Source organism: Algoriphagus litoralis, from assembly GCF_003259255.1.
Lineage (GTDB): Bacteria > Bacteroidota > Bacteroidia > Cytophagales > Cyclobacteriaceae > Algoriphagus > Algoriphagus litoralis.
The window spans coordinates 173,015-230,685 of record NZ_QGOL01000006.1; the positions used below are offsets into that span (position 1 = coordinate 173,015).

A 57,671-nucleotide genomic window follows, 5' to 3' on the forward strand; every position below is an offset into this window, starting at 1 on the left:
GATATTTTCTCCATGAAAAATATAGAAGATGACATCCTTCACTGCGTAAATGAAAGTGAAATGTCCCGAAGGAAGTTTCGCGAGATTGCCAGCATTGCAGGTCTAATTTTCCAAGGCTATCCTGGCAAACCGATGACTTTTAAGCACATTCAAGCTAATTCGGGCTTGCTTTATCAGGTCTTTGAGCAATATGATCCCGATAATCTTTTGCTGAAGCAGGCAAGACAAGAGGCGCTCAATCAACAAATGGAGCAGGAAATGTTTTACCAGGCGTTGCGCAAGCTCAACCAAAAACAGATCGTGGTAAAGCATCCGGTACAGTTTACGCCATTTTCCTTTCCCATCATGGTAGACCGACTCAGCCGCACCAATATCTCATCGGAGACAGTTGAGGATAAAGTGGCGAAAATTATGGCGTCGTTTGAAGTAATTGATTAGGTAAATTGACTAATATTTTTGATTTATTGGTTAAATTTGAAAATGGAGCCGAAAATCAAAACGTCAAGACGCGTAGTAGTTGCTATTTGGAAAAATAGAGGTGAACGAGAGATGGAAATATTTTCAAATCTCAAAGTTTTTTGCGAATCCTATCCTAGCCTCAGCTATAGCACCTTGAACAATTATCTCGGGAAGGCAAAAACTGCTTTTGAAAATGATCAACTGGTTTTGTTTAGAAAGGAAGTCTATACCAAACCTATCGCCCGGAAAGTTAGATCAATTCAAGCCGTAGTGAATAGATATAATCAAGCAACACATGAAGAGGCTGAGCAAAATCTGGATTTTTGGCTTGCAGCTGAACCTGAATCAAGACTTTATGCAGTGACTAAACTCACTTCAGAAGGGATACCAAAAGACACCAAAATAGATAAGCAAAAGATCCAAAAACTTAAGATGAAAGAATGATCCTATTTCCCGACTTTGAAGATTTCATTGGGCTCCTAAACGCTCATTCGGTTGATTACATGGTAGTAGGTGGTTATGCTTTGGCTTTTCATGGCAAGCCAAGAAATACTGGAGATTTGGATATTTGGATTGAAATTTCTGAAACCAATGCTACAAAGCTTCTTAAGGTTCTTGTCGATTTTGGCTTTGGTAATTTAAATTTCAAAAAAGAGGACTTCACAAAACCCGGATATATCACTCAAATAGGTTATCCACCGCTTCGTATTGACATATTAAATACAATTGATGGAGTGGAGTTCAAAGACGCTTATCCCAATTCGAAAATCATAAAAACTGAGAATCTAGAAATCAGATTTATTGGTTTGAAGGATTTTATTCAAAATAAATCTGCTTCTGGTAGACCTCAGGACCTAGTAGATATTCAAGAAATAAAAAAGAGAAGCAAATAATTGTTCACTAATTCGCTCTCCAGAAAAACGGCGTGAACAAAATCAGTATGGTAAACAATTCCAGTCTGCCTAGAAGCATCATGACGGACAGCACGATTTTAGCCATTGGAGAGAAAAAGGCAAAATTATCCACCGGCCCTACCTGTCCAATGGCTGGGCCTACGTTGCCCAAACTGGTAGCTACTGCCCCCAAAGAAGTCGCCAAATCATAACCCAATAAGGATATCAAGAGTGAACCGATCACAAACGTACTGAGGTAGATCAATAGGAAGTTCATGATGTTATTGATGATCCTTCCAGTGACCCGCTCTCCATTGATAATCAGAGGAACAATTGCTCTTGGATGAACAATCCGTTTAAACTCCAGCCAGGAATTCTTCAAGAAGGTCACATGGCGGACAAACTTAATCCCGCCTGCGGTAGAACCAGCCGATCCACCCAAAAACAAAAGCATAAAACAGATATAGGAGATTCCCTGACCATATTGGGTGTAATCATCCGATACAAAACCGGTAGTAGTCACCAAGGAAACTACCTGAAAGGCGGCCTTTCTGAAGGCAAATTCTATACTGATATCCGATTGGACAAAAATCGGAATTGAAAGAATGACGGATAGAAAAATCAAGGCAATGGAATAGGCCTTAAACTCATCGCTTTTGATTACTTTCTTAAATCTCCCATGCAATCCAAAGTATATCAGCGTGAAGTTGGTGCCTGCCAAAAACATAAAAATGATGGCTATGTATTGAATGAATGCCGAATCATAATAGGCCATGGAAGCATTTTTGGTAGAAAAACCACCAGTAGCTAAGGTCGTCAAAGCATGATTGATGGCGTCATAAAATGTCATTCCGCCCACCCAGAATAGTAAAGTCGCTGCCAAGGTCAATCCCACATAAATGTACCATAGCCGCTTTGCAGTCTCGGAGATTCGTGGGTGTACTTTATCTGAAGTTGGCCCGGGAGATTCTGCTACAAACAGCTCAATCCCGCCAATACCAAGCAATGGAAAAATCGCAACGGTCAAGACGATTATTCCCAATCCACCAATCCATTGCGTCATAGATCGCCAGAATAGAAGCCCCTTTGGCATCGCCTCAATGTCAGTCAAAATGGAGGCCCCAGTAGTAGTCAAACCTGAAACCGTCTCAAAAATCGCATCCGAAACAGAAGTCACTTCAGAAGACAAAATATAGGGCAGCATCCCGAACCCCGTCATAAAAATCCAACTCAGCACCACGATCAGGTATCCCTCTCTTTTCCTGACGAGTTGATCATATTTTGAGAATGAGAAAAAAGCAATCATTCCAATAAAAAGAGAGATTGCTGCTGAAATCATGATTGGGGCAGAATTTTCCCCATAAATCCAGGAAATGGCCGCAGCAGGAAGCATCAAGACGCCTATCAAAAAAAGTAGGGCGCCCATGATCTTGCCGATGGCTTTGAAATGAAGCATTCTTAGTGGAAAAGTTTTTCTAATGACAATTTCGCTTCGGGCAAAGCCAAGACGATGGCTTTGTCATTCAAATGAAGTAAAAAATCCCCATCCGGAATAAACACTTCCTCGCCCCGGATCACTCCGGCTACGATGGCTGTCTCCGGGAAGTGCAGTTCCTTGAGCGGATGCTTGGTTAGCCGGTTATTTTTATTGACACTGTATTGGATGAATTCGGCATCTACGCCATAAATACCAGACACGGCCTCCACAGTTCCTTTTTTCAGAAATCTGGAGATTTCATTTGCCGCCACTAGCTTTTTATTGATCAGCGAATCCACCCCAATGCTGTGAGAGATATGAATGTATTCCCGGGTATCAACGTGCGCAATGGTCTTGTATACTCCATGATTTTTGGCTGACAAACTGGTAATGATGTTGGTCTCGGAGGACTCAGTCAGCGCCAAAAAAGCATCCATCTGCTCCAAACCTTCCTCTACCAGCATTTCGATGTTTTTGTAATCCCCATTGATGACCAGGGTATCAGTCAGGTGTTCGGCGAGCCACTTGCATCGCTCTTTGTCTTTATTGACGAGAGTGACCCGATATTTTTCTTGCAGCTTTAGCGCAGTAGTCACAGCCATATCATCTCCGCCGATGATCATGATATTCTTGACTTTGACCTTTTTCTGGCCCAAGACTTCCTGGATTGTCTCGGTATTTTTCTTATTAGAGATGAAAAAAACATGATCGTTGTTTCGGACAATTGTACTCCCTCTTGGAATGAGAGTTTTTTGGTCACGGACTATCGCGATGATGCGAATGTCCTCGTAGATCGGATCGGATTTCGTATCCATGATCCGCTGATTGACAAGCGGGCTGAATTGATCCAGCGTGATGCCGACGATGTTCAACTTTCCACTGCCAAAATCAAAAACCTCGGTAAAGCTGGAGTTTTCGATCATATTGAAAATCTCCCGGGAGCAAAGCATGGTCGGAGAGATCAGATTGTCAATTCCCAGATTGTTGAAATAAGGAATATTCTCCTCATTGAGGTAGGAGTGGTTTCTGACCCGAGCCATGACACGTTTTGCACCAAGCTGCTTGGCTAGAACAGCCGTGACAATATTGGTCTTTTCGGAGGTTGTGACCGCTAGCACCATGCTGGCTTTTTCGACATTAGCCTGCTGCAAAACATCTATCGATGTGGCATCACCTTGGATGGTCATTACATCCAACTTGGAGGCTACATAATCCAAAACATCCCGCTCGGTATCGATGAGTGTAATGTCTTTATTATCAAAACTTAATCGCTCGGCCAGGTGGTAACCCATATCTCCTGCTCCTGCGATTACAATGTGCATCCCCATAGAGGTATTTAAGAGTAATCTGAAAGGGTGGCAAAATTAGAAGCTTTCTGAATGATATTCAGCGAATAAGCTTTTTTCTTTTGCAATCAGAATCAAAAGGTAAAAAAATAGCGTCCAATTAGTCTTATTAGAATTCGATTTTTAAAAAGCAAACGATTTCTTAATCTTCCAGAATATTTTTGCTCTGGGTCTCTGGCAATTCTTGGACGTCTTTCAGTTTCTTTTGGATGACTCGCGTCCGCAATCCTACCAATTTATCCAGTTCGGAATTGGCCTCGTGGATCTTTCGTTGGGTTTTCTCCAAGAGATGTGCAAATGTGCCGAATTCAGTCTTTACCGCTCCAAGCACCTGCCAAACCTCCGAACTACGTTTTTGAATTGCCAAAGTCCTGAAGCCCATCTGAAGTGAATTTAGGATCGCTGATAAGGTTGTCGGCCCAGTGACGATCACTTTGAAATCCTGCTGAATCTGCTGGGCAAGTCCTGGTTCGCGAAGAATCTCGGCATAAAGGCTCTCCACTGGCAAAAACAGAATCGCAAAATCCGTAGTGGCCGGAGGGTGGATGTACTTCCCCTGAATTTCTGCTGCCGACTTTTTGACAGCCTTGATCAATTCCTGACGACAGAATTCGATCGCGGCTTTGTCAGCCATATCGTAGGCATCCACCAAGCGCAGATACGATTCCTGAGGAAATTTGGAATCCATCGGCAGCAGCACCGTTTCGTCTTGTCCAGGCATTTTCACTGCAAACTCCACCCGATCCCGTGTTCCATTCACCGCAGCATTCAAGATATACTGGTCCGGAGCAAGCATATTCTCCAAAAGCGCCTGAAGCTGGTATTCACCCAAGATCCCACGACTTTTCACATTGGTCAAAACCCGCTTGAGATCCCCTACTCCATTGGCAAGTGATTGCATTTCGCCCAAGCCTTTTTGCACTGCTTGAAGTTGATTACTGACCAATTCGAAAGACTGGCCGAGTCGTGTTTCCAGCGTTTTTTGAAGCTTCTCATCGACAGTTTCCCGGATCTTTTCAAGTCTCGCTTCGGTGTTCTTGACCAACTCGTCCTGCCTTTGCGTCAGCTGAGCAAACTTCTCACGCTGCAGGGCATTCAGATCTTGCATTGTAGCTCTGACCACTTCACCAAACGCTCTAAGGGATTCATTTTGCTCTTTGGATCCTGCACGCTGGTTATCAAAAATCAGTCGAAACTGTTGAGTCAAGTTTTCGCCTGATTCCTTTCGGGCTTCGCCCAAAGCTTGGGCAAGTTCACGGCTCATTCTCGCAAGTTCTGATTGAAGAAAAATCCGCTCTTGATCATTTTTCCTCCGAAAAAAAATCAATCCCAATATGAAAAGCTGAACTGATAGGACAACAAAAAGAAGAATATTAATCGGCATAGACGATTTGTTTAGGCGGCTCAAGGTAGTTTTTTCTTACCTCCACACCTAAAAAGGATAAGTATTCTGCGACAGATTCCGTCGGAATTTCTTCCATCGGCACATGTCCAGCCTCATCAAAGATGATCAAATTTGAGCCAGGAATAGCTTTTTCAAAGGCATAGGCATTTGAAACAGGAATCCAAGAATCCTTACTTCCCCAGAGAATCAAAGTCGGCATCGTCAAGCGCTCAAAATCGACCGTGGATCTGCGTGGGATGCTTAACCGATCCAAAGTCGCCTTTCGATTACCTTCTCTGAGCATCAATTCAAAATAGCGATCAGTCGTTTCCGATTGAATCTTGGACTCGTCTCCGTAGACTTCTTTCATGTTCATGGCAAAAAGAAACTTGGGTGTACATTTCAGAAAAATCTTCGAAAAGATGGGATTTTCGATCAGTTTGAACACCCAAGCACCACCTCCCCGCGAAGAAGATTGAGTCGAATCCAAGCTCCGGGTTTCAAGTCTCGGTGCTCCAGAGGCATCTACGAGATTCAGGGAAAGCACTTGATCCGGCCGGGTGGACGCAACTTGCAGCGCCACAGCTCCTCCCATGGAATTCCCCGCCAGATGGAATTTTCGAAGATTAAGTTTTTCTGCCAAAGCAAGGACTAACTCGCTGTAATCCTGAATCGTATAGCGCTTCAATTCATCCGGCCCGGTCAATCCATGTCCGGGGAAATCCAGCGAGATCGTTAGAAAATAGGGACTAAGTTCCTGCTGCCAACTGTCCCAAGTATGAAGTGAAGAAAAACTCCCATGCAGCAGGAAAATCGGGTCGCCTTCTCCCATAAACCTGACATGGACATTGATCCCGTTGACTTCCACGAAGTGGGATTGCGGCGTCTGATATTTATCGTTTATCTCCTCCGCTGGGATATCGCTGCGGTATAGCAACAGCAAAAAGAAGACAACTGTCAAAAGCAGACCTGCAAAGAGTTTTGCCATTCGCTTGATCCAAATCATAGCTTGAGTTTCAATTAATCAATCTTCTAAACACTAAAACTTACAATAATTCTTTTCAATTCTCTATTTTCCGAAAAATTACCTCCTTGAACGTTAAGAATCCACTTCGAAATATAGGCCCAGGCCCGCTTATCGCTGCAGCATTTATCGGACCAGGGACAGTAACTGTTTGTACCCTCGCAGGGGCAAATTTCGGTTTCTCACTACTTTGGGCCTTGGTACTTTCTATTGTTGCCACAGTCATTTTACAGGAAATTTCCGGGAGAATCGGCATTGTGACGGGTTCAGATTTAAGTTCTCTAGTAAGGAATCAAACGGGAAATCGGGGCTTCAGGCTGTTTTCGATGATTTTGATCTTGGTGGCTGTAGTTCTGGGAAATGCTGCCTACGAATCCGGAAATATCTCTGGGGCTAACCTCGGCTTAGATTTCTATTGGACTGCGCCGACACTTGATTATTTAGGGCTTCAGCTTCAATCGGGAAACTTCATTTTGGGAATCATCGCCTTCCTATTACTCTGGTCAGGAAGTTACAAAGCCTTGGAGCGGGTTCTGATGGCTTTAGTGATTTTGATGTCGATTGCATTTTCGGTAACGGCAATTTTAACTAAACCGGATTTTTCGGCACTGCTGAGAGGATTTATCCCGACTTGGAACTCTGCCGAAATCCCGACTTTGGTAGCGCTTATCGGGACGACCGTAGTTCCTTACAATTTGTTTCTCTATGCCTCTTTGGTAAACAAACGATGGAAAAATGTAGCTGACCTTCCCCTGATGCGACGTGACATTGCGGTTTCCGTGATTTTGGGAGGGATAGTTTCGATGGCAATTTTGATCGTCGGTGCTGCGAATACGAGTGAGGAAATCACCTCAGCCATCGATGTGTCCCGAGGACTGGAAGCGGTCTTCGGTCGCTTTGCAGGCTACATGATGGGGTTTGGATTACTGGCAGCGGGCCTGACTTCATCCTTGACAGCACCCTTAGCAGCCGGTTTTGTAGTCTGTGGAATTATGGGCTGGGATCAGGAAATCAAGTCCAAACCGATGCGCATCAGCATGGGCATCATCGTCGGGTTGGGCTTACTTTTTTCATCCTTTGGAATCAAACCCGTCCAACTCATCACTTTGGCACAGCTGGCCAATGGCATCCTTCTTCCGGTGATCAGCGGCTGGATTATTTGGATTGCTTCGCAAAGTTCGGTTTTAGGAAAATTCAAAAACTCATCAATCCGAACAGGAATCGCAGGTTTGATTTGGCTGATTACTTTGGTTTTGGGTTTGAAAAGTATCGGGACGGTTTTTGGTTGGTTTTAGGGTTTTTGAACAACTAAGATGATTTAGAGAATTAAGATTTGAAATTTAAGGCCTCAACCTTTTCACACCCAAAGCGCTTAATTTCCTTAATGGTTCAAATCTATAAGTAAATTGATTTTCAGGAAAAACAGAAGCTTAAAGATCTCTTGTACTGAAGGTATCTCCTTGGCTCAAATCACCTGTTTCAAAGCCTTTTTTGAACCACTTCATGCGCTGAGCGGAAGTGCCATGAGTAAATGAATCAGGCACCACCCGACCGGTAGCTTGCTTCTGTAGTCGATCATCTCCGATGGCATTGGCAGCGCCAAGCGCCTCTTCTAAGTCACCTGCTTCCATCATTCCTGATGAACGCTGACTGTGATGAGCCCATACTCCAGCCAAAAAATCCGCCTGAAGCTCCAGTCTGACCGAGTTGAGATTGTATTCCTTTTCGCTCACTTTTCCTCGAAGACTATGCACTTGATCAGTGATTCCCATGATCTTTTGGATATGATGTCCCACTTCATGTGCGATCACATAGGCGTAAGCAAAATCGCCACCCGCACGGAGCTTGGTCTCCATCTCTTCAAAAAAGCTCAAATCAATGTAAAGTTTCTCATCGGCTGGACAATAAAAAGGCCCCGTAGCACTGCTGGCTGAGCCACAAGCTGATGAAACCGAACCCGTAAAAAGTACCAGGGTGGGTTCGCGGTAGTTGTCCATGAGTTCATTCCAGACTGTCTCTGTATCTCCTAGAATAGTCGCAGAAAAGGCCGCAAGCTCTTCCTCTTCAGCTGTGGGTGAATAAGTGGACTCTGAAGTCAACCCCTGTCCGCCGCCACCGCCAAGCAATCCTCCGAGCAAATTGAGCGGATTGTAACCCATGATCATCGAGCCTACAATGAATACCCCAGCGATGACCATCCCGGTTTTGGAAAACAGCAGCTTAACCAAAGGGCCTAGCAGAAAGGGATTGATTCCCCCTCCACCCATACCTGAGCCACCTTGTCCCCGTCTATCCTCGACATTGGAGCTTTGTCTTCTGCCTTGCCATTTCATAAATAATAAATTTTATTTTAGCTAAAATAAACCAATTTGGAGACTTCGAAATCAAATCGAATCTAAATCACTAATAAAATTTACAAACCCAAAACCTATGAATTTTAAACTGTTTGTATCTGCTCTTGCACTGCTTGTTGCAGTTTCGGCATCTGCCCAGGAAGCTCCCTATCTGGGAACCAAAGCTCCCAAAGGAGCCAAAGTATACCTCGATGGCACTGCCAAGTCCTTGCACAAAAACTGGAAATATTGGGAAGGCCCGAGATTCTCTGCAGAAATGCCTATCAAATGGCCAGAAGTGACAGATCCAGTAGATGTAGGGAAAGCCATCAGTAGCAACGACCCCGCAGGTGCCGGTGGAAAATACGGTGCGGCCGATATTGTGACCAAGGATGAATTCCGGGATTTTGAAGCACATGTGGAATTTTTGATTCAGGACGAAGGCGGCAACAGTGGTGTCTATCTTCAAAACCGCTACGAAATCCAAATCTTGGATGGAGACTACGGACTGCATGGTCTTGCGGCCGTGATCAATGAACACCTTCCTACTTCAGAAGAATACAATGGGGTGGGTAAATGGAATGCTTACGATATCAAATTTAGGGCAGCCCGATTTGAAAACGGTAAGTTGACCGAAAAAGCGCGGGTGACCGTCCATTTCAATGGCGTAAAAATCCACGATGATGTGGAAATCCAACAAGTGTGGGGAGGTCCTAACTCAGGTATTGACGGAGGAAATGATGGCGGCAAAGGAATTACCGATACTCCCGGAGGGCTCAAACTTCAGGCAGAGGGACACAATGTGTTGTATCGGAACATTTGGATAAAGAAGGTGAAGTGATGGGCTTGTAATTGCAAGATGAAATATGAGTAAACTAAAAACCCGACATCAAATGGTGTCGGGTTTTTAGTTTTATTGGATTCAGAATCCTTTTCGAATCGTATCAGCGACTTCCGCCAGTTCCTCAGAAGTCAATTTCAACTTTGGTCTGGTGAAGTTGATATCATCCATTGTCTTCAAAGGAACCAAGTGAATATGAACGTGAGGCACTTCGAGACCAATTACAGCTACTCCGATTCGGGTGCATTTGATTGTCTTGTCCATAACTTTGGCCACTTTTTGTGCAAAAAGATGAAGTCCAGCCAAATCGCTCGGCTCCATATTGAAGATGTAATCCACTTCTTTTTTAGGAACGACCAACACATGACCTTTTACCAAAGGCATGATGTCTAAAAACGCAATGTACTGCTCGTCCTCGGCTATGATTTGGGCTGGGATTTCTCGATTGATGATTTTAGTGAAGATACTTGCCATGATTTTTCCAAAAAAAATCCCGGAACATGCCGGGATAGTTGATTAATAAGTGATATCTAAGATTTCAAATTTAAGCTCGCCAGCAGGTGCATTGATAGTGGCTATCTCTCCGATCGCTTTACCTACTAGTCCCCGGCCAAAAGGTGATGCCAATGAGATTTTACCGGCTTTCAAATCTGCTTCCTCTTCGGAAACCAACTTGTAGCTTACAGTCATGCCGTTCTTGGTGTTTTTGATTTTCACTGTAGACAGAATACCTACTTTGGAGGTATCCATCTGCGAATTATCCAACACTCTGGCATTGCCGACTACTGCTTCCAGCTTGGCTATTTTTAGTTCCAAAAGACCCTGCGCATCTTTGGCAGCATCGTATTCAGCATTTTCACTTAGGTCACCTTTGTCCCTCGCTTCAGCGATTTGCTTGGCGATATCCTGACGACCTTTACCTTTTAATTCTTGAAGCTCGTCCTTCAATTTCTTAAGACCCTCTTCGGTATAATATTGTACTTTTGACATATTTTTTAGCTTTTCGAAAGGCACAAAAAACAAAGTAACGGTCACGTGGCGGAGACCGTTACTTTGTATTTACCTTTTATTTATATGCAAAGATAGGAAAGCTTTCTGACAAAGCAAGTCTTAAAAAAATGTCCCTGCTTTTCAAAAAGCCCTATTTTCAGATTATTCTGCTCGTCTCAACCAGCTACAATACCAATCTCAAACTCGGCTCAACTGGATTGAACAAATGGTAAATCTGCCCTTTTTTAGAAGGACAGAAGCAGGTTAGTTTTCAGTCATTAAACGCCTTCTTTATTTTCTTCACCAGCACCCTATTTATCTTCTCATAGGACTCAAATGTCCAACCTGCGATGTGAGGAGAAAAGATGACATTTTCCCGTTGCGCTAGCTTTTCAAATTCCATTTTCTGTGCCGGGTTAAACTTTTGGAACTTCTCGTTTTCCAACACATCCAACACTGCACCTCTGAGAATTCCCTGATCCAGGGCGGCATTAAGTGTGGCAAAACTGATCACTTCTCCCCTGGCAGTATTGATGAGCCAAATCGGCTTAGCAAAAGAGGAAAGTTGTTCTAAAGTCAGAAAATCACGCGTCTCCGGAGTGAGCGGAACATGAACACTCAAGATGTCTGATTCGGACTTGAGTTTTTCCCAGATGACTTCCTGTACGAGATCGGATCCAAAGTCCATCTTGTACTTATCATAAGCCATGATCTTGACCCCAAAACCACTCAGTCGCTTGGAAAAAGCCCTACCCATATTGCCAAAACCCAAGATTCCGACTGTTTTACCCTTGAGTTCATGACCTCGGTTTCCCTCTCTGTCCCAGATCCCCTTTCGAACCTCTGTGTCAGCTTTGATCACCTGATTGAAGAGCGCAAGCAATCCGCCTAGCGCATGCTCAGCAACTGCGTCTCGGTTGCCTTTAGCTGCGTGAAAAAGCTTCACTCCCCTTTCCACCATGTAATCCAAATCGATTTGATCCAAACCTGCTCCTGCTCTTCCGATAAACTTCAGGTTGACGGCCTTTTCCAGAAGCTCACGATCCATGGGAGTTTTGGACCGAATGATCAGCCCATCAAATTCTGCCACAGCGTTCAAAATCTCCTCCCGGGTGATTTTTGGAAAATAGGCAACCTCATGGCCCAGTTTGGCAAGCATCTCAATGATGCTGGGATGCATTTCATCAATAATTAAAATCTTCATTTTACTACAAATTCAAAAGAGACATGGCCACCAAAAAGTAAACTGCCAATCCAAGCAAATCATTGGCTGTGGTAATGAAGGGTCCTGAAGCCAAGGCTGGATTAATTCCGAATCTGTCCAGTACCAAAGGGGTGAAAGTGCCCATAAAAGACGCCAAAAGAACGACTGAAAAAAGCGCAATAGAGACAACCAAGGCAAATTTGACCTCATTGCCATAAAACAAGACCACCATCCCAAATACAAACAAGGCCAATATCAGTCCATTTAAAACGGCTACGGTGAGCCCCTTGATAAACCTCCGGGAAAGACTGTCATCGAAGGCCGATTTATTGGCCAGCGACTGGACTATAAGTGTCGATGATTGGATACCTACATTTCCTCCTGTTGCAGTAATGAGAGGAATGAAAAATGCCAGTGCAGTGACTTTGGATAAGCCTTCTTCAAAAAAACCTATAAATCCAGCTCCCAAGAGCCCTCCGATGATTCCGATCATCAACCACGGAAGTCGAGCTTTGGTGAGTTTATAGACACTGTCGTATTCATCTACTTGATCCGAGATACCGGACATAGCCTGAATATCCTCATCGGCCTCCTCCTGCACGACGTCCAAAATATCATCGACGGTGATTCTCCCGACCAGCTTGTTCTTTGCATTGATTACCGGCACGGATTCCAAATCGTATTTCCGCATGACAGAAGCGACTTCCTCTTGGTCCATGTGGACAGGAACAGAGATCACATCTTCGTCGTAGATATGCTCTATTTTGGTATCGGAGGCAGCAAGGATGATTTTCTTTAGCGAAACTCTTCCCAGCAAATGCTGCCGATTATCTACCACATAGATGGAATAAATTTTTTCAACATTCTCAGCTTGGCGTCGGATCTCATTGATAGTCTGGAGAATATTCCAGTTTTTATTGGCCCGGATAAATTCCTTAGCCATGATCCCACCAGCCGTGTCTTCCTCATAGCGGAGGAGTTCGAGGACCTGCTCTGATTTGACTTTGTCCTGAAAATCCGAGATGACTTCCTCCCGGTCTTTTTCAGAGAGCAGGTTTAAAATATCGGCTCCATCATCGGAGTCCATCAATTCTATCCAGGCTGCGATTTCGGAGTTTTCTATTTCCCGGAGCACCTTTACCAGCGATACCTCATCCAGTTCGATCAGGATGTCTGCTGCAAGTTGATTATCCAATAGGCGTAAGACATACACAGACTCCTGCATGCTAAGCTCATCGAGAATAGCTGCAATGTCAGCGACGTTTACACCATCAAGGGAGTCTCTGATAAAGTCAACATCTTCCTGCTCGATCCCCAACTGGAGACTTTCCAGGTATTCTTTGGATAGTTCAAATTGCTTAATTGCCTCCACGTCCTTTTTCGATTTGTTGGGTCAAAAACACAAAATCCGCTACATCCAATTGCTCCGCACGCTTATCCAAAATCGGGTTTGATTTGAAATCCTCTGTAAACTCAAAAGACTTCAGCGCATTTCTGAGGGTTTTTCTGCGCGTACTGAATCCTCCTTTGACCACTTTGAAAAATAGCTTTTCATCGCAATCTAGTTTTTCTACTGCATTCCTTGTCAGCCGAATTACTCCTGAGTTGACCTTGGGAGGCGGGTTAAACACGCCAGGAGGCACTGTAAACAGGTATTCGATATCATACCAAGCCTGAAGCAATACTGAGAGGATTCCATAATCCTTGTTTCCTTTGGGTGAAGCTATTCTTTGGGCAACCTCCTTTTGAAGCATGCACACGACCTCAGTTACCCGATCTTTTTCTTCAAGTACTTTGAAGAAAATCTGGGAAGAAATATTGTATGGAAAATTCCCAGCTATAGAATACTTGTCTGGAAGCACTCGCGAGGCATCGTATTTCAAATAATCCCCTTCAATGATCCGCTCCCCTAGTTCTGGATATTTCTTTTGCAGGTAAGCTATACTTTCCCTGTCAATTTCAATGAGATAAAGCTCCTGGGGATTTCTCAACAGGAAATCAGTCAGAACCCCCATTCCGGGGCCGATTTCAAGCACTTTATCCACTCCATCATGACCTTTGACTGCCTGGGCGATTCGCTCGGCAATGCTCAAATCAGTCAGGAAATGCTGTCCAAGATGCTTTTTAGGTTTGACTTTTTCCATCCTTTGGCTGAGATAAATTTTTATAACTTGCGAACCTAAAATTAAGGGAATATTCCTAAAGGTTCGGGAAATTTGTCCTGTCCTTCCAATCCAGTAGACCAAAATATGAACGCCAAAAAACAAAAACCTATCATAGGAATCAGTATCGGAGACATCAACGGTATCGGTGTAGAAGTAACCCTTAAAGCTCTGGCAGACAGTAGAGTCTATAAGTCATTCACTCCGGTGATCTATGGTCATGGTAAGGTGATCACTTTCTACCGAAAGCTGATGAGTTTGGAGGATTTTAATTTTACCCAAATCCGTACTTTGGATGAAATCCAACACCGCAAGATCAATGTGATCAATGTGATGGAGGAATCGCCTGAGGTCATCCCAGGAGTAGAAACAACTGAGGCAGCAAAAATGGCCCTGGAGGCGCTCAAGGCAGCAGTAGCTGATCTGAAAGACCGCAAAATACAAGCCTTGGTCACTGCACCTTTGAATAAAAATAACCTGAACACAGCCGATTTTCATTTTATAGGACATACGGAATTCATCACGGATTTTGTGGGAGCAAAAGAAAGCCTGATGATGATGGTGGACGAATCACTCCGCGTCGCTATGGTCACAGGACATGTGCCATTGGCAAAAGTACCACAGACAGTCACAAAGGAGCGAATTCAGAAAAAAGCCACGATTTTTTTAACCAGCCTTGAGAAAGATTTCGGGATCAGCAAGCCGAAAATTGCGATTCTAGGTCTGAATCCACATGCTGGAGAAGATGGCCTTTTGGGTGAAGAAGAGGAGAAAATCATCAAGCCAGCCATCAAAGAGCTGAAAGACCAAAACAAATATGTCTTCGGACCTTATCCTGCCGATGGCTTTTTTGGCATGATGCACCAGACCAAGTTTGATGGGGTACTTGCCATGTATCATGACCAGGGATTGATACCGTTTAAGTCGATCGCATTCAGCTCAGGAGTCAACTTCACTGCCGGACTGCCAGTCATTCGTACCTCACCAGATCATGGTACTGCGTATAATATTGCAGGAAAAAATATCGCAGATGAGGGTTCAATGCGTGCGGCACTGATGCTTGCCTCGGACATCATCCAGCAGCATGAAGCTGGAGAAGATACAGAATAAGCTAATTTTAAGAAGAAAAATGAATGAGAACCAAATATAATTTCAGGTTCTGTTTTAGCTATTTTAAAATAATACCTACATTTGCGGTCTTAAATCGGGAGGACAAATCGTGAAATTCTGGAAAACCTTTGATATTGAAGTAATTAAGTTCAAAGAAGGAAGGCACGAAATTGACTTCGAAATTGGAGATCGATTCTTCCAAAACTTCGAAGACAACGAAATCGTCGAGAAGGGCAACTTGGCTGTACGGGCCATTTTGGACAAAGGAGCGAATGTAATTGAAGTCAATTTTCACATAAAAGGGACTGTACAATTAACCTGCGACCGAAGCTTGGAAGTATTTGATCATCCTTTGGATTTTTCCGAAAAGATGATTTATAAGTACGGATCCGAGGAAAAAGAAATTGATGAGGACGTCTTCATGATCACACGGGATACTCCAGTGATCAATGTTGCGCAATTGATCTACGAATTCATTCTACTGGCTCTTCCCCTGAAAAAGATCCACCCTGACCATCGAAATGAATTGGATGACGAGGAATTGGAAGCTGAAGGAGGATATGTCTACATCGATGATGAATTGGATGCTGAAGCGGATAATCCTGAGTCACATGAAGAAGAAACAAAACCTATCGATCCACGGTGGGAACAATTAATGAAACTTAAAAACAAAGAATAATCATAAACCACGCATAAAATGGCACATCCTAAACGAAAAATTTCGAAAACCAGAAGAGATAAAAGAAGAACTCATTATAAACTGGAAGCTCCGGGAATGGCAAAATGTCCAACTACCGGCGAAATGCACTTGCCACACAGAGCTTTTTGGCTTGAAGGCAAATTGTACTACAAAGGACAAGTAATCATCGAGAAAGAAGTTAGAGCTTAATTCTAGCCTCCGATACATTTATTAAAATCCATTCCTTCAAAGGAATGGATTTTTTATTTCCCAAAACTGAAAGAAGCTGACTTGCAGTGACTTGGATCGCAGATTGTTTCTTGGTTTTGGTGGACACAAGGCATTGTGCTATTTTTGGCTTTTCTTAGGATTTTCCGAGAAAAATATAAACCCAGTATGAGGTCTTTATCCACTTAAATTCCTCTATCAAATCTACAAGAATGGATAAAATCAGAGCCAAAATCACCGGAATCCAAGGTTATGTTCCGGAGTATAGATTGACAAATGCAGAACTTGAAAAACTTGTAGAGACCAATGACGAGTGGATCACTTCCCGAACAGGCATCAAGGAGCGAAGAATCCTGAAAGGCGAAAATCAGGGTACTTCTGTCATGGCAGTCGAGGCGGTAAAAGGGCTATTGGAAAAAACCAATACCGATCCCCTGGATATCGAAATGATCATCTGTGCTACAGTTACGCCTGATCTACCTTTTCCTGCTACAGCCAATATCATTGCCGATAAAGTCGGAGCCAAAAAAAGCTTCAGCTTTGATGTTGCAGCTGCCTGTTCTGGCTTTTTATATGCACTTCAGGTTGGTTCTCAATTTATTCAGTCTGGTACTCACAAGAAAGTAATCATCGTCGGAGCAGATAAGATGTCTGCAATCGTCGACTACCAAGACCGAACGACCTGTATTCTTTTTGGCGACGGAGCTGGTGCAGTATTGCTTGAAGCCACTACCGAAGAAGAAGGTGTAATCGACGCTATCTTGAAATCAGACGGTTCGGGTGAGCCTTACCTCCACATGAAAGCAGGAGGTAGCCGTCGTCCTGCCACTCCGGAATCTGTGGCTGCCCGTGAGCATTTTGCCTATCAGGAGGGTGCATCCGTTTTCAAATTTGCGGTGACAAACATGGCTGACGTCAGTGCTGAAGTCATGGAAAGAAATGGCCTGAAAGGCGAAGATGTTGCTTGGCTGGTGCCTCACCAAGCCAACAAGCGAATCATCGATGCCACTGCAAACCGAATGGGCATCGGACCTGAAAAAGTCATGATGAACATCGAGCGGTATGGAAATACTACTGCAGCCACCATTCCTCTTTGTCTCTGGGAATATGAAAGCCAACTGAAAAAAGGTGATAACCTCATCTTGGCGGCATTTGGAGGGGGATTTACATGGGGATCGATCTATCTCAAATGGGCTTACGATCCAAAAAATTAAAACTCAAAATTCAATCAAATATCACTTATGGCAAGTACTGCAGATTTTAAGAATGGACTCTGTCTGGAAATGAATAACGATATCTATTCCATCGTAGAATTCCAGCACGTAAAACCAGGAAAAGGAGCAGCTTTCGTCCGAACAAAATTAAAAAGTCTGAGAACAGGGAAAACTTTGGACAAAACCTTCAACGCAGGAGAGAAAGTCACCACAGCGCGGGTTGAAAAACGTCCCTTTCAGTTTTTATATGCCGACGAGATGGGATATAATTTCATGAACACAGAAACTTTTGAGCAAATCTCTTTGGAAGAGCGATTGATCGAAAGACCAAAGCTCCTGAAAGACGGTCAAAACGTCGACATTCTTGTTCATGATGAAACTGAGACTCCCCTTTCGGTAGAATTGCCTCCTTTTGTAGAGCTGATGATCACTTATACTGAGCCCGGAATCAAAGGAGATACGGCCACCAATGCATTAAAACCTGCCATTCTTGAAACCGGTGCTACAGTTATGGTGCCTCTATTTGTAGAGCAGGACATCATGATCAAGGTGGATACCCGGGATGGATCCTATTCCGAAAGAGTAAAATAACTTGTAATTGGCTGTGTGATTTCTTTAAATTACACAGCTTTATTGTTTTTAAACACATCGAGAAATGTCTCGGCACATTTCAACTAACTAAAACCCTATGAAAGCTAAAGAGATCCAGGAATTGATCGATTACATCTCCAATTCCGGCCTTGCAGAGGTCAAAATCAAAACTGAGGAATTCGAACTTTCCATAAAAAAATATGCTGAGTCTGCGCAAATTGTACACGCGCCTGCTCCGGCAGCTCCTGCCCCAGTTGCAGCGCCGGCTCCTGTAGCGGCAGCTCCAGCTCCTGCGGCTGCTCCTGCCCCGGCAGCTACCCCTTCCAATTTGGTAGAGATTAAGTCCCCAATGATCGGGACATTTTACTTGACACCTAACCCTGATTCAGCTCCATTTGCCACAGAGGGCTCCTCTATCAAGGCTGGGCAGACCGTTTGTATCATTGAAGCTATGAAGCTTTTCAACGAAATCGAATCAGAGGTATCAGGCAAAATAGTCAAAATCCTTGTCGCCAATGCTACTCCTGTAGAATACGATCAGCCTTTGTTCCTAGTAGACCCGGCTGGTTGATTTTTTCACTTAACCAAATTAGACCGTGTTTAAAAAAATATTGATAGCTAACCGTGGAGAAATTGCGCTCCGGATCATCCGTACCTGCAAGGAAATGGGGATCAAAACGGTTGCAGTATATTCTACTGCCGATAAGGACAGTTTACATGTCAGATTTGCTGATGAGGCAGTCTGCATTGGACCTGCACCTAGCAGGGAATCCTACCTGAATATCCCGAGAATCATTGCAGCAGCTGAAATCACCAATGCGGATGCGATACATCCAGGGTATGGTTTCCTATCCGAGAATGCAGAATTCTCAAGAATTTGTGAAGAATATAACATCAAATTCATCGGCGCCTCCCCAGACATGATCTCTAAAATGGGCGATAAGGCTACTGCCAAAGCTACCATGAAAGCTGCTGGAGTGCCTACCATCCCAGGATCAGAAGGTTTGATCGACACCATCGAACAAGGCTTAAAACTAGCCAATGAGATGGGCTATCCGATTATCCTCAAAGCTACCGCTGGTGGCGGTGGACGGGGCATGCGAATCGTCCGAGAAGACAAAGATTTCAAAAAAGCTTGGGATGATGCCAAGATGGAATCTGGAGCAGCCTTTGGTAACGATGGGCTCTATCTCGAAAAATATGTAGAAGAGCCACGCCATATTGAGATTCAGATCATCGGAGACAAGACTGGTAAGGCCTGTCACCTATCCGAAAGAGATTGCTCGATACAACGGCGTCACCAGAAACTGGTCGAGGAAACGCCCTCCCCATTCATTACTGATGAACTCCGTGATGCCATGGGCAAAGCGGCAATTAAAGGAGCCGAAGCAATCGGATACGAAGGTGCCGGAACGATCGAGTTTCTCGTGGATAAAGACCGCAACTTCTACTTCATGGAAATGAATACCCGAATCCAGGTTGAGCATCCGATTACGGAAGAGGTGACAGATTTTGATCTGATCAAAGAGCAAATCAAAGTGGCTGCCGGCGAAACGATCTCGGGCCGAAACTACTACCCAAAGTTGTTTGCCATGGAGTGTAGAATAAATGCCGAGGACGTAGCTCATGGATTCAGACCAAGCCCAGGGAAAATACTGAATTTGCACATTCCGGGAGGACGAGGCGTAAGGGTGGACTCTCACGTTTATGCTGGATATGTGATTCCTCCAAATTACGACTCCATGATTGCAAAGCTCATCGTGAGTGGTCAGTCAAGAGAAGAAGTAATTGTGAGAATGAAGCGGGCCTTGGAAGAGTTTGTGATCGATGGAATAAAGACCACGATTCCTTTCCACATTGCATTATTGGAGAATGAGCAGTTCAAAGAAGGAAACTTCACCACGAAATTTCTTGAAACGTTTGACTTCTCTGTCGTAAGGCATTGATTTAAAGAATTTACAAAGAAAAAGCCGCTCCGAAGAGCGGCTTTTTCTTTTTCAATCCACCTGAACTCAAGTCTGATTTTAGTTGCTTTCCTCAAAATAACATCAAGGATCTATCTGCACTCTTCTTTGGACTTTTTCGAAAGATGAGTTTCCAAAAACCCAGGCCTCGATCACCCATGTCCCTGCCGTATCAAATCTAATTTCATGGGTGGGTGTTCTTCCCCGATAAAAAGACAGGCCTGAGTCTAGGTATTGGAGGGCGTTTCCACTGATCTGTTGGGTTGCTCTTCTGGTAAAATCCGGCCGTCTTGGCACACTCAAATCAGCCAGAAAGTAGCGATCCTTACCTAGGTTATTTTTAAGAAAAAACTCGTTGTTTTTGGTGTAAACTACAATCAAACCATCCCCAACAGCTTCCCCAAGATTGGTGGTTTCAACGGTTGATTTGTTGTAGTACAATTCAATCCGATCCACGCTGACTAGGTCCAAATTCCAAAATTCTTCCAGCGAAAGTACCTTGTAAAAATCCACTAAAACCAAGGGCTTTTTATTGAATTTGACTGCCTGATTGTCTGTATTGGCAATATACAATTCTTTGTAATCCTGAACCTTGGACTTCTTGAGTCTTACTTGAGGGACCACCTCTTTCAAAAAAGCCTCCAAGTCCCGAAACTCAAAGTAATCCTCAATATGATATACTTTGTCGGCCTCAAAGGGAGATTGAAGCGCCACTACTTCTTCAGCTATTTCAAAATTCTCCTTATACAATCGTCGGTTGACCAGTGGATCCAACAGGACATCCGGTAAAAAATAGGAGAAGCCGGATTTGCTTACCGCACTTTTAAAACGCTGATCCATGGCTATAGACCAAGGCTTGTAATCAAACATTGGACTGTAGTCTTTCACCAGCAAAGGATCTTCTATTGGCTGATGCAAAGCTGTAATTAAATCAGGATCAGCAGTTTTGCTGGTGAGATTGATCCAGTTTGGGTGATTTAAAAGTGCGACAAAATCAGAAATCAAAGGATCTGAGAGCTCCTTTGCCATGACCAAGCCATCATGATATTGCTCCGAAAAGTCCACTAAATTTAAGTCTAACGCCTCTCCTACAGTACCTTTGGAAGTAATGGAAATCTCTCCCTGACTTTTAGCCGGAACTTGAACCCGATAGGTCCACAGCAATTTTCCTGAGGGATCAAGGACAGAAATATCGAATGAATTGAGTGCTTCGTACACTTGTCTATCCAGCTCAACCCGAGTCGAATCGACACCTAGCTCTTCTAAAATCATCCAATCGGTATGTGTGACTATTTTGAGGCCTTTTCCAGGCATTTCTTTGGTGACCAACGTAAAATCAGACGGATCCCAAAACCATTTTTGCGCTGAAATTTGAAAACTGGAATTCCTGTAGACAATGGTATATCCTGATTCAGGCTTTATGCTCGACAACGTTTTTTTAAGGGGAGGTACTGCCTCCAAAACTTCAAGAGTATTTCCCCTGGAATCTTGAATTTCGATCACCTCAGCCCGATCAGAGGTATGAAATAGGCTGATGGAGGCATTTTCAAACGGGACTTTTTCCCAAAATAGGGCTGGATTTCCTTGGGCTCTTGGAGTTGTGGAATTTGCCACCAAAAACTCTCTTTTGGCTATGGGAAAGTCCTCAAAATTGGCCATCCATTTGGAATAAATCAGCAGGGAAAAAACACCGGTGACACTATTCTCAGGGATAAAAAAATCACCATAAATCAGGTCTTCGCCAGTGAGCAGCATCTTCTCCTGGTGAATGGTATTCCCCTCGCCATCCAAGACCTGAATGTAGGCCAACTTGCTGTATCGATAACTGCTGTGGTTTTTCAATAGTTTGGCTGCAAACCAAACCCTGTCACCCGAGAGGTATATATCCTGATCGGTGACGAGGACAAAATTTTCCAACTCTACTTCAGGCAGCTGTTGGTTCTGCCCGAAAGAATTAAAGTAAAAGAAAATTGAAAAGAAGAATGTTAGCGTAATTTTCATTGTCTAAATGCTGGCGGTCTAATCGTGGTAGCGTCTAAGTAAACTTCCAGGCATGATGCTTCTACAGGTGGCAAGGGTTCAATCGAATGATTGAGCTCCAATGCCTCACTTCGGATTTGTGTCCGAAAGAGTAACTTCTCATAGGAGCTTTCCTGAAAGAGAAAAAAACTTCCCAGGACCAGCTGGTTCTCATCCCCTCTCTTTGTAATATTTCCTTTGATGCGGGAAGGTGCCGGATCAAAAATACTCCCTGAGTTACGCTGCTGTTCATCTATTTGATTGAGGTAATCATAACTGGACTTATTGACAGTTTTGACCTTTGTGTTTACCAAAAATCTACCCAGAGTACTCAGTGATATTTCACCCAAAGACAAGCCAAAACTCCGGCCCTGAAATGGTTCATTGGAAACTACGTTCATTCCTGCAAAAATATTTGGAACATTCTCATAGCAGGTGCAGGCACAGTTGTCTATGTTGGCTGTGGTATATAATTCAGTGATGCCGGAAGATTCGATCAGATAGCCCAATTCTCCCTCCCCTGGATCTGAAATCACCGCCTGGATATCGGCAAAAGTTCTTGTCTGAATAAATTGGCTTTGACCGGTGGCAATAAGTACTTGTTTCTCAAAGGCCTGCCCTACCACATCTTCGATTTGGACGAGTGGCGGCATCTTTTCCCAGCTACTCTCATATATTTCTCCATCAGCTGTCTCCACCACCAACCGATAGTCTCTGCCCGATACCGGATCAAAACTGGTAGACTGACGAAAAATATTTTGCTCTATTTGACTGAAAAGAATATCCTCACCGACACCTTGTTCGATTACTACTGACTTCACGGGTACAGGGACAAAATTAGGGTTAAGGACCCCCGAGATATAGGCACTGGTTTGATAGACTTTGACATAGGTGTCCTCAGGGTTATTTCCTATCCATGCCTCGATGACCATTGCCTGATTTGACTCCTCTAAAGCAATATTAATTTCATCCACACAGGAGGCAAGACCCAAAAAGCTTACCCACAAAACTATCCTTTGAATATGATTGATCATCGAATGGAGAAATTATACGTGAGGGAAGGGACTACGGTGCCAATTACAGCCAGTCGATAGGATTTCGGTATCCCCTGCTCAGGAGAGGGCTGAAAGAACCAAGAAAATGCATTTCGCCTCGCATACAGGTTATAAAATGAAAGACTGATGGAGCTTTTGTAATTGCTGTTTTTACGCTGATAAAAATAGTAAGTCATCCCCATGTCCAACCGATGGTAATCAGGGATTCTGGCTTGATTGCGCTCCTGATAGTCAATTACGATATTTCCGCCGATGTCATAGATGCCACTGGGTAGCGTGATAGGTCGACCGGTTCTGTAATTAAATGTTGCATTGAAAGAAATTCTCCTGACTGGCTGCCAAGAAGCCACGACTGTAATGTCGTGAGGCTGATCCCAGTTAGCAGGGAAATACTCTCCCTGATTGACGGCATCACCAAGTTGGGTTTCTACTTTCCTAAGCGTCCTACTAAAGGTGTAGGATACCCAGCCGTTGATTTTCCCTGAATTCTTTTTGATCAAAAATTCCGAACCATAGGCATATCCAGAACCCATCACCAAATCTGTTTCCAGGGTGGGATTCAGGAATAACTGGGCTCCGTCTAGGTATTCTACAATACTCGGCATGTCTTTGTAATACACCTCCACGGAGGTTTCGATCTTGTTCTGATTCATGTTCTTATAAAAACCCAATGCATACTGCCAAGCCTCCTGAGGACCAATAAACCCATCACTGAGCTTCCAAAGGTCTACAGGTGCAGAGGCAAAATTATTGGTCAATAAGTGCAAATATTGTAAGCTTCGGTTGATGGAACCTTTGACCGAAAAGTCCTCTGAAATGGCATAACGTACTGTCAATCTAGGCTCAAATCCTCCATATGATTTAATCAGCTCTCCCGATTGATAAAAGGTCGTATCACGGATTGACTCCAGTTCCATTGGCACTCCTTCTTCATATTCGTATACCTGTCTTTCGCCCAGGGCAAAAAAGCGGGAATACCTCAAGCCTAGTTGTCCTTGTAATTTATCGGATAGTTTCCAAGGCACCTGAAAATACACGGCACTTTCGATACCTCTTTCATCCTGGATCGCCACTGGTTCAATCAAGGATTCTTCCGAATTGGGAATTAGATCTCCCATGCCCATTTGATAGGAATTCACCTGGAACCCAAACTGTAAACCCTCCAGCTTTTCTCCGGACCATTCAAACTGCTGCTGAATTCCCAAAAAATCGATCGAAGAGCGTAATTTGAATTCCAGCGGACTTGCTTCGCCAAAAACTGAATATCGGTAGCTCGAATAGCTCAGGTTGGTTTCACTGCCAAAAAAATCCCCCCAATAAGCCTTCCATTTCAAACTGGCCAAATTGGTCTGCCAAGAATACGCGGTATCTGCACCAAACCTGAAATAATCCGAGCTGGTGTAAGCACTGATCAAAAGGCTATTCCTATCATTGATCCGATGGTCAAGCCTGAGGTTGGCATCTTGAAAATTAGTCGCACTTTCATTGATTCCAGTATTGGGAATCCGTCTCAGAATCCATGTAGGATAGGCTGCCCTTACGGTAGCCATGATCTGGGTTTTATCAGTGATCGGACCGTTTATCCCTAAGCGACTGGACAGGAAGCCAATCCCACCATTCAGATACCAGTCCTCAGTGTCTCCGGATTGGGTTTTAATATCTAATACCGAACTTAATCGTCCTCCATATTGAGCAGGTATATCACCCTTGTAAAGCGTCGCGTCATTGATGGCATCTTGATTGAAGATGCTGAAAAAACCGAACATGTGGGAAGGATTGAACACCGGAGCTCCATCCATCAGAATCAGGTTTTGATCCACTCCTCCTCCCCGGACATTAAATCCAGAAGCGCCTTCCCCCACTGTAGACACCCCAGGTAAAAGCAGCATGCTTTTCACCACATCTACTTCACCAAGCAGAGGAGGGAGAAGTTTCAGCTCTTCCATTGGAATACGGGTAGCTCCTGGCAGCGTACTCATGACATTGGCATCGATAGCTCGATCTGTCACTGTAACCAAGTCCAGTTCGCTCACTGATTCAAATAAGGTTACATCAAGTTCCTGATCTCGGTACACTTTGATGATTTTTTGTTCGGTTTGCTTTCCCATTGAGCTGAAATAGCCAATGTAGGTTCCCTCCGGAACTTGAACTGAAAACTCTCCTTTTTCATCCGTCAAGGCAGCAAGTTCGAGTTGAGGAATCGAGAAAAGCCCTCCAGGTATAAATGTCTTCATTTCATTGTCCCGGATACGACCTTTCACCTCATAAATGGCCTTTTCGGTGTGCTTTTCCAGAGAATCTGCTCGATCGTAGTACTTATCTCTTAAAAATTTGGGATAAATCACCACATACTTTTCCCTGAATGTGAAAAAAGCATAATCTGTATTTTCGGTCAGTGCTGATGGGAGGTTTTTAAGGACCAGGCCCTCCGCAGAATTCAGCCCTGAAAGATCCTTTTCCAGAACCAAAATCCGCTGACCTGTCAACTGGAAATAGGATTCCAATTGTCGTGCAAACTCATTTTCATCTGACTTCACTTGAGCTGAGCCATAGAAAATGAAAGTCATGCACGTCAAAAACGTGAAAAATAACTTCATCTAATAGTTGGTAGTATTCGTATTGACAATAAAACTGTAGAAAGTATTATTTCTTAGTAGAAAGAAATAGAGATTCGGTAATTATAGATTTCAAGTGGTAATCCCGACAAAGGTATAGGTAGAACTAGACACCAAATCTGGCTTGAATGAACAAAAGCTGAAACAAAACTACAAGAGCGCCGGTGAATCTTTAACGAGGCATAGATCTTCGAGTCATTCCTCAAAAAATTCATTCCTTTTGGGAAGAAACAAAAAAAAAGCCTTGCCATGAGATAAGGACTTTTTGGAGGTCTAATGTAATTATTCTCCTTAACCCTGAAGTATCCCTTGAAATGGATGATTTTTTTTAGCGAACAAAAGGTCCTTTTTTAAAATTTTTCAGTAACTTTTTCACACTTAATTCCTACCCAAATGCCTACTTTACACCTCTTCCACAGATTGCCTGCCTTACTCCTGTTGACTGGATTTCTTTGGAGTTGTGAAAACAAACAGTTGGATGAAGTCGATCTGACCACCTCTGATCAAATCAGCTACAATTTCCATATTCGTCCGATTCTATCAGACAAATGCTTCGCCTGTCATGGACCGGATGCGAATAAGCGGGAAGCAGATTTGCGACTTGATACGGAAGAAGGGGCATTTAAGGCATTAAAGGAAAGCCCTGGAAAATTTGCACTTGTCTCTGGCAACCTGGACAAATCCGAGGTGTATCACAGAATCGTCTCTACTGATCCGGGAGAAATCATGCCTCCTCCTGAATCCAATCTCACCTTGAGTCCCGAAGAAATTGAGTTGATTAAGCGCTGGATAGAACAAGGCGCGACCTACGAGCCGCATTGGGCTTTTCTCAAAGTGGAAAAACCAACCGTGTCCCAAGTTGACTGGGGGGTTAATGAAATCGATGCATTTACCTATAAGAAAATGCAATCCAAAAAACTGGCCCCAAATCCTGAGGCCAAGCCGCATGAACTGATCAAGCGGGCAAGTTTGGACTTAACCGGGCTGCCACCTTCTCCTGCTATTTTGGATAAATACGCAGATTTCTCAGGTGAAAACACCTACGAAAAGCTTTTGGATGAATTGCTCTCGCAACCTTCTTATGGAGAGAAACTGGCTGTGCTTTGGATGGACATTTCCCGATATTCTGACAGCTATGGCTATCAGGATGACAATATCCGGACCCAATGGCCCTATCGGGATTGGGTGATTCATGCCTTGAACAATAATCTTCCTTATGACCAATTCCTGACTTGGCAGCTAGCTGGTGACCTGCTACCCAATCCAACCAAAGAGCAGATTTTGGCCACGGCTTTCAACAGGAATCATAAATACACAGAAGAGGGAGGAATAATCGAAGAAGAATACCGGATCGAATATGTGCTGGACAAGACAAATACCTTCAGCAAAAGTATCCTTGGGATCACGATGGAATGTGCGCAGTGCCACGACCATAAGTATGATCCGTTTTCCCAAAAAGAATATTTTGAACTGTTCGCTTTCTTCAACAATTCCCAGGAAAAGGGTTTTGAAGGTGATGTGAGCGTATCCAAACCAGCCAAAACGCCTATTCTTTGGATCGAGCGGGATGATCTTGATGGAATCATGAGTTTCATCAACCATTCCGACACTACCAAACTCAGTGTTTCAGTAATGGGCGAACTGGACGAAAAGCGAACTACCTTCATTCTGGATCGGGGAGTCTATGATGCACCGACTATTCCGGTAGAAGCCTCTACGCCAGCTTCGATTTTGGAATTCCCCAAAGACATGGAACAAAACCGGCTTGGTTTAGCCAAATGGGCAACCAATCGGGACAATCCCTTGACCTCACGTGTTTTTGTCAACTTGATCTGGCAGGAAATCTTCGGCAAAGGAATAGTGAAATCGGCAGGAGACTTTGGGATGCAGGGAGATTTACCGACCCATCCTGAGTTGCTGGATTGGCTAGCAGTGGATTTTATGGAAAATGGATGGGATATCAAGCGCCTGATCAAGCAAATCATGCTTTCAGCCACATACCGACAATCTGCAGTGATCTCTAATGAACACCTAGCGCTAGATCCTGATAACCTCTATTTAGCCCGTGCGCCTCGCTTGAGACTTCCAGCAGAACATATCCAAGATCTGGTTTTGGCCAGCAGCGGACTTCTGCATGGTGAAATTGGCGGACCAAGCGTGAAGCCTTATCAACCTTCCGGACTTTGGGAAGCAGCTACTTCGGGCCGTGGGGTATTGGCTACCTATGTCCAGGACAAAGGAGACAAGCTTTACCGAAGGGGAATCTATAATTTCATCAAACTCACCGTACCACCTCCAAAAGCGATCATTTTTGATTCCAGCAATAGAGATCGTTGTGAAATTGGGCGAAACCGAACCAACACCCCGCTTCAGGCCCTGGTGATGATGAATGATCCGATGGTATTGGAAGCCTCACGAGTTTTGGCAACCAAGCTTTCGGAAAACTTCCAAGATGAAGAGACCGCGATTTCAGAAGCTTTTAAGCGGATTGTCTGTAGGGAAATAAAGTCCAAAGAGCTGGATATTCTGGTGGAGTTCTACCAAAGTGAATTGGAGGCATTTCAAAGCGATCCGGAAAAAGCAAAACAAGCCCTCGATGTGGGCGAATACCCGATGAACGAAAGAGCAATCACACCAGAGAATGCTGCACTGATGCAAGTCATCGTGAGTATCTACAATCTGGAAGAAACCATAACCAAAAGCTGAGATGGAAAAGGAATTATTAGAGCAGGGCTTGAATCACAACAGAAGGAAGTTTCTCTCCCGACTGAGCTTAGGAATTGGCAGTGTTGCTTTGGGATCACTTCTGATTCCGGATCTGTTTACTGGAAAACAAGAAGCGGAAGACGGACTGATGCGTGCCTTGCCGCACTTTGCCCCAAAAGCAAAACGAATCATTTACTTGTTTCAAAACGGAGCTCCTTCACAGCTAGAGACTTTCGATTACAAGCCGCTGTTGACCAAAAACTTTGGACAGGAACTTCCTGATTCAATCCGTGCAGGCCAGCGCCTCACGGGAATGACGGCTGGACAGAGTTCATTTCCGCTGGTTGGTTCCTATTTTGGTTTCAATCAATACGGAGAAAGTCGGGCCTGGATTTCCTCACTTTTCCCGCACATCTCCAGCGTAGTAGACGACCTCTTGATCGTCAAATCGATGCATACCGAGGCGATCAACCACGATCCTGCTTTGACCTTTTTCCAAACTGGTGCCCAGGTAGGAAATCGCCCCAGCATGGGTTCTTGGCTGAGCTATGGATTGGGAAGTGAAAACGCGAACCTTCCTGCCTTCTGCGTTTTACTAAGCCGGGGAAAAGGAAATGGACAGGGTGTCTATTCCAAGCTTTGGAGTAATGGATTCTTAGATGCAACCCATCAAGGCGTTCAATTCTCCAACTCAGAGGATCCCGTCCTTTATCTCAAAGATCCAAATGGAATGAGCCGAGACCAGCGCCGCAAAATGATCGATCAGATCGCTGCGCTGAATGAGATCAACTACCAGGAATTCAACGATCCCCAGATTACTGCCAAAGTGCAACAGTACGAAATGGCTTACCGTATGCAGACGGCTGTGCCGGAGATCACCGATACTTCCAAAGAACCCGACAGCATCATCAAACTCTATGGCCCGGACTGTCTGGTGCCGGGAACGTATGCTGCCAACTGCCTATTAGCACGAAAACTGTCCGAAAATGGGGTTCGATTTGTTCAACTCTATCATCAGGGATGGGACGCACATGATAACTTACCCAATCAGATGATTGGCCAAGCCAAAGACGTGGATCAGGCCACTGCCGGCTTGATTACAGACCTGAAGCAGCGAGGACTTTTGGATGAGACACTGATTATCTGGGGCGGGGAATTTGGCCGGACTAACTACTGCCAGGGCAAAATCCAACCTGAAAACTATGGCAGAGATCACCATCCGAGAGCATTTTCCATTTTCATGGCAGGCGGTGGAGTGAAGTCAGGCATGGTCTACGGTGAGACCGATGACTTTGGATACAACATCACTGAGAATCCCGTGCACGTTCACGATTTTCAGGCTACGGTCATGCATCTGATGGGTATAGACCACGAAAAACTTACCTACAAACACCTCGGAAGAAGGTACCGGCTCACCGATGTGCATGGCAAAGTAGTCAAAGACCTGATCGCTTAATTTCCTCTTATGTCCAAAGTATCCCGGATCATTCCGATTCTTGAGAATTTCCTGTTTTTCTGGCTGGGGCTAGCGCTAGTCCTAAGTCTGGCAGGAGACCGTCTGGAAATTCCTGCCTTCCTTCAAGTCTTGGGGAGAACTCACCCGCTGCTTCTGCATTTTCCGATTGTTCTTTTGCTCATGGCTGTAGGCTTTTTGTGGGTTTCAGATGAAAAGCTGAAGAAAATTGGTGCTCAGATTTTATTATTTGGAGCAAATTTGACTGGAATCACCGTCGTAGCAGGTTTGATTTTGGCAAATGAAGACTACGACGGAGATGCCTTGGTGTGGCACCAATGGCTGGGAGTTGGATCTCTTTTACTTTCAGTTTTGATTTATTTTTTCAGGGAAAAGTCATCCCTATTTCTGCGGACTACCTCCGCTACCCTAGCCGTTTCGATTATTCTTACTGGACATTTTGGAGCTAATCTGACCCACGGAGATGATTTCCTATTGGCCCCCATCCGGTCAGAGGAGATCGAGCTGGTCACTCTGGAAGAAGCAGAGCTTTTTGAGCATTTGGTCCAGCCGATATTGGAATCCAAATGCATTGCGTGTCATAAGGAAGGAAAAATCAAAGGGGAACTCCGAATGGATCAACTTGCCGGCTTACAAAAAGGCGGAAAAAACGGCCCCTTTGTGATCCCCGGAGACTTGGACAAATCCCTCCTCATCCAACGGATCAATCTGCCTATGGAGGAGAAAGAACACATGCCGCCTAAAAACAAAGCACAGCTGACCGAAGAAGAAATCGAAATCCTGGAGCTTTGGGTAGCAGCCGGAGCATCATTTGATCAAAAAGTCAGCGACTTAACAGCCGAAGAACCGCTTTTCCAACTTGCATCCAATAAGTTTACCACACAGAAAAGCTATGGCTTCGAACCAGCCGCCGAATCGGACATACAGGATCTCAATAACTTTTTTCGAAAGGTAAATCCAGTATTTCCGGGCTCTCCGGCATTGGAGGTGGCCTATTACGGGATTTCTACCTTTGATCCCGCCTCGCTCAAGGATCTCAAAAAAGTAAGTGAACAAGTGGTCCGGATTAATCTTAATCGGATGCCTTTGGCCGATGTGGATCTGGGTTTCCTTGGGGATTTCCCAAATCTGGAAGAGCTGCAACTTAATACCACGGGAATTTCTCCAAATCAGCTCTCAAGTCTGGAAAAACTGAGAAACTTGAGAAATCTTGCCCTTTCAGGCAATCAATTCAAGTCAGAAGCGGTAGCCACCTTGGCTAAGCTAAAGCAGGTGAAGCGGCTATTTCTATGGAACTCTGGCTTGAATCAAACCGACCAAGAAGCACTCAGAAAAGCCCTGCCTGAGACAAAAATTGACTTTGGATTTGATGGAAAAGGGGTGATCTACGCGCTCAATGCACCAAAAATCGACTTCGAGACGGGGCTGTTCAGAGATTCCTCTCAATTGATCATTACGCATCCGATCCGAACTGCGGAGATTCGATATACACTGAATGGTTCCGATCCGGACAGCGTGAGTAGTCCTGTCTATTCCGGTCCGATCTGGATCAAAAAGACTGCGCAAATTCGCACCAAGGCCTTTGCAAAAGACTGGATCGGAAGTCCGACAGCCTATGCTTTGGTATTTAGGGAGGGGATCAAACCCAAATCCTACAAGTTGGCATTTGAGCCACATACCCGATATGCTGCCAATGGCGCCACTACCCTTTTTGACGGAGTCAAAGGAAAAACCAACCACACGTCCGGCGAATGGCTGGGCTTCACGGATACTGCCTTGGAAATCGAGCTTTATTTGGATGAGAAGTCCTCACCACAAACCCTGGATTTAAGTTTACTGCTGAATGAAAGTGCCTACATTTTTCCACCGGAAAGTGTAGAAATCTGGACAGGCAATCAGGCAGGATGGCAAAAAATGCCAGAAACTCCCACCCTCTCATCCACCAAACTTGAGGAAGTAAGATTTGGAGTGTTGAGCTATGATTTGCCAAAATCGGAATTTGATAAGCTCAAAATCCGCCTCAAGCCGATCTCCAAACTTCCTTCCTGGCATCCTGGAGCTGGAGCCAAGGGATGGGTTTTTGTGGATGAAATCATTTTAAATTGATTTTTTGGAAAAATCCCTCCATGAAACCATGAATAAGCCAGCCTTCAAACTTTATCAAGATGGAATCGAGAAAAAGCTTCAACAAGCTTTTCAACAAGAAAAAGAAATCACACTTGCTGCCAATCTAATCGCTGATTCGCTAAGTAACCAAGGCTGGATTTATGCAAGCGGAACTGGACATTCTCACCTCATTGCTGAAGAGATTTTCTATCGGGCAGGAGGATTTGCCAGAGTGATTCCGATTCTTGACCCGGAACTGATGCTTCACCAGAATGCTTCCGGAAGCACCGCATTGGAACGAAAGGAAGGCTATGCCGCTCAACTTTTGAAGGAATTTAAAATTACCCCAAACGATGTGTTCATCATTTCATCCAATTCTGGAAGAAATGCAGTGAGCATCGAAATGGCCCAATTAGCAAAAAGCTCCGGCGCAAAAGTGATCGGTCTGACCAACTTATCCCACAGCCGATCTGTGAAGTCACGGCATTCTTCAGGTTTGAAACTCTATGAGCTCAGTGATATCTATTTGGACAATTTCGGAGAAATTGGAGACGCCTCGATCCAATTGACAGGCTTGGAAACCAGAGTTGGCGCTACTTCCACTGTCATCGGCGTGGCTTTACTCCAAGCAATCATGGTTCAGGCAGCTACTACTCTAATCTCAAGGGGATTCAAACCCGAAATCTTTAGCAGCTCAAACTCCGATGTAGGAGAAGCCGAAAATGAGGCACTACTCACGAAATACAAACCGCTGGTTAAAGGCCTTTAGTCCAAGCTAACGACTTGGCCAGCACGGCCGGATTTAGTAAAAACACGAAACTTCTCATCTCCCTTTTTTGGAATGGCATTTTGATAAACTGGTGAGCTTTCATTGGGGATTGAGCCATCTTGAGTATATCGGATAATCAGGCCAGGCGTCTGCACATTGGCGTGGATTAGCCCATTTTTTACGCTAATTCCGGGCTTGGGAATCCGTTGATTAACTTCACCATAGAACGACTCCAATCTCGGGATTTCCCGCTGACCCACCAGATTGGCAAATACATTCCATTCTTCACGTCTTTTCGATTTCATTTCCGCTTCAGTACCCAATGCAGACCACGAAGGGTCTCCAACCCATGCCCGCTCGATGTAGCCCAGCATTTTTGGAAAAAGGTAATACTCCAGCATTTCAGGGCTTTTGACCGTTTCAGTCCACAACTGCCCAGAAACGCCAATGATGTTTTTCTTTCCCTCTGGAGTAAGTTTGGTAAAGTTCTTTTGAACCTCAGCCCAATCCCACTCTTTGCCTTCGATGGTTTGATCGTGTGAGAGGTACAATTTACCTGGCACCGTCTTCCAGGCCTGGTACATATCCGTCACTCCGCTCCAGGTATGCCCGCGTTCGTCAGGGTCCCAGTCGTAGGCCAGGTCAAAATAGAAGTTGGCGCTGGAACAGATCACGACTGGATAGCCGGCATTGGCCAGTTTGTATGCCATGTCCTCCCCTCCCCAACCGGCAACTGCATTCCAAGCATAAAGCCTCCAGTTTTCTTGGGCAAATTTGAGATTTGGCGCTACTTCATTCCCTTGATGAGTTTGTCCTATTTCTTCCCAGCCTCCCATTTCCAATCCATTTTTCTTCAGGATTTCGGCTGTTCGACTTCGAAAGTAATCATTGAGGTCTTCCAATTTGATTTCAGGATTTTTAGCCAAAAAGTCAGTACAAATCGGAGATTCGGTCCAGACTCCCCGAGGAACTTCATCGCCTCCTGTATGCCAGTGTTTCAATTCCACTCCAGCGGATTGATATATCCTTTTTACTTCGGTAATCAACTTTTCATAAAATGCATAAGTCGATTCCTGACAGACACAGACTGTATTTCCCCGGAAATTTTGGGCGGAGAGGTAGCGACTTTGATCTTCAGGATCAGCTAATCTGTATTGAATCGCTTCGGAGGTTTTTCCTGCCTTGGAGAGTTTTTCAAAACGCTTTTCCATCGCCAAAATAGCTGCCCGGGAATGTGCCGGAACTCCCAACTCCGGAATCACTTCAATATTTCTGGCTTTTGCATAAGCTAAAATCTCCTGAAAATCAGCAACTGAATAATATCCCGTACCAGCAGGACTTTTTCCAGAATCAGCTCCTGAAGCGTAATATGGCCAAAGAAACTCTGATTCACCGACCGAAAAACCACGCTTCGATCCAAAGTCGGTCAACTCCGGCAAATCTGGAATTTCAAGCCTCCAACCTTCATCATTGGCCAAGTTTAAGTGGAACACATTGAGTTTGTAGAAAGCCATCAGATCCAGCAACTTCAGGATTTGGGCTTTGGGTTGAAAATTGCGGGCTACATCGAGGAAAAAACCACGGTAACTATAAGCTGGCTCATCTGTGATTTCGACCTGGGGCAGGATAAATTCATCGCTCGTTTTGGCAGAAAACGTAGGCGGCATCATCGCCAAAAAGGACTGAACCCCATAAAGAGCTCCTTTGGGAGAAGAAGCCGAGATCACTACTTTTCTTCCTGAAATGGAAATTCCGTATCCCTCTTCAGGTAATTCCAGATTCTTAATTATACGGATATTGATTGGAGGTTCAGCTTTATTGACTGTGGGTTTGTATCCGTTTCTAATTGCCAAAAGAAGGTATTGGGACGCTTCAGCAAACTCAGAGGCACCAACCACCGCCAAGCCTGCATGTTTGATTTTCAAAGTCTCACCTGTGTATTTCCAAGATTTGGGACTGGGGAGATAGGGCGGCAATTGATTTTCCGGAAGTAAGCTTATTCCTTCATTTTGCTGATAAATCCGCTCTAATGTAGGAACCGGAAGCGGCGTAGGTGCTGCCATTTCAGCGAGCTGACTCACAGGGATGGATTGGACGTTGTAGTCAGTGATTTCAAAGTGATTTCCCTCAGAGTCCAAAAAAATTAGGCCTTCAGGAGCATAGGAATTTTTCAAGAAAGGTCCCTGGGATTGATACTCGATGGAGATTTCTTCACCTGCGGGTATTGTCGGAGAATTTTCTTCGCTTTCTAAGACAAAAAAGTCACCCTGCAAATGTTTGATCCGAAATGGAGGTGTCTTTGACGTTGCATTGATAGAAATGAAAATAGAGTTGAAATACAGCTTCCAGCCTGATTGAATTGCTGTTGAGCTTTCATTTTTCAAGATCAACCTGGCACGATGAAACTCCGGATTCCCAAAGCGATTCTCCAGCAATTCCCAAGCGGCGCTCACCTGAGCCCTCACCTCTGTTGAATGCAGCGTGAGCAAGAGGAGAATTGAAAATACTTTTTTCATAGGGTTTACAATTCGATCGAAGCTTGAAGATACAAGATGATGTTTTGAACCAGAAAAGTTTGCCATTCTTAACACTTGAAATACCGCGACACTTGCATTCAGGAATCCGATTGAATGGTCTTGTAAAAGCGGAAAATTAAGATTGTAGACAAATAAAATTCTGAATTCTGGTAATTAAACTTACAAAATCTACCTCGCCACTGGATTAATTAGCCAATATTTTCCAATAAACTTTTATCTTCGGTTGATTCATTTCCACCCAAAAACCACCTATGACCATTGATTCACAAGCCAAGGTTTTGAGCAACCGCTATCTTGCTCTGGATGTCCTCCGCGGGATGACGATTGCATTTATGATTATCGTCAATACTCCCGGCAGCTGGAGAGACCTTTACGGTCCTTTGGCCCATGCAGATTGGCATGGGTTTACTCCGACAGATCTGGTTTTTCCGACCTTTTTATTTGTAGTTGGCAATGCCATGAGCTTCGCAATGAAGCGACTTCAGGAGATTCCCAAAGCCCAGTTTTATGGAAAAGTTTTCAAGCGGACTTTTCTGATTTTTTTGATTGGCTGGTTACTAAACGCCTTTCCATTTTTCGATTACAATGAAGCGGGAGAGCTGGTATTTATCGATTTGACCGAAGTCAGACTAGTGGGCGTTCTTCAGCGAATAGCCCTCTGTTACCTTTTTGCAGCTTTGATTCTGTACTGGGGCGGTGAAAAACTAGGCTGGATATTCAGCGCAGTAGCCTTGTTGGCGTATTGGCCCATTATGTATTTTTTTGGAGATGCGGGAGATCCTTACAGCCTGACTGGTAATGCAGCAATCAAGCTTGATAAAATTCTGATCGGAGAAAGCAGAATGTACATGGGCGAAGGGTTACCTTTTGATCCCGAGGGAATACTAAGTACGCTCACCTCCATCGTCAATGTCATAGCGGGCTATCTGGCCGGAAAAATGATCCAGCGAAAAGGAAATACGACTTCGACAGTTCAAACCCTCTTGATCACTGGTATTGTTCTCATTGCGGTCAGCTATTTATGGGATTTAGCTTTCCCGATTAATAAGAAAATCTGGACCAGCCCTTATGTGACCTTGACGGTAGGCTGGGATTTGTTGATTTTAGGGGGACTTATTTTCTTCGTTGAAATCAAGAAACTTACGGGCTGGACTTACTTTTTCCAGGCTTTTGGGAGAAATCCGTTGATTCTCTATGTCCTCTCAGGCGTGGTGATTTCAATTCTATCCATGATACCGCTTGGGGAAAGTTCCCTCAGAGACCAAATCTATTCTACCCTGTTTACCAGCTGGTTGAGTCCGAAAAACGCCTCTTTCCTATTTGCAATCTGCTACATGCTGCTGATATGGCTGATTGGATTCTGGATGGACAAGCGAAAAATTTACATCAAAGTCTAAACGTTAGGGCCATGATCTTACGAATCGGAGTGTACAATGTCGAGTGGATGCGGGATTTATTTGAAACAGACGGAAGTCCCAAAACGACGGGTGCTGAAGGAGTCCGGAGCAAAAAACTGGCAGAGGTAATCGCCGCCATGAACTGTGATTTCCTCGGTATTGTAGAGGGTCCGGACACCTTGGTAAACGGTACGAAAACCGCTTCTGGCCAACTTGAAAACTGGGCCAATCATTTCCTCCCCGGAAATACCCTCAAAGGAATTCATGGCTTCCCTTCTTCAGGTCAGCAGGAACTCTGTGCCCTCTACGATTCATCCAAGCTTAAGGTGCTTTTTACTCCAGAAATGAAAGATGGGGAAAGGTTCAATGAGCCCTTTTTGATGGATACTACCAACCGGATGATCAAGGAGCAGTACAAGCACTACCGTCCCCCATTAGAATTAAGTATTTTGGGTTTGGATGACAGGTTGATTTCGCGAGTCATCATCGCACATACTAAGTCCAAGGGAATCTTTGACAAAGTGGATTATGCCCGCTTTGAGCAGCTATCGCAACGAGACCGATTGAGGCTGTTCGGGGAATGCATGCATATCAGGGAGCGATGCGATCAGTATTTGGCCAAAGGCCAGCAAGTCATCGTCATGGGTGATATCAACGACGGTTTCGAACTGGATTTTTATGAAAATCGATTTTCCAAAAGTGCTGTCGAACTTTTGCTCGGCTCAGTCTGGAAACCTGAATGGATTCTGAAACCGGCTTTGGTCAAACCCAAACTCAATTCCTATGGCTGGACTCCCTATTCAGGCAAGTTCCGGGACAGAATTACCGGAGATATTTTCAACGTGTTGATCGATCATATTTTGATCAGTCAAGGTCTTAAATTAATCAATGGAAAAGTCTGGAATCCAACATTGGAAAAGGATGATCCGGCGATTCAATCTGTGAAGAATCAATTATATACTGCCTCAGATCACTTCCCGTTACTGGTGGAAATCGAAACATAAACCCAAGCCCCATGGAACAAGCAGAACAAACTATGCTCGATAATCTCCACAAAAATACAGGCAAAAGCCTGGATGAGTGGGTTACTCTCCTAAGAAAGGAGAACTTTCAAAAACACGGTGAAATCCTAAAACACCTCAAAGAAAATCATGGATTCACACATGGTTTTGCAAATCTTGTCGCTCATAAAACCCTGAAATCCGATGCAGGATCGGCTGATAATCAGGAAGAGTTGGTCCAAAAACAATACAAAGGAAAGGAGCAGTTTTGGCCAATTTATCAAAAACTGACTACTGAAATCGCAGCTTTTGGAAGCGATGTAGAATTTGCGCCAAAGATCTCCTATGTAAGCGTGAAGCGAAAAAAACAATTTGCGCTACTTTCTCCAGTCACCAAAACCCGCTTCGAAATCGGAATCAACCTGAAAGGTCAAGCTCCTCAGGGAATTTTGGAATCAGAAACAAAATCCAATGCGATGTGCAGTCACAAAATCGTGATCAATCATGAAGAACAAATCAATTCCGAAGTCATTTCTTGGCTCAAAAAAGCTTTTGAATCCGCAGGGTAAAAACTATTTCACCCTTTAAATACTACAGGATCAATTCATCCAAAAGCTGGATTGATCCTGTTTCTTTTTTCATAATTTAATTTTGCTGCACCTAACTATTTCTTGTATGAACGCCACGTTACGCTTGCTCAACCTGACATTAACTAGTCTACTAATGTTTGGTCACGCAAAAGAAGGAAAAGCTCAAATCACAGAAGAAACCTACCGGAGGGCAGCTTACTTTTTGACAGGAAATCTCCAGAAACAGGTTTATCATTTGGAAGTCATTCCCAGCTGGACGGATGGAAGCAAAGGCTTTATTCACTCGACTTATACTTCAAGTGGAAAGCGATTTTTCAAAACCAACACTTCCAGCTTTGAGACCGAAGAAGCATTTGACCATGCAGCATTGGCCAGAGCCCTTCAGGAAAAGACAGCAGAACCAATCGATCAAGCTGACTTACCTATCGAGCGTGTATCGGTCGCCAATGGGAAAACAGTCACCTTCCTCTGGAAAAATCAAAACTGGACCTGGAATATCGACAATGGATCACTCACCGCAATTCCAGTCACAGAACGCAACGAAATGGAGTCATTTTCTCCGGACAGGAAATGGAAGGCTTTTAGCCGAAACTATAACCTGTTTATCAAAAATTTGACTTCAGGGGAAGAAATCCAGCTAAGTTTTGATGGGAAAAAGGACTTTGAATACGCCTCTTATTGGGGGTGGAGTGATATGATCTATGGAGAAAACGGAGAACGGCCTGCCCACTTCATGGTCAATTGGTCACCAGATTCCAAAAAGATTTTTACCCAGATAGTGGATTTGAGAATTGCAGAAAAAATGTATCTCCTAGATTGGAGCAAAGACGAAAAATTCCGACCGGAATTACTCTCATACTACCGCGGATCCCCTGGAGACAGTACTGTGGTTCACTATATTCCTGTAGTTTTTGATCTTGAAAAAAGGACAGAACGGAAGCTCCCCGAACTGACTACGCCGCATTTTATTGGGATCACTATGCGCTGGTCGGATGATGGCAAGAAGCTCAGCGGATTCCAGATTCCCCGGGGCTACAAGCAATACCACCTGATCGAACTCGATGCCGAGACTTTTGATACTCGAAAAATCATCTCGGAATCCTCTCCTACTCATGTGAATCGGGACAATATTTTCCGTAGACTGAAAAACGGTCAGTTTATCCTGAGTTCAGAAAAATCAGGCTGGAATCACTTATATCTTTTTGACTGGGAATCAGGCAAAGAAATCAATGCCATCACCTCTGGCGAATATGTGGTGAATAAATTGAGTCATTTTGACGAGGAAAATGGTGTGGTCTACTTTGAAGCCTCTGGCAAAGAACCCGGACGAAATCCATATTTCAATCACCTATATCGCGTCAATTTGGATGGTTCGGGCTTGGAGCAATTAACCCCTGAAAACGCCTATCATGAAGTATATATTTCTCCGGATGGAAAACTGGCAGTCGATAATTATTCCACGGTAAATCAGCCCACACAATCGATTTTGATCGAGCTGAAATCCGGGAAGCATCTGCAAAAAATCTCAGAGGCGGACATTTCAAACCTCAAAAGCCGGGGTTATACTTCACCTGTCCCGTTTACTGCTATCGCAAAGGACAAGAAAACAGAAATCCACGGCGTTTACTTTCTTCCAACTATATTCAACGCTAAGAATAAGTACCCAATCATCGATTACACCTATTCCGGTCCCCATACATCTACCACACCAAAGACCTTCAAAGCAGGACTTCTTGGACATCAGCAACCCATGGCTGAGCTTGGATTTGTGGTCGTGACTGTGGACGGATTAGGTGGATTTGGGCGGTCGAAGGCTTTCTCGGATGCCTCCTACCACAATCTCGGCGATGGCACCACCGATCATGTGCTGGCTATTACTCAACTTGCCAGCAAGGTGAAATTCATTGATATCACAAAAGTGGGGATTTTCGGGCATTCGGCTGGTGGATACGATGCGGGACGGGCGATGCTTTTGCATCCTGATTTCTACAAAGTAGGAGTAGCTTCGGCTGGAGATCATGACTTCCGAATGGAGAAAGCTTGGTGGCCGGAGATGTACATGGGCTACCCTGTGGGCGACTATTATCACGAGCAATCCAACATTACCAATGCAGCAAATCTGAAAGGACACCTGCTGTTGGCCCATGGCGGCATCGATGAAAATGTCAATCCCTCGGCCACCTTCAAACTCGCAGAAAACCTAATCAAAGCAGGAAAAGACTTTGACTTATTCATCTGGCCAAGCCGAAATCACAGTTTTGGCCGTCCTCCGGGAGATTATTTTACTAAGAAGCGCTGGGATTACTTTATCGAGCACCTGATGGGAGAAAAGCCAATCAGGCATTTGCAGATTGATTTTGTCGATTAAAAAAACCTATTGACAATAATCACATCCGCTTACTCGCATTTAAAACAGTAATTCCTACAACCTCCCCCTTTTCATACCGGATAATCAAATCATCTTTAGTGACTTCGGAATCATCAGAAATTGCCTTTTCTTTAAAATGAACATATAAAACGTCCGCTTTATCATCATAATTTGTCCAAAGAAATTTATGCTTTAGGAAATAAGGCAAAACTTCTTTTATATCTCTATATGCTATTTCTTCCATATCATTTTTTTCTTTTCCAATCTACTCATTTTCGAAGTCAAAAAGGAAGTAACTAAGAAGCCGTCCTCTTTATTTAACTCTTTGTAAACAACAACGATAATCTTCCCTAAGTTGATCAAATAATCTTTAACCGCGATTTTCTCCAAATTATTCCCCTCAAAAACAACATCCGGATTAGATAGAGTTTCAAATACTTCAATTTCAAAATCTATCATTTCGGGATGGCCCAAAATCACATGCTCCCATCGTTCCGTTGGAATTCGAATCGGTATTTTGTCAAAAGAATAAACAATTCTCATCTCTTGAAAAATTGATTTTAATTCTTTCAAAAAACCATTTCCTCGCTTGCATGTTCTTTCTGCAGTTCTATCTTTGCCATCGTAAATGGAAAACACCAATAGAAATATTGAATTTTTAGCTTTAGGTCAGCACGCCCATGTGTTGCATCATTTCCATCATTCCTCCTGAGGAAGAGACATACACCCCACCCGGTGAGACTGATGACAGGGATTCGGCCATTCACCAAAATTTAATTTATTCCAAAACTTTACTAGCGTAACTTGTCCCCATGGAACAAATAATCCGCATTGCTGTCCAAAAAAGCGGCAGACTTTCCGATGACTCACTCAGCCTAATCAAAGAGTGTGGCATCAAATTTTATAACGGAACTGGCAAATTGAAGTCCACTTCCACCAATTTCCCTGTTGAATTTCTTTTCCTGAGAGATGATGACATTCCTGGCTATGTCGCTGATGGCGTGGCCGATCTGGGCATTGTCGGACAAAATGAAGTGGTCGAAAAAGACAAAGATGTCCTGACGCTGAAAACTCTGGGATTCTCCAAATGCCGTCTTTCATTGGCCATTCCAAAAGGTGAAGACTATTCGGGAGTTTCCTATTTTGAGGGCAAAAATATCGCCACTTCCTACCCAAAAATCTTGGGTGACTACTTAAAAGCAGAGGGAATCAACGCTGAAATCCACGAAATCAGCGGTTCGGTAGAGATTGCTCCGAGCATCGGATTGGCTGAAGGGATTTTTGACATCGTCAGCTCCGGCTCTACCCTGATGATGAATGGACTCAAAGAAGTCGAAGAAGTCTTCAAGTCAGAAGCGGTCCTGATTGGAAACAAGAATCTAGCAGATTGGAAAAAAGCGATCCTTGACAAACTGCTATTCCGGATCAATGCGGTTCAGAAAGGCAAAAGCAGCAAATACGTCTTACTTAATGCACCAAATGACTCCCTTGACAAAATCATCAGCCTGATTCCGGGAATGAGAAGCCCCACCATTTTACCTTTGGCACAGCCCGGTTGGTCTTCTGTCCATTCGGTCTTGAGTGAGGATCAGTTTTGGGAAAATATCGAAGAACTCCGAGCTGCAGGCGCAGAGGGAATCTTAGTCGTCCCGATCGAAAAAATGGTAATCTAAAGAGAATTTCAGCATTTCAATCCAAAACATATGCAACTCCTGGTCAATCCTTCACCCGAAAAGTGGAAAAAACAACTGGCCCGTCCTGTCCAGAAAACCAAGGAAATCAACAAAATCGTCAAGCCGATCTTGAAAAAAGTAGAGCGAAGTGGCGACAAAGCATTGAAAAAATTTGCACAGGAGTACGACCATGTCCATCTGGATAGTTTGCTTGTGTCAGAGGAAGAAATTCAAGGGGCTGCAGCACTGGTCAGCAAAGAACTAAAAGAAGCCATTCAAGTCGCCAAGGCAAACATTGAGCGTTTTCATGCCGCACAGATGCAGTCCGAACTCATCGAGGAAGTAATGCCAGGAGTGATATGCAGGAGAAAAAGTGTTCCGATCCAGCGGGTTGGATTATACATCCCCGGAGGAACGGCCCCGCTTTTCAGCACAGTGCTGATGCTGGGAGTTCCCGCAAAGCTGGCAGGATGCACTGAAATTGTGCTCTGTTCTCCTCCTAATCGGGAAGGAAAAATTCATCCAGCTATCCTGTATACTGCCTCGTTGATCGGCATCAATAAAATCGTCAAAGTAGGTGGTGCTCAGGCAATAGCCGCATTGGCCTTTGGCACTGATAGTGTACCTCAGGTGGACAAAATTTTTGGTCCGGGTAATCAATACGTGACCGCTGCCAAGCAATTGGCGACTAAATATGGCGTAGCGATCGACATGCCCGCAGGTCCTTCTGAAGTTTTGATATATGCAGATGAGACGGCCATTCCCGCTTTTGTCGCTTCGGATTTACTTTCCCAAGCCGAGCATGGCGTAGACTCTCAGGTGGTATTGGTGACTCCTTCAGAGAAATTTGCCAAAAAAGTCCTCAAAGAAATCAACGAACAACTGGAAAAGCTACCGAGAAAAGACATTGCTTTCAAAGCGCTGGCTAACTCGACCGCAGTGGTCATGGAAGATCCGGAAAAAGCCTTAGCTCTGATCAACGACTATGCACCAGAGCACTTGATTATTGCAGTGGAAAATGAAGAGGAAGCGGTAGCTGCGATTTACAATGCAGGATCCATTTTCATTGGTAATTTTACACCTGAATCCGCAGGTGATTACGCCTCAGGAACCAACCACACGCTTCCTACTTATGGTTATGCACGCAATTACAGCGGTGTATCTTTGGACAGTTTTGTCAAGAAAATCACATACCAAAAAATCACAGCTGAAGGACTAAGAAAACTCGGCCCTACTGTAGAAGTGATGGCGGCGAATGAACTGCTCGAAGCGCATAAAAATGCGGTAACAATTCGTCTCAACTACTTGAAAGAAAAGAAGAAATGAGCTTTAATCTAAACTTGCTTTTGCGACCACACATCGCAAAACTACAGCCCTACACTTCCGCCCGAGATGAATATACCGGCAAGATTGGGGTCTTTTTGGATGCAAATGAAAACCCATTTGGATCCATCACAGAGCAGGATTTCAATCGCTATCCTGATCCCTATCAAAGTGAGCTGAAAGTAGAAATTTCCAAAATCAAGCAAGTCCGCCCCACTCAGATTTTCTTGGGGAATGGCTCTGATGAGGCGATTGATTTGCTTTTCCGTGCTTTTTGCAATCCCGGCAAAGACAATGTCATTCTGCTCCCTCCAACCTACGGTATGTACGAGGTCAGCGCTGGAATCAATGATGTGGAAATCAGAAAAGTCTCCCTCACTGAGGACTTCCAACTACAACCGGATAATATTTTGGCTGCAGCGGACGCGAATTCCAAAATCCTCTTTATCTGTTCACCAAACAATCCCTCAGCCAATAAAGCCAATCGGGAAGACATTTGCTTTTTGTTGAAGAATTTCAAGGGATTGGTGGTCGTGGATGAAGCTTACATTGACTTTAGTGATGAGCCAAGTTTCACCACTGAACTGGTAAACTTTCCTAATCTACTTGTGATGCAAACCTTCTCCAAAGCTTGGGGATTGGCTTCTTTGCGACTTGGGATGGCATTTGCAAGCGAGGAAATTATACGGATTCTAAATCGTATCAAGCCGCCTTACAACATCTCAGGCTTGACGCAGGAGACTGTTTTGGCAGCAATCCAAAACAAGGAAAAAGTCGACCGGATGATTCACGAAATTCTGGAGGAACGCACTTTTCTTCAAAACGAACTCGCAACTCTTCCTTTTGTACAGAAGGTTCATCCTTCTCACGCTAATTTTCTTTTGGTCCAAATCCCAAATGCAAATCAGGTCTATGATGATCTGATCGCTGAGAAAGTCATCGTACGAAACAGGGCCAAAGTTCTCCTTTGCGCAGATTGCCTGAGGATTACTGTCGGAACGAGGAATGAAAATGAGGCGCTTTTGGGGGCTTTGAGAAAGGTTTGTTTGGATTGAAATATTGGATTTACTTCATTATTCGAAATTCAGTATTCGATATTGGTAATTTGAAAATCTATTATTTTAATTAAATAAGAGGTTACTTTAAGTATGAAGGATCATATTTCCCACCTTGTTGTTAATTATCTAAAAATAGAGGATAACATCATTCTTGTAGGTGCCACTGATAATTTAAGATGGAAATGGGATATCGAGGAAGAAATGTCTGGAGATGATTCCAAAACGATTGTCTATGTTACTCTTAATGACAACGGTAATCAATTATCTATTTCAGAAAAGGCTGGCTTTCATTCTTTACCAGGTGATCCAACAAGACCTCTTGCCATGTCACATTTATTTGAATTGTTTGAAATTGCATGGATAATCAAAAACGAAAACCTTAAATATATCGATGCAAGAGAAAGGTTTTTTGGTAAAGTAATTAGTAAGAATTAATCTGAGATTAAGTCAGGATAAAATCACCTTCCTTCTCTAAGAAGGAATATTTGATTATAGAAAAGCAGTTTTAACCCTTGAGGTTGCAACGTTACTTCAAGGAAGAATATTAATGATTCTCAATGTTCATTTCTCCGGAACTATCTACCCAAAAAAGTACCCCCATTAACCACCGAAAATCATAAATCGTAAATGAAAAAAGTACTCTTTATAGATCGGGACGGCACGATCATCAAAGAACCGCCAACAGACTTTCAGGTAGACAGCCTTGAAAAACTGGAATTCCTTCCAAAGGCCATTTCAAACCTCCGCAAAATCGCAGAGGAACTGGACTACGAACTCGTCATGGTGACCAATCAGGATGGTTTGGGGACGGATTCTTTTCCGGAAAAAGACTTTTGGCCAGCACAATACAAAATGCTCAAAACGCTGGAGCAGGAAAATGTTTTTTTCAAAGCGATTCATGTGGACAAAACATTCGAACATGAAAATGCACCCACCCGAAAGCCGAGAACAGGTTTGCTCACGCAATATTTCACTGAGGCATACGATCTAGCCAATTCCTATGTGATTGGTGATCGCAAGACAGATGTGGAACTGGCAAAAAATCTGGGTAGTAAAGCTATTTTCATCGGTGATGAAAATCCGGAAGCAGCACTTTCCACCAAAGACTGGGACGAGATTTACAATTTTCTCAAGATGCCTCCCCGATCGGCGGAAGTAGTCCGAAAAACCTCAGAGACGGACATTTACATCAAGTTAAATCTGGATGGAAGCGGGCAATGCAAAATTTCGACGGGCTTGCATTTTTTCGACCACATGCTGGAGCAATTGGGAAAGCATGGAAGCACTGATTTGGAAATCAAAGTAAATGGCGATTTACACATCGACGAGCATCACACGATAGAGGATACCGCTTTGGCTTTGGGTGAAGCCTATCTCAAGGCATTGGGTGACAAAAAAGGAATCTATCGCTATGGTTTCTTATTGGCAATGGATGATGCATTGGCACAGGTGGCGATTGATTTTGGAGGGCGTCCTTGGCTGGTTTGGGAAGGTGAATTCAAGCGCGAGAAAGTTGGGGATATGCCTACGGAGCTGTTTTACCACTTCTTTAAGTCCTTCTCTGATACTGCAAAGTGTAATCTGAACATCAAGATCGAAGGCGAAAATGAACATCACAAAATCGAAGCAACCTTCAAAGGTCTGGCTCGAGCAATCAAGATGGCAGTGATGCGGGACCCGAGAAACATCAATCAGTTGCCCAGCACCAAAGGAGTGCTTTAACAAGTCACCGGTAGGTAGTTGGAAGTTGACAGCAGGAAAATCAAAGTAAATTGTTAATCGTTTTAAAAATTTGAGATTAATTTCTCGGTAGAATCGAAATGGAAAAGGTAAACCTAGCTGCAAAATTCGCTCATTTCAAGGACCACTGGTCCCCAAAAATCATCGGCGAGCTCAATGGTCAGCATGTCAAATTGGTCAAACTTCAGGGTGAATTTGTCTGGCACAAACATGATGAGGAAGACGAGTTATTCCTAGTGTGCAAAGGAACGCTAAAAATGGAATTGCGAGATAAGACCATCTTGATTGAGGAAAACGAATTTTTGATCGTCCCAAAAGGCATCGAACACCGACCAGTGGCCGACGAGGAGGTCTGGGTGATGCTATTTGAACCTGCCACCACCCTGAATACCGGAGATGCAGAAAGCGGCTTTACCAAGCGAGAACTTGACAGGATTTAGAAAATGGTAAGTGTCTCTCGGTAAAAAACTGGTTTTCAAATTCAACACCCAGACAAAGAGAATTGGGAAATTTGAAATATTTGGATCGTCGGGGATTGGCTTTCGACTTCGGGACCTCGCTCTCAGGTGCTCAGGCTTACACCGATATATCGAATGTGAAAGCCTTTAGCTTTTCGCTAGAGTAAATTGAAATCTATCAAATATTCCTCCGTGCATTTTTTCATATCTATTTATTTTTGTTTATTTCGTTATGAAACGACTCATTCATATTCTTACGATATTTTCATCTTTATCCTTCCTTTTTTCTTGTGCCGTCGATCCGGCCGAAATAGAGGCGATGTACAATGCGGGTAAATTTGAGCAGACCATCTCCGAAATTGATAAAAGACTATTTTTTCATGTGACGGATGTCAAATTTCTGCACATGAGGGCAAGGTCCTATGAGGAATTGGAGCAGTTTGACAATGCAATTAAGGATTACGAAAGGATCATTTCGATTGATGAAAATTACGCCCAAGCCTTTGCCGGAATCGGAAAAATCCTTTTCGAACAAGAAAAATACGCTCAGGCAGAATTATATATCCTTAGGGCGTCAACTATAGACCCTGAAAATTTTGATATACTTTACCTAGCAGGTCGCTGCTTGCTGATGGTTGGAAAGTGGGATAAAGCAGAACGGTTTCTTACTTTGGCTGAGAAACTTGATCCTGATTTCGCTCAGATTCATTTCTATATGGGCATGGCAAGAGCAAATAGAGGGGAAGTCGAAGGTGCAGCGGTATCCTTTAACTCCTATGTAAACAAAGAGCCCGACAATCTTGTGGCTCGATACAATAGGGGTTTTGCGATGATGAGATTAGGGTATATCCCTTATGCCTTGGAGGATTTTGAGTTTATTTTAACCAAAAATCCTAATCATATCGAAGCGATGGCAAAGAAAGGAATTTGCTTGGCCAAGATGGGCAATCCTGAGGGATGCAAATTGATTCAGCAGGCAGCAAACCGAGGCAGTGACTACGCGCTGAGTCACTTGGATGAGTTATGTAAATGAATTTTTTTAGGAGTTTAAAGATATCAGTTGTTACCCCAAAGGGGTAAGTCCTTTGATTTTACAGTTTTTGCCCCAAACTACTTGGCGTCAGCAGGATCGCTCAATACTACGTCAGCTGCAAGGCTTCAGACGAACGTGACCCTGGCCACATAAAAATTAGATAATTATTCTGTTTAGTTTCGGCTGCTTTACTTCAAGCATCATTCTCGATGGGATAAAAGTTAAATCATTTAAAATTCCATTTGAGAATTTCTTGATTTCTAATTATTTGTTTTTCTTTAGTTATGAAGCGACTCGTTCATTTCTTCACCATATTTTCATCTTTATTTTTAATTTTTTCCTGTACTGCTGACCCTATACAGATAGAGGCACTATACGAGGCAGGGAAATATGAGGAAGCTATTTCTGCGGTGAACCGAAGGCTTTTTTTCCATGGTACCGACATCAAATCCCTGCATTTGCGAGCTCGGGCCTATGAGGAATTGGAACAGTACAATGAAGCGATGGAAGATTACGATCGGATTATTTCCATCGATCCCAACTACGCACAGGCGCATGCAGGGATCGGTAAGATTCTCTTCAAAAAAGAACACTTCCCCAGTGCAGAGCTGTATATCCTGAAGGCCTCCAGTCTTGACCCGAAAAATTTCGACTATTTATATCTGGCTGGACGATCCCAATTGATGCTCAAAAACTTCGAACGGGCAGAAATATTTTTCAAACAAGCAGAAAAGTTAAATCCGGACTATTCTCAGGTATATTTCTACACAGGCATGGCCCGAGCCAATCGAGGTGATGTAAACGGTGCAGCAGCCTCCTTCAATACCTACATTATGAAAGAGCCCGACAACCTGATTGCACGATACAACAGAGGTTTTGCAATGATGAAAATCGGCTACCTACCCTGGGCTTTAGAGGATTTTGATTTTATCCTGACCAAGAACCCAAATCACATTGAAGCATTGGCAAAAAAAGGGATCTGTATGGCTAAAATGGGCAATCCCGAAGGATGTAAACTGATCCAGGAAGCTGCCAACAAAGGCAGTGACTACGCAATCAGCCACCTAGAGAAGTTGTGCCGCTGAACTGGTAAATCTACTCGTTCAACAGCCGCTTCCTCAGCGCTTCTTGATAATTCGGTATTGCATCATCCGAAAGAGCCAGAAACAGATACGGCTCGATCAATTCCAACTCCATCAAATGAAAAACTCCGTTGATCTCGACCCCGTCGACTCTCCCGTAAAGTGTATTTGGAGCGTAAGTATTCATTACTTTTTGACAGGACTCAAGCATTTCCGGTGTAGGAGTGATGACCTGAATCGTCCCTCCAAAGTAATGTTGCACTCGAAAATCAGATTTTGCTGGGGTTTTGAGTACAGCATGCGAAAATCTCCCATTGAAAAACAAGAGCGAATACTCACCTACTTCAGCTACCTCGGGAATAAATGGCTGAACTAAGAAATCTTCCTCTTGAAGGAGATCTTTCAGTTTTTGAGAATAATTATCCCATTCTGACAGCTTAATTTTCAAGGTATTTTTAGCTCCGCCGCTGACCAGAGGCTTTATTACAATGGTATCAGACTGGATTTTTTCTCGGATCAAATCGAGCTCAGGTGCCGACTCAGCTTCCAAAATCAAGCCTGAGATCACCGGAAATCCTCTCTGCTCTATTTCCAGCAGATATTCTTTGGAAGAATTCCATTTGATCGTCTCCAAATCGTTCCAAACAGGAATTTTTAGGGCTTTCATTCGTTCGATCCAATCCAGAAACTCAGGATAGTAATCGAAATAATCCCAGACTGATTTAATCAACAGGCAGGTAAACTTCTCCCATTCCACATCCGGATCGGACCAAATCACGATTTCATGTGAGATTCCTAACTCACCCAAAACTTCTGACAGAATTCTATCTTCATCTACCGTGTCGGTATCATAGGCCCCGATAGAAAAATAACTGACAATGGCTATTTGGTGGGTCATACGCTTTTTATTTCAAAACTAGCTTTTAAGCAACTTTCACGCTGACCATTCTTCAAAAATCCATGCGAAATCTTACTTTTGACCTTTGATAGCACTATGAACCACCGAAAACTCGTCATCATCCCCACCTTCAATGAACTGGAGAACATCAAAGAAATGGTTCTGACAGTCATGGGATTGGAGGGAGATTTTGAATTGCTGATCATCGATGATGGTTCACCGGACGGTACTGCAGAAGTAGTCAAATCGCTACAAACCTCCTATCCTGACCGTCTCCACCTCGTAGAGCGACAAGGCAAACTTGGCTTGGGAACTGCCTACATCAGAGGGTTCAAATGGGCCTTGGAGCGATCCTATGACTTCATTTTTGAAATGGATTGTGATTTTTCACATGATCCCAAAGATCTGATTCGTCTGTATGAAGCAGTAAAAGACAGAAGCCATGACCTTGCAATAGGATCCCGATACATCACCGGTGTAAACGTGGTCAACTGGCCAATGGGGCGTGTTCTAATGTCATATTTTGCAAGTGTATATGTCAAGTTCATTACGGGACTTCCCATTAAAGATGCCACAGCAGGATTCAAGTGCTATCATCGAAGCGTACTTGAGGGAATTAAACTGGACGAAGTACGATTTATTGGCTATGCGTTCCAGATTGAAATGAAATTCACGACCTGGAAGCTCGGGTTCAAAATCACCGAAGTACCGATCATCTTCACAGACCGTACCAAAGGCACTTCAAAAATGAGTCGAGGAATCTTTAAAGAAGCTGTACTGGGAGTAATTTGGATGAAAATCAAAAGTATTTTATCGCCCTACAAGCTCAATCAAACCGAATCGATTTGATTGGATCTACCTTAGAGATCACCAATACCGGAATCCAAAGCACCAAAGCTGTCAACAACGCAATTCCTGCATTGAGCCAGATAAATACTGGCCAATTCCAGTCAATCGGCACATAGCTCATGTAATAACTGGCTGCATCCAGAGGTACAAGTCTAAACTGGTCTTGCAAAAAACCGATTCCCAGTCCGATCAAATTGCCAATCAATAGACCTCTACCCAAGATTTTCATTCCATTCCAAAAGAAAATACGACGCACATGCATATTTCTCGCTCCCAGTGCCTTGAGCAAACCAATCATTTGGGTTCGTTCCATAATTAGGATAAAAAGTATCGCTCCCATGTTGAAAATCGCTACAAAACCAATCAGAGAAATAAACACGACCACATTGGTATCCAATAACCTCAACCAATCAAATATTTCCAAGAAACGATCCTGACTATCAATCAACTTCAGATCGAGGTCCATTTCCTCTTCAATTAAAGGAAAGTATTCGTCCGTCTTTTTCGGATTATCAACAAAAACCTCCAGTCCTCCAACCTGCTCAGCCGTCCAGCCATTCAGATTTCGGATAGTCTGCAGTTCGCCGATCACGATTTTCTCATCAAAGTTTTCGAGATACGTCTCAAAAATCCCCACAACTTCTACTCTTCTGAATCGGGGAGGATCCTGGACAAAATACAAGGTGACTTTATCCCCAACATTTAGAAGCAATTTATTTGCGATGAACTTACTTAGTAAAATTTCATTACTCGTGCCTGAGTCAGGCAAATGAAGCATCCTGCCATCTGTGAGATAATTTGCAAAAGCCAGTGTGTCAAAATCTCTTCCGACACCTTTCATCAAGATCCCTTCCACCTCTTCTTCCCCTTTGAGCAAGGCAGCTTTGTGTGCAATAGATTGGATTCGGGTGATGAATGGCAGGTTTTTTGAGTTTTGAACAAACTCAGAGTTAAGTGAAAATGGCGCTTCCTCAAAGGCATTGCTCATCTGAAAGCGCTGTACCTGAAAGTGCCCAGTAAACCCGAATACACGTTCTGAAACCGTATTTTGAAAACCTCCCAACACCATGATGGCCAGGATAGAAACGCCAAGCCCCAAGGCCAGACTTCCCACGGCAATTCGGTGAATAGTTCCCGAAAAACCTCCGGCCTGTCTGAAACTGATTCTTTTGGCGATGAAATAGGAAAGGTTCAAAAAGGAGCTTTTTTGGTTCAAAACTTGGTAAATGATTTCGAAATACTAAGCGGATTTTCTTGGATTGGCCGCCGACGGTGGACGGTCAACTGTCGACGGTGGACGATTATCCGCCGTACTTCAATCATTCCTGAATCTGCTAGCAAAGGACCGGATAATCCTTTTAATTTGTTCAAAATCCCCGCAAAATAGCATGAAGCAAACGAAAAATTCATTCCTGATCTACTTTTTGGCTTTTTCTCTCAGCCTTTTCCATGTCTTATCGGTATCAGCCCAAGGGCCGATTCTCACAGGCGCAGAACAATCCGATCTTTATATGCCACTGCTCCAGGGTAAAAGAGTTGGCTTTGTAGGAAATCAAACCAGCATCATGCCTCAATCTGCCAACAAGCATGTGGTGGATTTTCTATTGGAAAAAGGAGTTCAAGTCAAAAAAGTATTTGTACCTGAGCACGGATTCCGTGGTACAGCAGATGCCGGGGAGAAAGTGGACAATAGCATCGACCAAAAAACCGGATTGCCGATCGTTTCGCTTTATGGAAACAACAAGAAACCTTCAGCCGCTCAGATCACAGATTTGGATGTGGTGATTTTTGACCTTCAGGATGTGGGAACACGCTTTTTCACCTACATCAGCACGATGCATTATGTCATGGAAGCCTGTGCCGAGCAGGGAAAAAAGATCATCATATTCGATCGACCAAACCCAAATGGAGGCTACATCGATGGTCCGATGCTCAAACCCGGATTTGAATCCTTTGTAGGCATGCACAATATTCCGATTGTACATGGTTTATCCGTAGGGGAACTAGCCAAGATGATCAATGGAGAAAAATGGCTGAAAGGTGGAATTACTGCAGACCTTGAAGTGATTCCAGTTGCCAACTGGAATCGCAAAATGGCCTACAGTCTACCTGTAAAACCTTCCCCAAATCTTCCGACGGATCTAGCCATTAAGCTCTACCCGAGCACCTGCCTTTTCGAAGGAACAGTGGTTTCATTGGGTCGAGGCACCTATTTTCCTTTTCAGGTGTATGGCTATCCGGATCCCAAATTTGGTGAATTCCAGTTCACTCCGGTTAGTATTGACGGGATGTCCAAAACGCCTCCGCTACAGGACAAGCTTTGCTATGGCCGTGATTTGCGTGGTGAATCGCTGGATCATCAGTTTACCTTGGCGTACCTCCTCGATGCTTACACTAAATCAGGCATGAAAGAGAAGTTTTTCAACAATTACTTCAATACCCTAGTCGGAACAGACGAATTGAAAAAGCAGATTCTGGCAGGAAAAACTGAGGCGGAAATTCGGGAAAGCTGGAAAGCAGGACTTGAGGAGTATAAAGCGAAGAGGGATAAATATTTGATTTATAATTAATTTGAGATTTGAAATTTGAGATTAGTCTCTCCAAATACAAATCCCAGATTCTTCCAATGAAAGATCCCCAAAAAATATCCATTCGATTTTTTGACGACCGGGAAGTTCGTGCGCTTTGGGATGAGACGAATTCCAAATGGTGGTTTTCGGTGTTGGATATCATTGCAGTGCTTACCAATCAAGATGACTATAGCAAAACGCGCAACTATTGGAAATACCTGAAATCCAAACTCAAGAAAGAAGGAAGTCAGTTGGTTAGTACCACTACCCAACTGAAATTAACCGCTGCAGATGGAAAAAAATACAGGTCGGATATGCTTGACTACGAAGGCATTATTGCTTTGGGAAAAACTTTTCCCGGCACAAAAGCCAACCGATTTATCGAATGGTTCACATATAGCGACGAAACCATAGATGGAAAGAGCAAAACAAAAGCTTATGCACTTTTCGGCAGTTCTCTTATCGATGGCATCGAAGTCGGCACCACCAAAGGCTTGCAGCAAATCCATTCCTATTTGTTTGGAGGACTATATGACTTTGCTGGACAGATCAGACAGAAAAATATTTCTAAGGGAGGATTCCAGTTTGCAATGGTTCAGTTTCTTGAGGCTGCACTAATTGAAATAGACCAAATGCCGGAAAATACTTTGGAAGAAATCATCGACAAATACGTTGAAATGAACGTTGCTCATCCTTTTATGGAAGGTAATGGTAGAAGTGCTCGTATTTGGCTGGACTTGATTTTGAAAAAACGACTAAAAAAATGTGTGGATTGGAGTAAAATCGGCAAAACAGCATATATGAACGCTATGGTGAAAAGTCCCGTTGATTCCAGCCAATTAAAAAAGTTACTGGAAAACGCCCTAACCGATCAGATTGACAGCAGAGAGATGTATATGAAAGGAATTGATTACTCATACTACTATGAGGAAATTGATTAAGTATCTTCCAGAGGCAATAAAAACCCCGTGAATCGTTGAATCCGTTCGATAAGGATCTTGAAAATCAAAAAAATATGATAAGAATTTTCCTTTGGCTAATCTTTTTAGGCAGTTGCAGGGGCAAAAACTCTGATTTTTCTGCGAAATTGTTTCCCTTAAAAGGAGAAAATACTTTTTTGACAAATCTTGATTCAGTAAAAACAGTTGGCGATTTAACTGAGCTATATTGTCAAGTGCTGAATGAAAAGGAAAAGGGTTGTCTAACCTTGCCTTATAATTTTAAGAAAAGAAAATTTGATCCTCAAGCTAATACGGGAATCCAAGTTTTTGGCCACCCAATGTATTGCACTGCTATTGCAGGGTGGCGGAGAACTCTTTATTTCAGTATGCAAGACGGGAGGTGGATGTATGAGTCCAGATCATGGTCCAAGTCAGAATATTTGAAAAGTGACTTGGACAGTCTAATTAAACTAAACATTCTTAATTATGCGCATGACCCAGCCTTATCCGACAATCCTCATGAAGCAATTTTTGAAATTGCATTATATCCTGAAAAAGAACTGATAGTGTTAGAAGATTTTATTGGGAAATTAGCAGCAGGATATCAAAAATTTCTGACAGAACAAATATCCGAATCATTACCGCTAGATTCATTACAAGAAAAATATCCCCTCCTTATCATGATAAGTGAAATTCACGATTTTCCACCAGTTCCACCTAATTCAATATTACCAACAGATTCATTATTTGAGATCGATTTTTAATGTCGACCTCGCTTTGCAAAAAGATTTAATTTCAATAAGCCTAAGTATTTAATTGGATAAGAAGTTGTAATCCCATTTAATAAATTCTATAGTGAAACACATTTTTATAGCATTTTTATCTATCATATTTTTATCTACAGCTTTAGGCCAAGAAATAGAAAAAATTACTTTTTCATCGAAAGGCTTTGAGGAACCTCCCACAAAACAACGTAAACCTGAGTTGAAAGTTGAATACATTAAAGCGGAATTAGGCAATTACATTGCAAAACATTACTTCATAGACAAGAAGAGAAAAAAACTTAAAGATCCAATTTCAATCGAAAAAGAAAGAATATCTCAATTTGAAGAATGGAAGATTCAAAAAAACAATGAGTTTAAATCGTCAGATTTAGGAATTGATCAGAACTTAATCAGAAATAAAGCAGAAGAAAAGGACGTCAAATTGAATTTTCCAATTCCAGACAAAGTCCTTATTCGAATTGACTCATTTAATTTTTGCTAGAATTGGAAAATGATTAAATCCTTTTCAACAGGAGGATACAAACTCAGCGTTAAAATAACTTATCAAACAGGTACGAGTAATTATTTTGAATTTGGGTCGAATGATCTCGGTATGGGGCGACTTGATTTGAAAGGATTCATTTACTCCTATCAATTATTAACTGAAAGGATACCTGATCAAGTTTATCAATATGGCTTTTTCACAAAAGATAGCTTCGAAGACATAATTTTATACTATGTGAAAACTATTGAATGTGAAGGGTTTTATTATAATGAATTTACAGATAGAAATCCTAAAAGAACTCCTGCAGAAAATAGAATGAGGAAAGGGTGGGATTTCTTAGAATACATGAAAATGAGAGCTAAAGAATAGCAACTTCTGAGAATTCCTATTCTCAAATCCCAAATTTTAAATATTGAATAAAGAACATCGAATGTCGAATAACGAAGTAGCACCGGGTAAATCCCTGAGATTAGTGTACATGGGCACGCCGGAATTTGCGGTACCAGCCCTGGAAAAACTGGTAGTAGCTGGTTGGAATGTGGTAGCGGTCATCACCGCTCCCGACAAACCACAAGGCCGTGGACAAAAGCTTGTGGGTTCTCCCGTGAAAGAAGCCGCTGAGAGACTGGGGCTCCATATCCTGCAACCTACTAACCTCAAAAACCCAGAATTCCAACAAGAGCTAAGAGATCTGAATGCCGATCTTCAAATCGTAGTGGCATTCCGGATGTTGCCAGAAGCAGTTTGGAATATGCCTCCATTAGGTACTTTTAACCTCCACGCTTCCCTCCTCCCCGATTACCGCGGTGCTGCTCCGATCAATTGGGCCATCATCAACGGAGAAAAAGAAACGGGGGTGACGACCTTTTTTCTCAAGCATGAAATCGATACAGGAAGTATTATTTTCCAAGAAAAAGTTGCGATTCTACCCACTGATGACTTGGGTCTCGTCTATGAGAAACTGATGACCATCGGAGCGGATTTGGTAGTCAAAACTGTAGAAGCGATCTCAAAAGATGAAGTAAATCCAAGTGTGCAGGACGAGTCCAAAGCACTTCACCACGCGCCGAAGATCTTCAAAGAAACCTGCAAAATCGATTGGTCCCAATCCGCCGAGAATATCCATAATCTAGTTCGCGGACTTTCCCCCTATCCTGCGGCTTGGACGGAGTTTCAGGATAAAACCTGCAAGATTTTCAAAACCACTTTTGAAGAAAAAAACATGCTTGGAAAACAGTCTGGAGAATGGGAATCAGACAGCAAAACCTATCTGAAATTTCAAACAGGCAAAGGTACGCTCCAAGTACTCGAACTTCAATTGGAGGGGAAAAAGCGGATGAAAATCGAGGAATTGCTTCGGGGACTTAAAATCTGAGTCACCACTTTTTTCATAATTTTTCTGTGATTCTCACTCAATTTTAGGAACTTAGACTCAGTTTTTAACTCCTCTAACTATGAAAAAAGTAATTTTAAGCACGCTAATTTTGGGAGGCTTACTGCTTGCAATACCTGCCCAAGCTCAACTTCTGAAGAAAATTCAAAACGCCGCCGCAAACGCTGCGACAAATGCAGCCACCAACAAAGCCAATGAAAAGGCAGAAAAAGCCGGAAATAATGCGCTTGAGGGAATGATGGGCGGAATGATGGAGCCTGCAACTACCGAATCGGAATATTCCTTTACCGGATTTATGGTGATGGAAGTGACCAGCACAGATAAAAAAGGAAAATCGGAAGAGCCCGTCAGAATTAACTATTTACTTTCTCAGGAACCCGAATTCATGGGCATGAATTTCCAAGATCCCAAAAAGCCTGAAAACACCACCACTACGATCATGGACACCAAAAATGAAGCCATGGTAATGTTGATGTCAAGTGACGGTCAGAAGTCCAGCTTTGCCATCAAAATGGATTATGAAAAAGTTCAAGAACTCGTAGACGAAGAGGCTGAAGAGCAGTTGGAAAATCCAGAATACAAATTGACCAAAACCGGTAACACTAAAACGATTCTAGGTTACGATTGCGAAGAATGGCTAGTCGTATCAGAAGATGGCGAAGGCAGGTATTGGATCACGGAGAAGCCAATCGATGGCTTGTCGATCTTTTCTCCTCAGAGCAATCCCATGGTTTCAAATAAAACAATGGAAAGGTACACCTCCATGTTTTCTAATGCTCCAAAAGGAAGCTTCATGGAAATGATTTTTACCGATACCGATGGCACAGTCACGGACATGAAAGTGATCG

Annotated in this window: 54 protein-coding genes (2 of these 54 running past the window's edge); 36 read left to right on the forward strand and 18 right to left on the reverse strand. The window is 43.5% G+C overall.

Annotation, left to right across the window (positions count from 1 at the left end; translation table 11 throughout):
* The 3 genes in view from DK188_RS06475 to DK188_RS06485 are tightly spaced (at most 42 nt apart) and all read left to right on the forward strand, a layout consistent with a single transcriptional unit that may run on beyond the window.
* Positions 1-438, forward strand: the 3' end of a protein-coding gene (locus tag DK188_RS06475; RefSeq protein WP_111669994.1) for a ligase-associated DNA damage response DEXH box helicase. The gene continues 2,022 nt to the left of window position 1, outside the view; 438 of the gene's 2,460 nt are visible here — the last part of the coding sequence; the start codon falls outside the window, past its left edge; the stop codon is at positions 436-438.
* A gap of 42 nt (positions 439-480) precedes the next feature.
* Positions 481-903, forward strand: a complete 423-nt coding sequence (locus DK188_RS06480; protein ID WP_111669995.1) for a hypothetical protein — start codon at positions 481-483, stop codon at positions 901-903.
* On the forward strand, positions 900-1,352 hold the full coding sequence (locus DK188_RS06485) for a nucleotidyltransferase (RefSeq protein ID WP_111669996.1): 453 nt from the start codon (positions 900-902) through the stop codon (positions 1,350-1,352). Before DK188_RS06480 ends, DK188_RS06485 begins: the two co-directional genes overlap by 4 nt.
* Positions 1,353-1,359: 7 nt before the next feature.
* Here the strand turns inward: DK188_RS06485 and DK188_RS06490 are convergent, their stop codons facing one another.
* From DK188_RS06490 to DK188_RS06505, 4 genes are all read right to left on the reverse strand, one after another.
* A complete protein-coding gene (locus DK188_RS06490) occupies positions 1,360-2,808 on the reverse strand; it encodes a TrkH family potassium uptake protein (protein ID WP_111669997.1) in 1,449 nt (482 codons plus the stop codon).
* 2 nt (positions 2,809-2,810) lie between these two features.
* Positions 2,811-4,157 (reverse strand): Trk system potassium transporter TrkA, encoded by a 1,347-nt coding sequence (gene trkA, locus DK188_RS06495; RefSeq protein ID WP_111669998.1) that lies wholly within the window; start codon positions 4,155-4,157, stop codon positions 2,811-2,813.
* A 160-nt stretch (positions 4,158-4,317) separates the two neighbouring features.
* On the reverse strand, positions 4,318-5,439 hold the full coding sequence (locus DK188_RS06500; RefSeq protein ID WP_317046862.1) for a DNA recombination protein RmuC: 1,122 nt from the start codon (positions 5,437-5,439) through the stop codon (positions 4,318-4,320).
* A 109-nt stretch (positions 5,440-5,548) separates the two neighbouring features.
* The gene (locus tag DK188_RS06505) at positions 5,549-6,565 is read right to left on the reverse strand and encodes an alpha/beta fold hydrolase (protein WP_232825674.1); all 1,017 of its coding nucleotides are present in this window, start codon (positions 6,563-6,565) and stop codon (positions 5,549-5,551) included.
* Between the two features lie 86 nt (positions 6,566-6,651).
* Here DK188_RS06505 and DK188_RS06510 point away from each other — a divergent pair, with 86 nt between their 5' ends.
* Positions 6,652-7,878 carry an Nramp family divalent metal transporter gene (locus DK188_RS06510; protein WP_111670000.1) on the forward strand — a complete coding sequence of 409 codons (1,227 nt, stop codon included), beginning with the start codon at positions 6,652-6,654 and terminating at the stop codon, positions 7,876-7,878.
* 135 nt (positions 7,879-8,013) lie between these two features.
* On the opposite strand, the gene ypfJ is transcribed toward DK188_RS06510, so the two are convergent.
* Positions 8,014-8,916, reverse strand: coding sequence for a KPN_02809 family neutral zinc metallopeptidase (gene ypfJ / locus DK188_RS06515; RefSeq protein WP_111670001.1), 903 nt, complete (start codon positions 8,914-8,916; stop codon positions 8,014-8,016).
* 97 nt (positions 8,917-9,013) lie between these two features.
* Between ypfJ and DK188_RS06520 the strand changes: the two genes are divergently transcribed.
* Complete coding sequence (locus DK188_RS06520) at positions 9,014-9,757, forward strand: 3-keto-disaccharide hydrolase (protein ID WP_111670002.1); 744 nt, start codon at positions 9,014-9,016, stop codon at positions 9,755-9,757.
* Between the two features lie 81 nt (positions 9,758-9,838).
* Here DK188_RS06520 and DK188_RS06525 read toward each other — a convergent pair whose 3' ends face one another.
* From DK188_RS06525 to rsmA, 5 genes are all read right to left on the reverse strand, one after another.
* A complete protein-coding gene (locus DK188_RS06525) occupies positions 9,839-10,231 on the reverse strand; it encodes an HIT family protein (RefSeq protein WP_111670003.1) in 393 nt (130 codons plus the stop codon).
* A gap of 42 nt (positions 10,232-10,273) precedes the next feature.
* The gene (gene greA / locus DK188_RS06530; protein WP_111670004.1) at positions 10,274-10,747 is read right to left on the reverse strand and encodes a transcription elongation factor GreA; all 474 of its coding nucleotides are present in this window, start codon (positions 10,745-10,747) and stop codon (positions 10,274-10,276) included.
* 271 nt (positions 10,748-11,018) lie between these two features.
* Positions 11,019-11,951 (reverse strand): 2-hydroxyacid dehydrogenase, encoded by a 933-nt coding sequence (locus DK188_RS06535; protein WP_111670005.1) that lies wholly within the window; start codon positions 11,949-11,951, stop codon positions 11,019-11,021.
* A gap of 4 nt (positions 11,952-11,955) precedes the next feature.
* The gene (gene mgtE, locus DK188_RS06540) at positions 11,956-13,323 is read right to left on the reverse strand and encodes a magnesium transporter (RefSeq protein ID WP_111670006.1); all 1,368 of its coding nucleotides are present in this window, start codon (positions 13,321-13,323) and stop codon (positions 11,956-11,958) included.
* Positions 13,310-14,095, reverse strand: a complete 786-nt coding sequence (rsmA, locus tag DK188_RS06545) for a 16S rRNA (adenine(1518)-N(6)/adenine(1519)-N(6))-dimethyltransferase RsmA (protein ID WP_111670007.1) — start codon at positions 14,093-14,095, stop codon at positions 13,310-13,312. Before rsmA ends, mgtE begins: the two co-directional genes overlap by 14 nt.
* A gap of 105 nt (positions 14,096-14,200) precedes the next feature.
* Between rsmA and pdxA the strand changes: the two genes are divergently transcribed.
* The 7 genes from pdxA (at position 14,201) to accC (ending at position 19,881) form a co-directional block, all read left to right on the forward strand.
* The gene (gene pdxA / locus DK188_RS06550; protein WP_111670008.1) at positions 14,201-15,223 is read left to right on the forward strand and encodes a 4-hydroxythreonine-4-phosphate dehydrogenase PdxA; all 1,023 of its coding nucleotides are present in this window, start codon (positions 14,201-14,203) and stop codon (positions 15,221-15,223) included.
* Positions 15,224-15,332: 109 nt separating this feature from the next.
* A complete protein-coding gene (locus tag DK188_RS06555) occupies positions 15,333-15,902 on the forward strand; it encodes a YceD family protein (RefSeq protein ID WP_111670009.1) in 570 nt (189 codons plus the stop codon).
* Between the two features lie 18 nt (positions 15,903-15,920).
* The gene (gene rpmF, locus DK188_RS06560; protein ID WP_111670010.1) at positions 15,921-16,112 is read left to right on the forward strand and encodes a 50S ribosomal protein L32; all 192 of its coding nucleotides are present in this window, start codon (positions 15,921-15,923) and stop codon (positions 16,110-16,112) included.
* 230 nt (positions 16,113-16,342) lie between these two features.
* Positions 16,343-17,344: a beta-ketoacyl-ACP synthase III gene (locus tag DK188_RS06565; protein WP_111670011.1), complete on the forward strand. Its 1,002-nt coding sequence runs from the start codon at positions 16,343-16,345 to the stop codon at positions 17,342-17,344.
* 27 nt (positions 17,345-17,371) lie between these two features.
* Positions 17,372-17,935, forward strand: coding sequence for an elongation factor P (gene efp, locus DK188_RS06570; protein ID WP_111670012.1), 564 nt, complete (start codon positions 17,372-17,374; stop codon positions 17,933-17,935).
* 97 nt (positions 17,936-18,032) lie between these two features.
* Positions 18,033-18,506: an acetyl-CoA carboxylase biotin carboxyl carrier protein gene (accB, locus tag DK188_RS06575; protein ID WP_111670013.1), complete on the forward strand. Its 474-nt coding sequence runs from the start codon at positions 18,033-18,035 to the stop codon at positions 18,504-18,506.
* 25 nt (positions 18,507-18,531) lie between these two features.
* The gene (gene accC, locus DK188_RS06580) at positions 18,532-19,881 is read left to right on the forward strand and encodes an acetyl-CoA carboxylase biotin carboxylase subunit (protein WP_111670014.1); all 1,350 of its coding nucleotides are present in this window, start codon (positions 18,532-18,534) and stop codon (positions 19,879-19,881) included.
* A 102-nt stretch (positions 19,882-19,983) separates the two neighbouring features.
* On the opposite strand, the gene DK188_RS06585 is transcribed toward accC, so the two are convergent.
* From DK188_RS06585 to DK188_RS06595, 3 genes are read right to left on the reverse strand one after another with little or no spacing between them, the layout of a single operon-like run.
* Entirely contained in the window at positions 19,984-21,900 is a 1,917-nt protein-coding gene (locus tag DK188_RS06585; protein WP_111670015.1) for a hypothetical protein, read from the reverse strand.
* On the reverse strand, positions 21,897-22,952 hold the full coding sequence (locus DK188_RS06590; protein WP_111670016.1) for a DUF4249 domain-containing protein: 1,056 nt from the start codon (positions 22,950-22,952) through the stop codon (positions 21,897-21,899). Before DK188_RS06590 ends, DK188_RS06585 begins: the two co-directional genes overlap by 4 nt.
* Entirely contained in the window at positions 22,949-25,570 is a 2,622-nt protein-coding gene (locus tag DK188_RS06595; protein ID WP_111670017.1) for a TonB-dependent receptor, read from the reverse strand. Before DK188_RS06595 ends, DK188_RS06590 begins: the two co-directional genes overlap by 4 nt.
* Before the next feature lie 411 nt (positions 25,571-25,981).
* Here DK188_RS06595 and DK188_RS06600 point away from each other — a divergent pair, with 411 nt between their 5' ends.
* Genes DK188_RS06600 through DK188_RS06615 form a run of 4 tightly spaced genes read left to right on the forward strand, consistent with a single transcriptional unit; the run spans position 25,982 to position 32,643 of the window.
* Positions 25,982-28,294, forward strand: coding sequence for a PSD1 and planctomycete cytochrome C domain-containing protein (locus DK188_RS06600; protein WP_111670018.1), 2,313 nt, complete (start codon positions 25,982-25,984; stop codon positions 28,292-28,294).
* Position 28,295: 1 nt separating this feature from the next.
* Positions 28,296-29,750 carry a DUF1501 domain-containing protein gene (locus tag DK188_RS06605; RefSeq protein ID WP_111670019.1) on the forward strand — a complete coding sequence of 485 codons (1,455 nt, stop codon included), beginning with the start codon at positions 28,296-28,298 and terminating at the stop codon, positions 29,748-29,750.
* A 9-nt stretch (positions 29,751-29,759) separates the two neighbouring features.
* Positions 29,760-31,874, forward strand: coding sequence for a c-type cytochrome domain-containing protein (locus DK188_RS06610; protein WP_111670020.1), 2,115 nt, complete (start codon positions 29,760-29,762; stop codon positions 31,872-31,874).
* 28 nt (positions 31,875-31,902) lie between these two features.
* The gene (locus DK188_RS06615) at positions 31,903-32,643 is read left to right on the forward strand and encodes a sugar isomerase domain-containing protein (protein ID WP_111670209.1); all 741 of its coding nucleotides are present in this window, start codon (positions 31,903-31,905) and stop codon (positions 32,641-32,643) included.
* On the opposite strand, the gene DK188_RS06620 is transcribed toward DK188_RS06615, so the two are convergent.
* The gene (locus DK188_RS06620; protein ID WP_198672974.1) at positions 32,640-35,159 is read right to left on the reverse strand and encodes a family 20 glycosylhydrolase; all 2,520 of its coding nucleotides are present in this window, start codon (positions 35,157-35,159) and stop codon (positions 32,640-32,642) included. The two genes, DK188_RS06615 and DK188_RS06620, sit on opposite strands and share 4 nt — an antisense overlap.
* A 272-nt stretch (positions 35,160-35,431) precedes the next feature.
* Between DK188_RS06620 and DK188_RS06625 the strand changes: the two genes are divergently transcribed.
* The 4 genes from DK188_RS06625 to DK188_RS06640 all read left to right on the forward strand — a co-directional run bounded on the left by DK188_RS06625 (position 35,432) and on the right by DK188_RS06640 (position 40,536).
* Positions 35,432-36,577 carry an acyltransferase family protein gene (locus tag DK188_RS06625; RefSeq protein ID WP_111670022.1) on the forward strand — a complete coding sequence of 382 codons (1,146 nt, stop codon included), beginning with the start codon at positions 35,432-35,434 and terminating at the stop codon, positions 36,575-36,577.
* A gap of 11 nt (positions 36,578-36,588) precedes the next feature.
* Complete coding sequence (locus DK188_RS06630) at positions 36,589-37,581, forward strand: endonuclease/exonuclease/phosphatase family protein (protein WP_111670023.1); 993 nt, start codon at positions 36,589-36,591, stop codon at positions 37,579-37,581.
* Positions 37,582-37,592: 11 nt separating this feature from the next.
* Positions 37,593-38,147: a DUF4287 domain-containing protein gene (locus tag DK188_RS06635; protein WP_111670024.1), complete on the forward strand. Its 555-nt coding sequence runs from the start codon at positions 37,593-37,595 to the stop codon at positions 38,145-38,147.
* A 106-nt stretch (positions 38,148-38,253) separates the two neighbouring features.
* Positions 38,254-40,536, forward strand: a complete 2,283-nt coding sequence (locus DK188_RS06640; protein WP_111670025.1) for a S9 family peptidase — start codon at positions 38,254-38,256, stop codon at positions 40,534-40,536.
* 19 nt (positions 40,537-40,555) lie between these two features.
* Here DK188_RS06640 and DK188_RS06645 read toward each other — a convergent pair whose 3' ends face one another.
* Together DK188_RS06645 and DK188_RS06650 are read right to left on the reverse strand one after the other, a co-directional pair.
* Positions 40,556-40,780: a DUF2283 domain-containing protein gene (locus DK188_RS06645; protein WP_111670026.1), complete on the reverse strand. Its 225-nt coding sequence runs from the start codon at positions 40,778-40,780 to the stop codon at positions 40,556-40,558.
* Entirely contained in the window at positions 40,768-41,175 is a 408-nt protein-coding gene (locus tag DK188_RS06650) for a hypothetical protein (RefSeq protein WP_111670027.1), read from the reverse strand. The genes DK188_RS06645 and DK188_RS06650 overlap by 13 nt, the downstream gene beginning before the upstream one ends.
* A 173-nt stretch (positions 41,176-41,348) precedes the next feature.
* On the opposite strand from DK188_RS06650, the gene hisG reads away from it, so the two are divergent.
* From hisG to DK188_RS06690, 8 genes are all read left to right on the forward strand, one after another.
* The gene (hisG, locus tag DK188_RS06655) at positions 41,349-42,209 is read left to right on the forward strand and encodes an ATP phosphoribosyltransferase (RefSeq protein WP_111670028.1); all 861 of its coding nucleotides are present in this window, start codon (positions 41,349-41,351) and stop codon (positions 42,207-42,209) included.
* Between the two features lie 30 nt (positions 42,210-42,239).
* Positions 42,240-43,535 carry a histidinol dehydrogenase gene (gene hisD, locus DK188_RS06660; RefSeq protein WP_111670029.1) on the forward strand — a complete coding sequence of 432 codons (1,296 nt, stop codon included), beginning with the start codon at positions 42,240-42,242 and terminating at the stop codon, positions 43,533-43,535.
* Positions 43,532-44,587 (forward strand): histidinol-phosphate transaminase, encoded by a 1,056-nt coding sequence (hisC, locus tag DK188_RS06665; RefSeq protein WP_111670030.1) that lies wholly within the window; start codon positions 43,532-43,534, stop codon positions 44,585-44,587. Before hisD ends, hisC begins: the two co-directional genes overlap by 4 nt.
* A gap of 93 nt (positions 44,588-44,680) precedes the next feature.
* Entirely contained in the window at positions 44,681-45,025 is a 345-nt protein-coding gene (locus DK188_RS06670) for a hypothetical protein (protein WP_111670031.1), read from the forward strand.
* A 192-nt stretch (positions 45,026-45,217) separates the two neighbouring features.
* On the forward strand, positions 45,218-46,312 hold the full coding sequence (hisB, locus tag DK188_RS06675) for a bifunctional histidinol-phosphatase/imidazoleglycerol-phosphate dehydratase HisB (RefSeq protein ID WP_111670032.1): 1,095 nt from the start codon (positions 45,218-45,220) through the stop codon (positions 46,310-46,312).
* A gap of 98 nt (positions 46,313-46,410) precedes the next feature.
* A complete protein-coding gene (locus DK188_RS06680; protein WP_111670033.1) occupies positions 46,411-46,770 on the forward strand; it encodes a cupin domain-containing protein in 360 nt (119 codons plus the stop codon).
* Between the two features lie 250 nt (positions 46,771-47,020).
* Entirely contained in the window at positions 47,021-47,821 is an 801-nt protein-coding gene (locus DK188_RS06685; protein WP_111670034.1) for a tetratricopeptide repeat protein, read from the forward strand.
* Positions 47,822-48,105: 284 nt separating this feature from the next.
* On the forward strand, positions 48,106-48,906 hold the full coding sequence (locus tag DK188_RS06690) for a tetratricopeptide repeat protein (protein WP_111670035.1): 801 nt from the start codon (positions 48,106-48,108) through the stop codon (positions 48,904-48,906).
* A 10-nt stretch (positions 48,907-48,916) separates the two neighbouring features.
* Here the strand turns inward: DK188_RS06690 and DK188_RS06695 are convergent, their stop codons facing one another.
* Positions 48,917-49,801 (reverse strand): ATP-grasp domain-containing protein, encoded by an 885-nt coding sequence (locus tag DK188_RS06695; protein WP_111670036.1) that lies wholly within the window; start codon positions 49,799-49,801, stop codon positions 48,917-48,919.
* Between the two features lie 96 nt (positions 49,802-49,897).
* Here DK188_RS06695 and DK188_RS06700 point away from each other — a divergent pair, with 96 nt between their 5' ends.
* Positions 49,898-50,650, forward strand: a complete 753-nt coding sequence (locus tag DK188_RS06700) for a polyprenol monophosphomannose synthase (protein ID WP_111670037.1) — start codon at positions 49,898-49,900, stop codon at positions 50,648-50,650.
* Here DK188_RS06700 and DK188_RS06705 read toward each other — a convergent pair.
* Positions 50,628-51,845: an ABC transporter permease gene (locus DK188_RS06705; protein WP_111670210.1), complete on the reverse strand. Its 1,218-nt coding sequence runs from the start codon at positions 51,843-51,845 to the stop codon at positions 50,628-50,630. The two genes, DK188_RS06700 and DK188_RS06705, sit on opposite strands and share 23 nt — an antisense overlap.
* Before the next feature lie 193 nt (positions 51,846-52,038).
* On the opposite strand from DK188_RS06705, the gene DK188_RS06715 reads away from it, so the two are divergent.
* The 7 genes from DK188_RS06715 to DK188_RS06745 form a co-directional block, all read left to right on the forward strand.
* Complete coding sequence (locus tag DK188_RS06715) at positions 52,039-53,220, forward strand: exo-beta-N-acetylmuramidase NamZ family protein (RefSeq protein ID WP_111670039.1); 1,182 nt, start codon at positions 52,039-52,041, stop codon at positions 53,218-53,220.
* A 56-nt stretch (positions 53,221-53,276) separates the two neighbouring features.
* Complete coding sequence (fic, locus tag DK188_RS21680) at positions 53,277-54,161, forward strand: protein adenylyltransferase Fic (RefSeq protein WP_111670211.1); 885 nt, start codon at positions 53,277-53,279, stop codon at positions 54,159-54,161.
* 74 nt (positions 54,162-54,235) lie between these two features.
* Entirely contained in the window at positions 54,236-54,925 is a 690-nt protein-coding gene (locus DK188_RS06725; protein ID WP_157963182.1) for a hypothetical protein, read from the forward strand.
* A gap of 91 nt (positions 54,926-55,016) precedes the next feature.
* A complete protein-coding gene (locus DK188_RS06730) occupies positions 55,017-55,427 on the forward strand; it encodes a hypothetical protein (protein WP_111670041.1) in 411 nt (136 codons plus the stop codon).
* 9 nt (positions 55,428-55,436) lie between these two features.
* Positions 55,437-55,799 carry a hypothetical protein gene (locus tag DK188_RS06735; protein WP_111670042.1) on the forward strand — a complete coding sequence of 121 codons (363 nt, stop codon included), beginning with the start codon at positions 55,437-55,439 and terminating at the stop codon, positions 55,797-55,799.
* A gap of 61 nt (positions 55,800-55,860) precedes the next feature.
* A complete protein-coding gene (gene fmt, locus DK188_RS06740; protein WP_198672975.1) occupies positions 55,861-56,805 on the forward strand; it encodes a methionyl-tRNA formyltransferase in 945 nt (314 codons plus the stop codon).
* 79 nt (positions 56,806-56,884) lie between these two features.
* Positions 56,885-57,671, forward strand: partial view of a DUF4412 domain-containing protein gene (locus DK188_RS06745; RefSeq protein WP_111670043.1) — the 5' portion only. The gene runs 74 nt beyond the window's last position; the window shows 787 of its 861 coding nt (coding positions 1-787); its start codon is at positions 56,885-56,887; its stop codon lies off the right edge, out of view.

Coding starts and splice junctions, on each gene's coding strand:
- DK188_RS06480 (WP_111669995.1), top strand. CDS start 481: ATGGAGCCGAAAATCAAAACGTCAAGACGCGTAGTAGTTGCTATTTGG.
- DK188_RS06485 (WP_111669996.1), top strand. CDS start 900: ATGATCCTATTTCCCGACTTTGAAGATTTCATTGGGCTCCTAAACGCT.
- DK188_RS06490 (WP_111669997.1), bottom strand. CDS start 2,808: ATGCTTCATTTCAAAGCCATCGGCAAGATCATGGGCGCCCTACTTTTT.
- trkA (WP_111669998.1), bottom strand. CDS start 4,157: ATGGGGATGCACATTGTAATCGCAGGAGCAGGAGATATGGGTTACCAC.
- DK188_RS06500 (WP_317046862.1), bottom strand. CDS start 5,439: ATGAGCCGTGAACTTGCCCAAGCTTTGGGCGAAGCCCGAAAGGAATCA.
- DK188_RS06505 (WP_232825674.1), bottom strand. CDS start 6,565: ATGATTTGGATCAAGCGAATGGCAAAACTCTTTGCAGGTCTGCTTTTG.
- ypfJ (WP_111670001.1), bottom strand. CDS start 8,916: ATGAAATGGCAAGGCAGAAGACAAAGCTCCAATGTCGAGGATAGACGG.
- DK188_RS06520 (WP_111670002.1), top strand. CDS start 9,014: ATGAATTTTAAACTGTTTGTATCTGCTCTTGCACTGCTTGTTGCAGTT.
- DK188_RS06525 (WP_111670003.1), bottom strand. CDS start 10,231: ATGGCAAGTATCTTCACTAAAATCATCAATCGAGAAATCCCAGCCCAA.
- greA (WP_111670004.1), bottom strand. CDS start 10,747: ATGTCAAAAGTACAATATTATACCGAAGAGGGTCTTAAGAAATTGAAG.
- DK188_RS06535 (WP_111670005.1), bottom strand. CDS start 11,951: ATGAAGATTTTAATTATTGATGAAATGCATCCCAGCATCATTGAGATG.
- rsmA (WP_111670007.1), bottom strand. CDS start 14,095: ATGGAAAAAGTCAAACCTAAAAAGCATCTTGGACAGCATTTCCTGACT.
- pdxA (WP_111670008.1), top strand. CDS start 14,201: ATGAACGCCAAAAAACAAAAACCTATCATAGGAATCAGTATCGGAGAC.
- rpmF (WP_111670010.1), top strand. CDS start 15,921: ATGGCACATCCTAAACGAAAAATTTCGAAAACCAGAAGAGATAAAAGA.
- DK188_RS06565 (WP_111670011.1), top strand. CDS start 16,343: ATGGATAAAATCAGAGCCAAAATCACCGGAATCCAAGGTTATGTTCCG.
- efp (WP_111670012.1), top strand. CDS start 17,372: ATGGCAAGTACTGCAGATTTTAAGAATGGACTCTGTCTGGAAATGAAT.
- accB (WP_111670013.1), top strand. CDS start 18,033: ATGAAAGCTAAAGAGATCCAGGAATTGATCGATTACATCTCCAATTCC.
- DK188_RS06585 (WP_111670015.1), bottom strand. CDS start 21,900: ATGAAAATTACGCTAACATTCTTCTTTTCAATTTTCTTTTACTTTAAT.
- DK188_RS06590 (WP_111670016.1), bottom strand. CDS start 22,952: ATGATCAATCATATTCAAAGGATAGTTTTGTGGGTAAGCTTTTTGGGT.
- DK188_RS06595 (WP_111670017.1), bottom strand. CDS start 25,570: ATGAAGTTATTTTTCACGTTTTTGACGTGCATGACTTTCATTTTCTAT.
- DK188_RS06600 (WP_111670018.1), top strand. CDS start 25,982: ATGCCTACTTTACACCTCTTCCACAGATTGCCTGCCTTACTCCTGTTG.
- DK188_RS06605 (WP_111670019.1), top strand. CDS start 28,296: ATGGAAAAGGAATTATTAGAGCAGGGCTTGAATCACAACAGAAGGAAG.
- DK188_RS06610 (WP_111670020.1), top strand. CDS start 29,760: ATGTCCAAAGTATCCCGGATCATTCCGATTCTTGAGAATTTCCTGTTT.
- DK188_RS06615 (WP_111670209.1), top strand. CDS start 31,903: ATGAATAAGCCAGCCTTCAAACTTTATCAAGATGGAATCGAGAAAAAG.
- DK188_RS06620 (WP_198672974.1), bottom strand. CDS start 35,159: ATGAAAAAAGTATTTTCAATTCTCCTCTTGCTCACGCTGCATTCAACA.
- DK188_RS06625 (WP_111670022.1), top strand. CDS start 35,432: ATGACCATTGATTCACAAGCCAAGGTTTTGAGCAACCGCTATCTTGCT.
- DK188_RS06630 (WP_111670023.1), top strand. CDS start 36,589: ATGATCTTACGAATCGGAGTGTACAATGTCGAGTGGATGCGGGATTTA.
- DK188_RS06635 (WP_111670024.1), top strand. CDS start 37,593: ATGGAACAAGCAGAACAAACTATGCTCGATAATCTCCACAAAAATACA.
- DK188_RS06640 (WP_111670025.1), top strand. CDS start 38,254: ATGAACGCCACGTTACGCTTGCTCAACCTGACATTAACTAGTCTACTA.
- DK188_RS06645 (WP_111670026.1), bottom strand. CDS start 40,780: ATGGAAGAAATAGCATATAGAGATATAAAAGAAGTTTTGCCTTATTTC.
- hisG (WP_111670028.1), top strand. CDS start 41,349: ATGGAACAAATAATCCGCATTGCTGTCCAAAAAAGCGGCAGACTTTCC.
- hisD (WP_111670029.1), top strand. CDS start 42,240: ATGCAACTCCTGGTCAATCCTTCACCCGAAAAGTGGAAAAAACAACTG.
- hisC (WP_111670030.1), top strand. CDS start 43,532: ATGAGCTTTAATCTAAACTTGCTTTTGCGACCACACATCGCAAAACTA.
- DK188_RS06670 (WP_111670031.1), top strand. CDS start 44,681: ATGAAGGATCATATTTCCCACCTTGTTGTTAATTATCTAAAAATAGAG.
- hisB (WP_111670032.1), top strand. CDS start 45,218: ATGAAAAAAGTACTCTTTATAGATCGGGACGGCACGATCATCAAAGAA.
- DK188_RS06680 (WP_111670033.1), top strand. CDS start 46,411: ATGGAAAAGGTAAACCTAGCTGCAAAATTCGCTCATTTCAAGGACCAC.
- DK188_RS06685 (WP_111670034.1), top strand. CDS start 47,021: ATGAAACGACTCATTCATATTCTTACGATATTTTCATCTTTATCCTTC.
- DK188_RS06690 (WP_111670035.1), top strand. CDS start 48,106: ATGAAGCGACTCGTTCATTTCTTCACCATATTTTCATCTTTATTTTTA.
- DK188_RS06695 (WP_111670036.1), bottom strand. CDS start 49,801: ATGACCCACCAAATAGCCATTGTCAGTTATTTTTCTATCGGGGCCTAT.
- DK188_RS06700 (WP_111670037.1), top strand. CDS start 49,898: ATGAACCACCGAAAACTCGTCATCATCCCCACCTTCAATGAACTGGAG.
- DK188_RS06715 (WP_111670039.1), top strand. CDS start 52,039: ATGAAGCAAACGAAAAATTCATTCCTGATCTACTTTTTGGCTTTTTCT.
- fic (WP_111670211.1), top strand. CDS start 53,277: ATGAAAGATCCCCAAAAAATATCCATTCGATTTTTTGACGACCGGGAA.
- DK188_RS06725 (WP_157963182.1), top strand. CDS start 54,236: ATGATAAGAATTTTCCTTTGGCTAATCTTTTTAGGCAGTTGCAGGGGC.
- DK188_RS06735 (WP_111670042.1), top strand. CDS start 55,437: ATGATTAAATCCTTTTCAACAGGAGGATACAAACTCAGCGTTAAAATA.
- fmt (WP_198672975.1), top strand. CDS start 55,861: ATGTCGAATAACGAAGTAGCACCGGGTAAATCCCTGAGATTAGTGTAC.